The following is a 56,130-nucleotide window of genomic DNA, read 5'->3' on the forward strand; positions in this document are numbered from 1 at the left end:
GCGCAGGTCCTGAACGGGCTGATGCCCGCGGGGCTGCTGCCCAGCCTCTGATTTTCCTCTTTGCGGCCGTCGCCTGACGGCCGCATTCGCGCGCTGTGCGTACGCGTCCGTAGAAGACGCCCGCACGGCGTGATGCTGCACGCCTATAACAATTACGGAGACGGAAATGCAAGCAGAAACGCAGGATCTGAAACGGGGGCTCAACGCCAGGCACATACGCTTCATGGCATTGGGGTCGGCCATTGGAACCGGCCTGTTCTATGGGTCGGCCAAGGCCATCCAGGAGGCCGGCCCGTCGGTGCTGATCGCCTACCTGATCGCCGGCGCGGCCGTGTACATGGTGATGCGCGCGTTGGGGGAAATGGCGGTCAGAAACCCGGTGTCCGGGTCCTTCGGACAGTACGCCACCAGTTATCTGGGGCCCATCGCGGGCTTTCTGACCGGTTGGACGTATGCCTTCGAGATGATCATCGTCTGCCTGGCCGACGTGACCGCCTTCGGTTTTTACATGGGCTTCTGGTATCCCGACGTGCCGCGCTGGATCTGGGTGCTGTCCATCGTGTTCTTCATCGGCGCCATCAACCTGTGTTCGGTCAAGGTGTTTGGCGAGCTGGAGTTTTGGCTGTCATTGCTGAAAGTGGGCGCGATTATCGCCATGATTGCCGGCGGACTGGGCATCATGCTGTTCGGCTTCGGGCTGAACGTGGATAACGCGGCGACGGGTGTGCATAACCTGTGGGAGCACGGCGGTTTCATGCCCAACGGCGTGGGCGGGCTGATTGCATCGCTGGCGGTGGTGGTGTTCGCCTTTGGCGGCATCGAAATCATCGGCATCACGGCGGGCGAAGCCAAGGACCCCGGCCGCACCATCCCGCGCGCGATCAACGCGGTGCCGCTGCGCATTTTGCTGTTCTACGTGCTGACGTTGTTCGTGCTGATGTCCCTTTTCCCGTGGACGCAGATCGGCAGCCAGGGCAGCCCCTTCGTGCAGATCTTTGACGGGCTGGGCATCAAGTCGGCGGCCACCATTTTGAATATCGTGGTGATCTCGGCGGCCGTGTCGGCCATCAACAGCGACATCTTCGGCGCGGGCCGCATGCTGTACGGCATGGCGCGCCAAGGCCAGGCGCCGCGCGGTTTCGCGGCAGTGTCGGAATCCGGCGTGCCATGGATGACGGTAGTGGTGATGACGGTTGCGCTACTGCTGGGCGTGCTGCTGAACTATCTGATTCCCGAAGATGTGTTCGTGCTTATTGCGTCGATTGCCACCTTCGCTACCGTGTGGGTGTGGTTGATGATTCTGTTGTCGCAGGTGGCGATGCGGCGCAAGATGAGTCCTGCGGAAGTGGCCGAGCTGAAGTTCCCGGTGCCGTTCTGGCCGATCGGGCCGCTGCTGGCTATCGCGTTTCTGGTGTTCGTGATCGGGGTGTTGGGATATTTCCCGCGCACGCAGATGGCCTTGGTGGTGGGCGCGGTGTGGATCGCGTTGTTGTGCGTGGCCTACCGCTACCTGGTCCTGCCGCGCGGCCCCAGCGGCGGCATCTCGGTGCCGGTGGCGCAGGGGTCCGACTGAAAGGGTTTGACTGATGGGTCTGAATGACCGAGCACGGCGCCCGCCGCCCCTGGTGGCGCGGCGCCGGTTTCAAGGAGTACGTGCATGAGACAGATCTGGCGACATTGCCACGCCGCCACCATGGCGGGCGGCGCCTATTCGGTGATTGAAGACGCGGCCATCGTGACCCATGCCGATCGCATCGAATGGATCGGCCACGAAGCGGACTTGCCGCCGGTGGATGCGGCGCAGAAACACGACCTGGGCGGCGCGTGGGTGACGCCCGGGTTGATCGACTGCCACACGCACCTGGTCTTTGGTGGCAACCGCAGCAAGGAGTTCGAACAGCGGCTGCAAGGCGTGGACTACGCAACGATCGCCGCGCAGGGCGGCGGCATCGCCAGCACGGTGCGCGCCACGCGCGAGGCGTCCGAAGACGCGCTGTATGTCAGCGCCCGCCAACGCGCACTGCATCTACTGAGCGATGGCGTGACCACGGTAGAGGTCAAGTCAGGCTATGGCCTGGACCTGCCCAATGAACGCAAGATGCTGCGCGTGGCGCGGCGTTTGGGGCAGACATTGCCGATGACCGTGCAGGCCACCTGTCTGGCCGCGCACGCGCTGCCGCCGGAGTTTGCGGGGCGCTCGGATGACTACATCGACGAAGTGGCGCGGCGCATGCTGCCGGTGCTGGCGGCCGAAGGGCTGATTGATGCGGTTGATGCATTCTGCGAGCATCTGGCGTTTTCGCCCGAGCAGGTCGAACGGGTGTTCCAGGCCGCCAAGCATCTGGACCTGCCCGTGAAGCTGCATGCCGAGCAGTTGTCTTCGCTGCATGGCGCGACGCTGGCCGCCCGCTACGGGGCCTTGTCGGCGGACCATCTGGAATATCTGACCGAAAGCGATGTGCGGGCGATGGCCGAAGCCGGTACCGCCGCGGTGCTGTTGCCGGGTGCGTTCTATGCGCTGCGTGAAACGCAGTTGCCACCCTTGGACCTGCTGCGCCGCCACGGCGTGCCCATTGCCATTTCAACCGACCTGAACCCGGGGACTTCACCCGTGTTGTCGCTGCGCCTGATGTTGAGCATGGCGTGCACGCTGTTCAAGATGACGCCGGAAGAGGCCCTGGCCGGCGCCACGGTAAACGCGGCGCGCGCGCTGGGCCTGCATGCCAGGCACGGCGTGCTGGAAGCCGGCAAGATGGCGGACTTCGTCGCGTGGCGCGTGGCGCATCCGGCTGAGCTGGCGTACTGGGTCGGCGGCGATATCCCGAAGCGCGTGGTGCGTCATGGCGCGCTGGTGGACGTAGCGGCGCTGGCCTGAAGCCGCCTGGGTTCAGGCCAGCGTGCGCACCTCGCGTCAGGCGGCGATATCCATCTGCCGTTGGTCCTGTATCAACGCTGGCAGGCGGAACGTACTGACCGCGCCCTGCAGACGTTGCGCCTGGGTTTCCAGCGACATGGCCGCCGCCGCGGCCTCTTCTACCAGCGCGGCGTTCTGCTGCGTGACCTGGTCCATCTGATTCACGGCGGTGTTGACCTGGTCGATGCCCGTCACCTGTTCCTGCGACGCCGTGGCAATGTCATTGACCAGCAGCGTCAGGCGTTCGATGGTCTGCAGGATTTCCTGCATGGTGTGCCCGGCTGCTTCAACTTGCGCCGAGCCGGCCTGCACGGTGGCGCTGGATGCCGACAGCAGTTGCTTGATCTCTTTCGCCGCCCCGGCGCTGCGCTGCGCCAGTGACCGCACTTCGGCGGCCACCACGGCAAAGCCCTTGCCCTCTTCGCCCGCGCGCGCGGCCTCGACCGCCGCATTCAGCGCCAGGATGTTGGTCTGGAAGGCAATGCCGTCGATGACGCCGACGATGTCTTCGATGCGGCCCGAGTCCTGAGCGATTTCTCGCATGGTGCTGACCGCTTCCTGCACGGCCATGCCGCCGCGCTGCACCACCTGGCTGGCGGTGGTCGCCATCTGGTTGGCCTGGCGGGCATTTTCGGCGTTGCTGGTCACGGTGGACAGCAACTGTTCCATGCTGGCGGCGGTTTCTTCCAGCGACGCCGCCTGCTGCTCGGTGCGGCTGGACAGGTCCTGGTTGCCGGCCGCGATTTCGCTTGAACCGGCGTTGATCTCGACCACGCCCTCGCGCACCGCGTGCACGGTTTGCACCAGGCTGTTCTGCATTTCCTGCAGATAAGGAATGAGCTGCCCCACGCAATTCTTGCCATACGAGGCGATGGGCGTGGTCAGGTCGCCGCTGGCGATTCGCTGAAAATGCGCCTGAACCATATCCAGCGGGCGCCGCACGAATATCACCACGTAACGGTCGCCCAGCACCAGCAGCAACAGACAGACGCCCAACGTAAGCCCCATGCCGACATAAGCCTGCTGGCGCTTCGCGGCGGCGTCTTCCCACATTTGCGTTTCGCGGTCTTTTGCATAGGCTTCGTAGTTTTCCATGCTCTTGCCGAAGGCGCGGCTGGCCGTCACCACCACAGTGGCGGCGTGCTCGCGGGCGCGCGCGATGTCGCCCGCTTCCAGGTGCTGGCGTTGCACGGCGATACCGCCGTTGACCAGCGCATCAAAACCCGCTTGCATGGGTTGCAGGATGCTGGCGGGGGCGTCGTTGCTGGCCAATTCAACAAAGATGGCCTGCTGCTTGCGCGCTTCGTTGAGCGCGGTGTCGATGCTGCGGCCTTCTTCCGCCACCTTGGCGGCCTGGCCTTCGGCGGCATATTCCAATTGCCGCGACAAGCGCAGGCGGGCGCGCATGATCTGGTCATTGACCCGGGATAGCGACGAGACCTCGTGGAGCAGGTCGGCGCTGGTGGCAAGCGCTTCCCCGGCGCTGCGTAATCCATTGACGCTGATGGCTGACAAGCCCGTGACCAGCGCGCTGATGGCGAGCAAGGTGCACAGAATCATGCGTCGGATCGTGATGTTTTTCAGTATCTGTGTCATAGCGAGTCGTCCGATATACAGCGAGTGCTGCACTACGAACAACGACGCCGGTCAGGGGATATTTAGCAACTGTTTCACAACTTACGAATATATCGGTCTGTTCGACGAATATATCGATAAATAGTGCAACATTATTGCGTTTTGGATGCTATTTCATGGATCGTGGCGCGGGGCATGCCATCGGTTCAGAGGCATCAAAGCGCAGGCGCGAAAAGCTGGCGATGCAGGCCAAGGCGGCGCACAAGCCGCCCAGCCACAAGGCGGTTATCGCGCCGTGCGTGGTGGACACGTGAAAACACGCGGCCACCAGCGCCGCGCCGGACGCCTGGCCCAGCAGTCGCACGGTGCCGATCATGCCGCTGGCGCCGCCCGCGCGGGAGGCAGGCGCCGACGTCATGATGGCCCGCAGGTTGGGCGACTGAAAAAAACCGAAGCCCGCGCCGCAGATGGCCATGCGCCAGCAGATATCCCACGCTGAAGGGGCGGCCGGCAGCAGCGCCAGCAGCACCATGCCCAAGGCCAGCAAGGCCAGGCCGACTCCCCCCAGGATGCCGGCGGGATAACGGTCCGACAGCCGGCCGGCAATCGGGGCCATGAAGGCCACCACCACCGGCCACGGCGTAATCAGAAAGCCGGTATGTACCTGGCTGTAGCCCAGCACGGTCTGAAGCATGAACGGCAGCGACACGAAGGCCAGCCCCTGGGCGGCGAAGGCGCAGACGGCGGTGGCGGCGGACAGGGCGAACAAAGGGCGCCGCAGCAGGTCAACGGCCAGGATGGGCGCGGGGTGGCCGGCCTGGCGCCGCATCAGCAGCCACAGGCTGGCGATGGCGCCGCCCCATTCCAGCGCGATGCGCGGCCAGGGCGCGCCATGCGCCAGTTCATTGGAGCCCAGCACGAACAGGCCCAGCGTCAACGCGCACAACACGGCGGCGATGCCATCAAACCCATGGCGCGCGCGCGCGGTTTCGGGCAGGCCGCGCAAGCCCAGCACCGCGGCCAGGATGCCGATGGGCACGTTGATCAGGAACAGCCAGTGCCAGGACCCCAGCAGCAGAATGGCCGACGCGGCGGTGGGGCCGGCCGCGAATGACAGCCCCACCACCATCGCGTTCAGCCCCAAGCCGCGTCCCAGCATGGAAGACGGATAGATAAAGCGCAGCAAGGCGCCATTCACGCTCATCACGCCGGCCGCGCCCAGGCCTTGCAGAATGCGCGCCACCACCAGCGTGGGCAAGGACGGCGCCAGGCCACAGGCCAGCGACGACAAGGTGAACACCACCAGGCCCACCATGTACACGCGCCGATGCCCCAGGATTTCGCCCAGCGCGGCGGCGGGCAGCAGGCCGGCCACCATGGCTAGTTGATAGCCGCTGATGACCCAGATCGACCCGGCGTCGCTGGCCTGCAGGTCGCGCGCGATGGTGGGCAGCGCCGTGTTGGCAATCGCCGTGTCCAGGCTTGCCATGCAAACCGCCAGCATGACGGCGAGCAAGGCGCCCAGGCGTTCTGAAGCGGGCAAGCCGGCGCCTGCCGGATAAACGGTATTGCGTAAGAACGGGAGCATGAGGCGGCAGAAGGCGAGGGGTGCGGGGCGGGGTGTCCGGCACCAAGAGGACTGATTCTAATGCGGCATCAGGCCTGCCTGGATGCGGGCCGGGGTTTGACCGGCCAGAAAAGCGTGGTGGGCCGCTGCCAGATGCGCTGGCGCACGCCGGCCGACAACGAATCGCGGTCGCCACGACGCAGGTCGCGCGAACGCAGGGCCACATTGAAGGCCAGCGCGAAGCTGACCGCCACGTTCAGCAGGCCCGTGACGGCCAGGCCGGCCACGGCCAGCCAGAACGTCTGCGTGCGCACGATGTCCCATCCCAACGTGCCGATCACCGTGCCCAACTGCCCGGCGCTGAGCGTCACGTGGCGCGCTTCCACATGCGCCCCTAGCAAGCCGATCAGCGCCGGCCCCAAGCCCAGCATCAGTCCCAGGGACACGTTGGCCGCGATGCCGGAAATATTGCGTTGCCAGAAGCCGGCCCAACGCACCGCGCCGCGCGCGCCAAACAGGCGCCGCGTTCGGCGGCTGTAGGCCATGACGTCGTGTACGCGGTGCAGCGCGAACCAGTTGTCGGCCCAACCGGCGATCAGGCTGGACAGCCACAGCAGCACGCCGGTGGCGGCGGCGTAGAGCGGGGTTGCGCCCCAGATCGAGAACGACGCCAGCGTTTCTTCCGCCTTGTCCGCGCTGATCAGCGGCCGCTCCAGGGCGTGGACCGCCACCCACTGTACGGCCCAGGCCAGCGGGAACACCACGGCGAGGTTGCCCGCGATGGCCGCGGCATTGGACCGGATCATGGCCAACGTGTCGTCCAGGAAGGCGTCGCGCCCTTCCGGCGAGTGGGAGTCATCCAGGCGGTGAGCCAGCGTGGGCCCGGTCATGGCGGGCTGCTTGGTGGCCAGCGAGAAGTGCGCAAAGTGGATCACCAGGAAGCCGCCCGCGTAGTTCAACGCCGCCAACAGCCCTTCGAGGAGCTTGTCCAGGTGCAGCGACAGGATGAAGAACTTCAAATACACCGTGAACACCATGACGAAGCCGCCGCCCAGCGCCGCCTTCAGCATCGCCAGGTATTCGACGCTGTCGCGCGCGATGTAGTGTTCGCCGGTCTGGGCCGTGCGTTCCATCACCCGGCGCGCCAGTTGCGCGAACGCCGAGCTCACCAGGTGGCGGATGCTGTTGCGCGCCTGGGTGGACCGGATCAGCTCGGTGGTCAGGTGTACGAATTTGTGGCGCTGAGTGGGGTCCACCCATACGTTCAGCAGCAGTTCGATGCGCGCCAGGCGCAGCTTCATGCGTTCGATCTGAAACACGACGTCGACCGACACGCCGTTTTTTGCGAGCTCGTCATAGACGCCTTGCGCGGCCACGCGGCAGCTATCCAGCAGCGCGCGAAACATGTTCAGGCGGCGTGCGAAGACGTCATCAGGCGTGTCGGGCGCGCGGTCGCAGAGTTCGGCCACGGCGGGGGCCAGCGCAAAGAACGGCGAGTCTTGCACCGGGCCAGGCAGGCGAGATCGAATGTCCTGGCCCAGGCCGGTGGCGCGCACCTGGCTGACCAGTACCTGGATGCTGCTGGTCAGGGCTTGTTCGATGTGTGGGGGAAACGGTTCAACGGCGGGCGCGGCGGGGAACTCGGGCGTGTCACCCGCGCGCAAGCCGGTGCGAAACACGGCGGACATGCGGGCCAGCGTTTCGTCGTCCAGCGCCTCGATCCATTCCACCGCGCCACGGCGGCGGAAGATCTGCGAGAACAGGTTGAACATGTCGCCACGAGTGGGGGGCGGCGGCAGCAGGCGTGTCTGGACGCGGTTCCAGAACTCGTTCCAGAAGCCGGGATGCGCGGCCACGCCCGTGTCGCACAGCAGCGAAGTCGGGTCGTTGTCGTTCATCAGCGAACGCAGGGTGGCGGCAACCCGCTCGGCGCGCTCGGGGGTGTGTTCCAGCACTTGCAGCAGGTAACGCAGGCGCGCGTGCTGCGGGTAGCGCGGGCTTGGCGCGGCGTCAGAGGCAGCGGCCTGGGCCTGCGGCGTGTCTTGAGCTGGGACGCCGGGGCGGTCCAGCCAGCGGCACAGGTCCACCAGCCATAAATTGCGCTCGGCCAGCGGCGCGTCCGGATCGGCGTTGGCCAGTATCACGTCCAATTGCGGCCCGCCGTGGCGCGCGGCCCGCCACTTGCGCCAAAGGGAGGTAAGCATCGATGGCCTCGCGGTTCAGGGGGGAATCGGGGGAATCGTGAAGACAAGCGGGGCGTTGCGCGGTGATCAATGGTACGCCTGAAGACGCCGTCCGGGCAGGGGCCGTCGGTGGATAACTATGTGGGCAAGCCGGTGGAAAACGGGTGGATAGCCAGTGGATAGGCGGTGGATAGGCGGTGGATAGGCGGTGGATAGCCGGTGGACAACACGGGATAACTTTTGGTGACGCATACGCGATCTCTGTTTCCGGGTATTCCCGTAGATTTCGGGTACGCTGCCCGGTGCTTCGCGCGTGCCGCTAAGGCTACCGCGCTTGCCCGTGTCGCCATGGCGGTGCGTCAGGGTATATGGGCGCCGTCCGTCGTCCGTGTCCGACGATATCTCCCGCCTTCCGTTCGCCGTCCGTTTTCACCCTTAGCTGCTTCTTGCCATGACCCTGACTTTCAATGGGCGCGCGTTCGCCGCCCTGCTTGCCGTAACCGCGCTGTTGGCGCTGATTGCCCTGTATGGCGCGCCCTATCCGTTCCTGCGCGGGTTCATGGGTGATGTGGTGGCGGTGGGTTGGGCCTTTCTGCTGTACCGCACGTTCATCCGCGCGCGCGTGTTGCCGTTGGCGGTTGCAGCCCTGTTGACGGGCTACGCGGTTGAATTCTGCCAATACCTGGCGCGGCTGTACGGCCTGCAAATCCAGCAGCCGGTGCTGCGCGTGGTGCTGGGCAGCGTGCCCGACTGGTGGGACGTGCTGGCCTATACCGTGGGGTTTGTGGTGGTGCTGATGCTGGCTGGCGCCAATGAACGCCGCCAACACGCGGCGTCCCTGCAACACGCGCGGATGCGGGCCAGTCTGCGCGCGCGCCGCTAGGCGGCAGCGTCCGGGGTCTGCGCCCCGGCGCGGCGACCGGCGCAACGCTACCCGGTCAGCAATACTTCAACCTGCCTGACACACCGGTTCGTCGTCGTGCCGACGAACCGTGGGGGCTGCTGCGCGCAGCGGTTGCAGACGGGCGCTGCGGAACGGGGCAAACAGCTCGGCCCAGGACGAGGGGAACAGGGGCGTGGCGTGGCGCACCGCATCGCGGCGGGCGTAATGCGTCAGCAGTTGCTGGCCGATGGGGGCGTCTCCCAGAGGGTGGCGGGTATTCATGGTATTTCCGTATTGCATTGATAATGTATTCATTGTACCCAGCACGCGCGGCGGCGTCCACCAGCCTCCTGCCGCGACATCTGCCACAACCCATTGATTTACATCGTTCCGGCCCTTTTTCTCCCGGCTTCTTCGGGATTGCCCTAGCAGCCCAAAACAGTAGACGGTATACAATGTTCATCATTCCCGGGCTAAACCCAGCCTGGTATCCCTCCCTACTGGACTGGAGCGCGTCATGGCAGAACTGATGAACCGAGATGAATTCCGTACCGCGTTGGAAAACGCGATCAAGGGCAAGAGCGCCAATGCGTCGCCCTTTTCCATTGCCTGGGCCGAAGGCAAGCTCAGCCGCGAACATCTGTCGCGCTGGGCCGAGAACCACTACCACTACGTGGGCCCGTTCGCGGACTACCTGGGGTATCTCTACGCCCGCACGCCCGACACCTACACCGAGGCCAAGGATTTCCTGCTGGCCAATATGTATGAAGAAGAGATTGGCGGCGACCGCCATACCGACCTGCTGATCCGCTTTGCCGAAGCCTGCGGCACGACGCGCGAACGGGTCACCAACCCGGACAACATGTCGCCCACCACGCGCGCACTGCAAAGCTGGTGTTATGCCGTGGCCATGCGCGAGGACCCCATTGTGGCGGTGGCGGGCCTGGTGGTCGGGCTGGAATCGCAAGTGCCGTCCATCTATCGCAAGCAAACGCCCACGCTGCGCGAGAAGTACGGCTTCACCGATGAAGAAGTGGAGTTCTTCGACTTGCACATCGTGTCCGACGAGATCCACGGTGAACGCGGTTATCAGATCGTGCTGGAACACGCGAACACGGTCGACCTACAGCAGCGCTGCCTGAAGATCTGCGAAATCGGCGCCCAGATGCGGCTGCTCTACACCACGGCGCTTTACACCGATTACGTGCAGCACGAGATCAAGCTGCCCGAACTCGGCCTGGCCGCCTGATTGTTGTGGGTGTTTCCGGGCAGCGCTGCGCATGCGGTGCGCCCGGCCCGCGGTTCCTGGACGACAGACTCATGCCTACCGTTGTATTTCATAAAGGCGGCCAGACCTACACCGACGTGGTGAAGGACAACACCAATCTGGTGGTGCGGGCCGGCATCAAGCAGTTTCCGTATCCGCATCTGCGCTACGAATGCGGCATGGGCAAGTGCGCCAAGTGCGCGTGCCGCGTGCTGGCCGGCGCCGAGCATCTGCCACCCGTTAACTGGAAAGAGAAAAAGCAGCTGGGCGACCGCATTGATCAAGGCTATCGGCTGGCCTGCCAACTGTGGTTGAACAACGATATCGAGCTGGTCCAGGACGGGGAGGCCTAGCGCGATGGATGCCGTGTACGTAATCCTGACGTCCAAACCTGGCGTGTTTCGCACCGAGGTCGGCGACGACGTCGACATCATTGAAACGTATGACTACGAGTTCTACGGGCGGGCCTTGGCCGTGTTCTGCATTGCGCGGCTGCACGGCGATACGCGCCTGATCGTGACGGAAGAAACGCCGCCCTACGTCGTCAATCGCGTGCCCTCCAAGTTTCTGGAGAAATTCGCGTCGGTGGAGGCGGCCCGCAAGGAACTTGCCCATCTGACTCGATTTGGCAGTATGGAATCCACCTTGACGCTGCGCCCCGCCGCCGCCGTCGCAAGGCATTGAAAAAAATGGTTCAGATTACATTCGTCTCGAACGGCGGCAAGGTCGCCACCGCGCCTGAGAACAGCAATTTGCTGCGCGTGTCGCTCAAGGAAAAGGGCGGCATCCCCTTCAAGTGCGGGGGCGGCCTGTGCGGCACCTGCAAATGCCGCATCGAGGAAGGGCTGGAGCACACGGACGCCATCAAGCCCAAGGAACGCAAGCACCTGCGGCCCGAAGACTTCGAAGCCGGCTACCGCATGGCCTGCCAAACTTTTGTGACCGGCGACGTGAAGGTGTCGTGGGTGGTGCAGAACGGCAAGGGCGTGGTGGTGGGCGTGGCGTCAGACGCGGCCGACGCGCCGGTGTCGTCCGCCTGACTCGGCGGGCGCCACGCCCGTGGCGCTGTCGCTTTTGATTTTTGACTGATCAGTCAACCGCGCCGTGCGGCTGTTGAGCGTCTGTATAGGCTTTGGCAGCGTTGTGCACGTGTTGGCTGGCCAACAAGGCGGCCAGGTCGCCATTGCCGGCAATCACCGCATTCAAGATCTGCGAATGTTCGTCCCAGTTCGCCTTGGCGCGATGCATGTTGCTGGGCGCGAACAAGAGCGCCGTGCGGTCACGCAGCGAGCGCATCAAATCTGTCAGCACCACGTTGCCGGCAATGGTGGCCAGCATTTCGTGAAACTGGGAATTCAACGCCAGGAACTTGTCCAGTTGTTCCCCGCGCGCGGCTTCCGTGCCTTCGCGCAGGAATGCCTGCAAGCGTTCCACGGTTTTTGCATCGCGGCGTTGAGCCGCCAGCTTGGCGTTCAAGCCTTCCAGCGTGGCGCGCACTTCCACCATGTCGTAGGCGATGGCGTCGGACAGCACCGATACGGATGCGCCACGGCGCGGCTCGATGGTGACCAGCCCTTCGGCGGCCAAGGCGCGCAGCGCTTCGCGCACGGGGATGCGCGACACGCCCATTTCTTCAGACAAACGGCCTTCCACCAAACGGTCACCGGGGGTGAATTCCCCGCTGAGAATGCGTTCGCGCAGTTTGTCGCGGATAACGGCGAACAACTGCGGGTGCTGCTCGCCGATCTTCAGCGGAGCGGAAGACGGGGTCTCTGCGGCTTGCGGGCTGACGGGCGAAGTGGTCATGGCGAGCTGGGTTGGATTAATGGATACAGTCCGCATTGTATTACCCGGTGTAGCCGAATGCCGCGACGACAAGCGTGCATTGCGGCGCCGGACCCCGGGACTTCCGGCAGCGGGGTGGCCAACGTCGAGGCCGCCAACCTCAGGCGCCCCAGAACGCCTTGGCCAGCACCCCCACGGCGCTTAGCGCGCATACCGCCAGCAGCACGCTGCGCACGGCGTGTGGAGGCAGTCGGTGGCGCAAGCGGTTCGAGACCGCAAAACCCGCCAGCAAGAAGGGCGCCAGGCTAAGCGCCAGCCCAAGGTGGTAGCCCGTGTACCGCTTAGCCAGCGCCAGCATGGCCAGCGAGAAAATCGAACCCAGGAACAGCACCACGCCCAGCGTGGCGCGCAGTTGCGGCGGCGCGGTGTGCTGCAACACGATGGCGATGGGGGGCGCGCCCACCGACGTCATCGTTCCCATGATGCCGGAGGCCACGCCGGCCCCGGACACCCGGCCCGGGGTGGCGGTAAAGCGCAAGCCCGCCACGCTCAGGGCCACGGCCACGAGGATCATGCCGGCAAACAGCACGCCCAGGGTCTGGGGCGCAAAGCGCGCCATCGCATAGATGGCCAGCAGCGTGCCGACGGCGCGGCCGGCCAGCGCATACGACACGGACGACCAGTCGATAAAGGCCCGCTCACGCAAGGCAGTCAGTAGGGAAATGAAGCCGCCCAGCGTCAGTAGCGGGCCCGGAGCCAGTTGCGGAAAGAACATTGCCGCCACCGGGGCCGCGAACATCGCGAAGCCGATGCCGCCCACGCCTTGCGCCACGGCGGCGCCGAACACCACCACGGCCATCGCGGCGTAATGCCAGACATCGGGAAAAGACAGGGCGGACATGGTCTAGGCCTATTGTTGTATACGATAGTCAGGCATGCGTTTCTACCGCAATGCGACGCAGCTGTCGGACCTAGGGTGAACCCTTAAAATTCGGGCTGTATTCATGAGATTTTCAGAATTATCGGTTTCCCTAGGCACTGCATATTTCGATTGGTATGCCTGCAAACGAAATATAGTATACCGATTGTGGCGACCTAACAGCCACGTCACAAGGGGAATCACGCATGCAAGCGGACGTCGTGCTCACTGCTGCTCATTGGATGTATCTGATCAGCGTGGCCGCCATCATCCTGACGATGATTTTGCGGGCCAACGTGGTGGTGCCATCGGTAATCGGCACCTTTCTGGTGGTGCTGGCCATCACCGGCAACCCGATCAGTGCACTGATCGGCATCTTTTCGGCCAGCTTCGTGGCCGCCAAGGAATTGTTCAACATCTTCCTGGTCATCACCTTCATGACCGCCCTGCTGAATTCCCTGAAGACCTTGCAGGCGGACGTGCGCATGGTGCAGCCGTTTCGGCGCGTGATGCGGGGCGGCCATTCGTCGTTCATCATCATCGCGCTCTGTACCTATGTGCTTTCTCTGTTCTTCTGGCCCACGCCCGCCGTGCCGCTGGTGTCCGCCATCTTGCTGCCCGCCGCCATCGCCGCTGGCCTGCCGCCCCTGGCGGGCGCCATGGCGATTGCCATTGCCGGCCAGGGCATGGCCTTGTCGTCGGACTATGTGATTGGCGTGGCGCCCAGCATCAGCGCCAAGGCGGCGGGCGCGGCGGTCAGCGCGGCCGTGGTGGCCGACCGTGCGCTGGTGTTGTCGCTGATCACGGGCGCCGTGGCGCTGACAGCGGCCTATCTGCTGATCCGCAAGCACATCGTGCCCGCCAACGCGGGGCTGTTGGACGCCTGGCAGGCGCGTGCCCAGGACGGCAGCCTGGCGCGCATCGAGCAGTCCGGCTCGTTCGACAAGGCCGAACTGGCCCGCGGCACCATGGGCGCCGACCCGGCCTTGCCCAGCGGCCCCAGCGTCAGCGATGAAGAACGCCGCCGCGTGCGCTGGTCCAAGACCTTTGCCGTCGTGACGCCGCTGGCCTTCCTGGCCGTGATCGGCGTGATGGTGCTGCCCCGGCTGTTCCCGACGTTGCCCGCGCTGCGCGGCGGCGACGCGGCGGCGCTGGTGGGCGGCGTTGCCTTCGTGGTGATGATGCTGGTGACGCTGGCCGCCGAAGGCCCGCGCAAGATGCTGGACGTGTGCCCCGAGCACGTCACCGACGGCTTTGTGTTCGCCTTCAAGGCCATGGGATCGGTCCTGCCGATTGCCGGCTTCTTCTTCATCGGCGCCAATGAAACCGCGGCGCAGATCCTGGGCGTGCCGCAGGCGCAGGCCCCTGGACTGTTGTTCGAAGCCATCTCGGCCGGGCAGCACCTGATACCCGAAAACCACTTCCTGGTCGCGTTCGGCGTCTTGCTGGTGGGCATGATTACCGGCATCGATGGCTCCGGCTTCGCCGGGCTACCGCTCACGGGCACCCTGTCTGGCGCGTTGGGTCCGGTGGTGGGCGTGGACCCGGCCACTTTGGCCGCGGTAGGTCAGATGGGCGCGGTGTGGACGGGGGCGGCACGTTGATCGCGTGGTCGTCCTTGATTGCGGTGGCCGGCTTCGCCCGCGTGAACGTGCTGTCATTGGTTCGGGCCCTGCTGCTGCCGGTGGTGCTGGCGCTGTCGGTATCCACCATCTGCGCGGTGCTGATCTGGCGCTGACCTAGCTCTGATCACGCCATTCAAGCTGTCAAAAGGGGCCTACGGGTCCCTTTTTCACGCCGCTGCCTGGGGTTTCCACGTATCGTCGCGTAGAGATTAAAGTATACAATGTTCATAAGCTATCTCAGGCGACCCAATTCGGGCCACTCCCGTACCGGCAAAGGAAGCGCTTCCGTGGACGATCTTTCGCAGCAAACCTTCATGAACCATATCGGCGGTGCCTGGGTGCCCAGCGCCTCCGGCCGCACGGCCCCCAATATCAACCCGGCGGATACCAGCGACATCGTGGGCAACTTCCCGGTATCGGACGCCGACGATGCGCGGCGCGCGGTACAGGCCGCCGATGCCGCCTTCGCCGGCTGGCGCGACACGCCAATCTCGAAGCGCGCAGCCATCCTGTTCCGCGCGGCGCAGTACCTGGAAGACCATGCGGACCAATTCGCCCGCGAACTGACGCGCGAAGAGGGCAAGGGCCTGAACCTGGCCAAGGACGAAGTGCTGCGTTCAGCGCAGACGATCCGTTTCTACGCCGTCGAAGGCCAGAGCTTTACGGGCGAAACCTTCGTCAACGATGACCCGGACATGGTCGTCTACAGCCAGCGCGAACCGCTGGGCGTGGCCGCCGTGATCTCGCCCTGGAACTTCCCCATTTCGATCCCGGCCCGCAAGATCGCGCCCGCGCTCATCGCCGGCAACACGGTGGTGTTCAAGCCGTCTTCCGACGCGCCGCTATCCGGCTACCGCCTGACCGAAGCCTTTGTGCAGGCCGGCCTGCCGGCGGGCGTGCTGAATCTGGTGATCGGCCCCGCAGCGGCGGTGGGCGCCGCCATTACCAGCGCGCCGGCCGTGCGCGCCATCTCGTTCACGGGCTCCACCGCCGCGGGCGAACAGATCCACCGCAGCGCGGGCCTGACGACGCGCACGCAGATGGAATTGGGCGGCAAGAACCCGCTGATCGTGCTGGCCGACGCCGACCTGGACCGCGCCGTGGACCTGGCGGTGAAGGGCGGCTTTTCGCTTAGCGGCCAGGCCTGCACGGGCACCAGCCGCGTGCTGGTCGACGCCAAGGTGCGCCAGGCGTTCACCGACAAGCTGCTGACGCGCGTCAAGGCGCTGACCATCGGCAATGGCTTGAACGGCAACTTCGATCTGGGTCCGCTGGCCACGCGCAAGCAACTGGACAACGTGCTGAGCTACGTGGCAATCGGCAAGGAAGAGGCCACGCACCTGTGTGGCGGCGAGCAACTGACCGGCGCGGGCTTTGATGGCGGCTACTACGTCACGCCCGCGCTGTTCACCGACGTGACCCAGCAAATGCGTATCGCGCGCGAAGAGATCTTCGGGCCGGTGATTGCGCTGATTGAAGTCGACGGCTACGACGACGCCATCGCCAAGGCGAACGACACCGAATACGGCCTGTCCGCCGCCATCGCCACCACCGACGCGCGTTACGCCCACCGCTTTGCGCGGGACATCCAGGCGGGCACGGTGAAGATCAACCGCACCACCACCGGCAACCTGATCAACGCGCCCTTTGGCGGCTTGAAGCATTCCAGCACGTCCACGTTCCGGGAATCCGGCCGCGTGGGCCTGGAGTTCTACACCCAGATCAAAACCATCTACCGCGCGGGCTGAGCGCGCGCGACCAATCTCTGAAGAGGCTACGAATATGAAGCAGATCTACCGTCTGGAACTGGAAGAAGCGCGCGTGATGGTGCGCGCCGCCATGGCCAAGTCTGAAGAAATCGGCGTGCTGGAATCCATTTGCATCGTGGACGACGGCGGCTATCCCATCGCGCTGGAGCGCATGGATGGCGCCCGCATCACCGGCCCGCAGATCGCCTGGAACAAGGCTTTTACCGCCGCCGGCCACAAGCGTTCGACGCACCTGTTCAACACACCGCCCAATGGCCCCGCGCTGCCGGGCAACGAAGCCTTCGGGATCCAATGGAGCTTTGACGGCAAGTTCGCCGTGTTCGTGGGCGGCTTTCCCATCGTGGTGAACGACGAGGTGATTGGCGGCGTGGGCCTGAGTGGCGGCAACGGCGAACAGGATACGCAGGCGGGCCTGGCCGCGTTGGCGGCCTTGGCCGAATTGCTGGAGCCGCGCGGCATGAAAGTGCTGGTGCAGGCGGACATCAAGAAATAAGCGAGGCCCGTCATGGCATACCGCGTGCACCTCCTGCAGACCGGCGAGACCTTTGTTGCCGGCGCCGACGAATCCCTGTTGGACGCCGCCGAACGCGCGGCGGTGAAGCTGCCGCACGAATGCACGTTCGGCGGCTGCGGCACCTGCCGCATCAAGCTGGAATCCGGCGCGGTGCGCTATGACGAATTTCCGATGGCCTTGACGCCGGAGGAAGCCGCCGAGGGCTACGCGCTGGCGTGTCAGGCGCGGGCAGAAAGCGATCTATGCATCAGCGTGCCTAGCAGCCGCCAGGTGTTTCCCGAGCCGCGCCAACTGCCCGCCACCGTGCACCGCATTGAAGCCTACACGGACGACATCATCCACCTGACGCTGGCGCTGCCCGACGGCGGGCTGGACTATGTGCCGGGGCAGTACATGAACGTGCTGCTGCCCGATGGCGAAACGCGCAGTTTTTCCATGGCGTCGGCGTCGTCGGAGGGGCTGGTCGACTTCCATGTGCGCCGCATTCCCGGGGGCCGTTACACGGACCAATGGCTGGGCCAGGCGCAAGCTGGCGCGGCCCTGACGATTGAAGCGCCCTTGGGTGTGTTCAGCTACCACGAGGAAGACTGGCGCCCGCTCATCATGGTGGCCACGGGCACCGGCATCGCGCCCATCAAGGCCATTCTGGAATCCTTGCTGGACCAGGAAGACTGCCCGCCCGTGACCCTGTATTGGGGTATGCGCACGCAGGCGGACCTGTATCTGCAAGATGAAATCGCGGGCTGGGCGGGGCGCTTGTACGAATTCAATTTCGTGCCGGTGTTGTCGCGCGCCGACGCAAGCTGGCAGGGCCGGCGGGGTTACGTGCAGGACGCCGTTGCCGAAGACCACGACGACCTGTCCGAACACGCCATCTACCTGTGCGGGGCGCCTGCCATGATCCAAGACGCCAAGCACGTGCTGGCCGCGCGCGGCGCCAGCCTGGAGCATATCTACGCCGACAGCTTCACCTTCCAGCACGCGCTGGAGCCGGCGGTCTGAAGGCAATGGCGTCTGGCCTGGAAGCGCGGTCGCGCCGCGTCAGGTCGGGCCGCGTCAGGCCACGCCACCCCGCGCGCTAGCGGAACACCAGCACGGGCAGCCGCGTCTTGGCCAGCACGCGCTGGGTTTCGCTACCCAGCAGAAAGCCCGTCATGCCATGGCGCCCGTGCGACCCCATGATGATCAGGTCGCAGCCCTGGCCCTTTGCGGTTTCCACAATGGCCTCGTGCGGGTGGTCGTTGACCAGCACGACACAGTTGCACGGCACCAGCGCGTGGCGGGCTTCCATTTCAAGACCATTCAGGTAGTTTTCCGCGTTCTTGCGTGCCTGATCGGTGTGATGCGTTTGCGTGGTGCCCAGCATTTCGGCCTGGTGAACCAGTAGATGGTCCTCCGGAATGGCGCGGATGAGCGTGATGGTTGCGCCCATTTCCTTGGCGAAAATGAGGGCGCGCTTGAATGCCGATTCGGACAGCAGGGAGCCATCCACGGCGATGAGCAAGTGCCTGTACATGTTGCCTCTCCTTTAGGAAAAGGAATGTCGAGCAACGGCGAAATCAGTATAGGCCTGGCCCTGCTGGCAATCCAGTCCCGCAAACGGACGAGGCGCGCGGCGCCGGGCCTTCCCATGACAGAGTGATAGGCATATATTGACAGCGCGTTATCCGGCAGTTCCCTCGTGGCTTTCAGCTTCATGCGTTGCTTCACGGAGAACGGTTCATGCGTCGACTGCAGCGGTGGTTAATCGCTTGTTTGTGCCTGGGGCTGGCGGTGTGCCTGCCCGCGGCGGCGCAAACCAAGCTGGACAACGGGCAATTGGATCAGTTGATGGCGCCGGTGGCGCTGTACCCCGATTCCTTGCTGTCGCAGATCCTCATGGGGGCTACCTACCCCGACGACGTCGCCGCGGCTGCCAAATGGTCGGCCGCGCATACGTCCGAATCAGGTGACCAGGCGGTCAAGGCGGTGGAAGGCGAGGCCTGGGACCCCAGCGTGAAATCATTGGTGGCGTTCCCGTCCGTCATGGACATGATGGGCCGCCAGCCTGACTGGGTGAAGTCCGTGGGCGATGCCTTCCTGGCGCAGCCGGACGCCGTGATGGATTCAGTCCAGCGCTTGCGCACGCAGGCGCAAAAGGCCGGCAACCTGAAAAGCACGCCGCAGCAGACGGTCACCACCAACACCACCAACGACAAGACGGTGGTCGTGATCGAGCCGGCTGATCCGCAGGTGGTTTACGTGCCCAGTTACAACCCCACCGTGGTCTACGGGGCGTGGGCCTATCCTTCCTATCCGCCGTACTACTATCCGCCGCCGCCCGGGTCTGTCTTTGCGACCGCGCTGGTGTCGGGCATCGGTTTTGGCTTGGGCGTGGCGGCGGTGAACTCGATGTGGGGCGGGTTTAACTGGGGCAGCAACGACGTCGACATCGACGTCAACCGGTACAACAACATCAACGTCAATCAGCGCATCGATAACGCCCGCAACAATAATGTGTCCTGGAAGCACAACCCGCAGAACCGTGGCAACACGCCTTATGCGGACCAGGCCAACCGTCAGCGCTTCGATAGCGAACGCCAGGCGGGCCTGCAAAACCGGCAAGCGGGCCAGCGGCAGGGGCAAGGGCAGGGCGCACAGGGCGGCCGTGTTGCCGGCGCTGCACCCGCGCCGAATTCACGCGACGCTGCGCGCGATCGCGCGGCACAGTCGTTCGAGGGACGTACCGGGGAGCCCATTGCGGGCCATTCACAATCTGGCGCAGGACGTGGTCAGGGCGCCGCTGACCGTAGTGGCCAGGGGGCGGCGGGCCGTAATGGCCAGGGCGCGGCAGGACGGCAAGAGGGCCAAGGGGCGCGCAGCACGCAGACCGGCACCCCCAGCCCGCGCTCTTCAAGCGTTTCCACGCAAAACCAACAGGCGGCGGCCCAGCGCCAGCGGGCGGATGAAGCCGCGGCCCGCGACCGCGCCCGCACCGCCAACAGCAATAACGCGCTGCGCGATTCCGGCAACGGCGACCGCATGCGCCAGCAAAGCCAACGAAGCGACATGAGCCGCAGCGGTGGTGGCGCCCCTCGCGGCGGCGGCGGACACGCAGGCGGTGGCCGTTCCGGCGGCCGGAGGTAGCACCATGGATAAGGGAGCTTTCATGACGAATGCCTGGGTTCGTGCACGTGCGATGGGCGCCGCGACGTTGCTGGTGCTGGGGCTGACCGCGCCAGCGGCGGCGCAAAGTCTGTATCCCACCCCGCAGGCGGCGGCCGATGCTTTCGGCGACGCCCTGGCCACCAGCGATTCCGTTGCCATGGCAAAGGTGCTGGGGCCGAACCACAATCAACTGGTGCCGGGCGGTGTGGCGCAAGACGACATCTACCGCTTCCTGGCGGCCTGGGCCAAGAAGCACGAGGTCGTCACCGACGGCGGCCGTTCCTGGCTGGCCGTGGGCGATTCCGGCTGGACGCTGCCCGTGCCCATCGTGAGCGCGGGCAAGGGCTGGCGCTTCGACCCCGTGGCGGGCAAGGCCGAACTTCAGCGCCGCGCGATCGGCCGTAACGAACTGACCGCCATCGAAACGCTGCAACAGCTTCAGGCCGCCCAGGCCCGCTACCAGCAGGGCGTGGGGCAAGGCCGCTACGCCAGTCGCCTGGTCAGCCGCCCCGGCGCCATGGACGGCCTGTACTGGCCGGAAGTGCCAGGCGCCCCGCCGCAAGTCTTGGGCCCGGACGCGCTGGTCATGGGCCCGGAGGTGCCGGTGGCCGATGCCTATTACGGCTATCGCTACAAAATCCTGCCGGGCGGGAAATTGGCCGGCGAAGACTCGCCGTACCGCATCGTGGCATGGCCCGCGCGATACGGGCGGACGGGCATCGGCACCTTCGTCATCGGCCCGCAGGGCGGCGTGCGCGAGGCCGACCTTGGCCCCGCGTCCGCCACCCGAGCGCCAGCGCTGCGCGACCGCGACCTGGACGCTGACACCTGGGTCGATGCCGACGCGCAGCCCGCTGGCACCCAATAGGTTCTTGGCGCGTTCAGGGCGTCGTCTGTCGGGGTTGTTGCTGAGTCGCAACAGGCGCAAGCGAATGCACCCCCGCCCCTGCCTGATGCTCTTTTGAAAGGTGCGTGTGCATAAAATGTCGAGCACTGGGATCGGTGCCCGATCCTTCTTCGCCGGACCTTGAAATTGAACCCCTTGCATTTTGTCCGCTACGCCTTGGCCGGCGTAGGGATGGCGCTTAGCGCAGCGGCGGCATCCGCCCCGATTTTTGTCCTGAATTCACTGGACGCCAACGTCAGCATCGTCGACCCGGTTTCCTACAAGGAACTGCGGCGCGTGCCCACCGGCAAAGAACCGCACCACCTGTACCTGACGCCCGACGAAAAGTCGCTGATGGTGGCCAACGCAACCGGCAACACCATCACCATGATGGATCCGAAAACGGGCCAGGTGCAGCGCACCCTGACAGATATCGTCGACCCCTATCAGTTGCAGTTTTCGCCGGACATGAAGTGGTTCGTCACCGCCGCCAACCGGCTGGACCATATCGACATCTATGCCTGGCAGCCGCAGCATGTGGGCGCGGAACTGAAGCTGGTCAAGCGCGTGCAGGCGGGCAAGACGCCCAGCCACATCATGATCGACAAGAACAGCACCACGGCTTACGTCACCCTGCAGGACAGCGACCAGCTGATCGCCATCGACCTGGCCACGCAGACGCCGAAGTGGACCGTGTCGGTGGGCAAGACGCCGGCCGACGTGTTCCTGACGCCCGACCAGAAAACCCTGCTGGTGGCCTTGACGGGCGATTCCTTCGTGGAAGCCTATGACGTCAGCCACGGCCCCGCCAAGCTGGTCAAGCGCATCCCCACCGGGGCCGGCGCGCACGCTTTTCGCGCGCAGGGTGACAAGCACCACTTGTTCGTCAGCAACCGCACGGCCAACTCCATCAGCCGCATCGATATGCTGACGCTGACCGTCACCGACACCTTCCCCGTGCCGGGCGGGCCGGACTGCATGGATGTGCTGGCTGACGGCAAGACGCTGCTGGTCACGTCGCGCTGGGCACGCAAGCTGACCGTGGTGGACCTGGAGCAGAAAAAGGTGGTGCAGCAAGTGCCGGTAGGAAAATCGCCGCACGGCGTATGGACGCTTAACCATGCACCAACCCGTTAAGAGCTTGCTGGCCGCCGCGCTGGCATTCGCCGTTCCGATGGCGCATGCCGCGGCGCCGACGACCTGCGACAAGCCGGTCTACCTGACCTTCGACACCGGCCACATGGGCGTGGCGCCGCTGATCGCCGACGTGCTGGCGCGCCATCATGTGAAGGTCACCTTCTTCCTGGCCAACGAACGCACCAAGACCGACGGCGCAAGCCTGGACGACGTGTGGGCGCCCTGGTGGAAGGCGCGCGTGGCGGAAGGCCATGCGTTTGCCTCCCACACCTACGACCACGTTTACTGGCAGGGCGACCTGCCCGGCGGCAATTTCCGCGTGAAGCCCAGCGCCGGCCCCAACACCGGCAAGCGCGCTGAAATGTCGGCCGAACAGTACTGCGCCGAGATCAAGCGTTCCGCCACCCGCTTCCATCAGATGACGGGCGCCACCCTGCTGCCGCTGTACCGCGCGCCCGGCGGCAAGACCTCGCCCGCTTTGCTCAAGGCCGCGAAGGCATGTGGCTACGAACACGTGGGTTGGTCGCCCGCCGGTTTCCTGGGCGATGAGCTGCCCAGCGACAAATTCCCCAACGCAAAGCTGCTGGACCAAGCCCTGCGCACCATCAAGCCGGGCGACATCCTGCTGGCGCACCTGGGCATCTGGTCGCGCAAAGATCCCTGGGCGCCCGCCGTGCTTGAGCCCCTGATTGTCGGCCTGCAGCAGAAAGGCTTTTGTTTCGCCACCCTGGACAAGAACCCCGCCTATCGCGACTGGATCGCCACGCATCATTGATCATGGACACGCTTAGCCAATTCTTCGGCGCAAGCCAGCAATGGCTCTTCGAAACGCTGATTCAGCCCGCGCTGTTTCACCTGGGCATGAGCAACCTCATCGAAGACGGCTACGACGCCACCATGTGGCTGCTGGTCGGCCTGGTGCAGGTGGCCGTGCTGGTGCTGGTGCTTGGCCCGCTGCAACGCCTGCGGCCGGTCGAGCCCGTTACCGACCGCCGCCAGATTGGCATCGACGTGCTTTACACCTTGATCCACCGGCTGGGCGTTTTCAGGCTGGCGTTGTTCTTCACCATCGATCCCTTCTGGGACAGCGTGTTCGGGCAGTTGCATGTGTGGGGCTTTGCGCCGTTCCAGCTTGACCAGTACTGGCCCGGCGTCACGGACAAAGCCTGGGTCAGCCTGATCATCTATCTGCTGCTGTTCGACGCGGTCGACTATTTCTACCACCGCGCGCAGCATCGCTTCGGCTGGCTATGGGCGCTGCATGCCGTGCATCACAGCCAGCGCCAGATGACCGTCTGGAGCGATGACCGCAACCACCTGCTGGACGACATGCTGCGCGACGTGCTGGTCGTGTTCGTGTCGCAATTGGTGGGCGTGCCGCCCGCGCAGTTCGTGGTGGTGGTGGCCATTACCCAGCTGGCGCAGAGCCTGTCGCACGCAAACTTGCGCATGCACTTTGGCGCGTTGGGCGAACGCTTGCTGGTCAGCCCGCGCTTTCATCGGCATCACCATTCCATTGCCTACGACGCATCCACCCCCGGCCCCGTCGGCGGCTATAACTTCGCCGCGCTGTTCCCCATCTGGGACGTGTTGTTTCGCACCGCCCGTTTTGGCGTGGGCTATGGCCCCACGGGTATTCATGACCAGCAGGCCGAATTGGGCGGACGCGACTACGGCCGCGGATTCTGGTCGCAACAATGGCTGGGCTTGAAGCGCATGGTGGGGCGTGATCGCGAGCCGGCGTCCGCACCGCCCGCGCCGCCGGGAGCGGCGGAACGGGCCTGATGTCGTGGCAGTTTTCACACGGGGCGGCGCCGGTTGGCGTCGCCCCGTGTGCTTTGGTTAGCCCTAAGACTCAGCCTTAGAAATCAGATCCAAGAATCAGACTTCTCCAATAGTCTTTTTGCCGGATCGGCACCACCCTGGTCGGTTGAGTGATTCGCTTGCGCAACGCCACGCACGCTTCGAAGGCCATGCGTTTGGCCGCTTAGGAACCCGCCATGACCGACACCGCCCCGACCGCACCGCGTTTCGCCCCGATGTCCTACGATGCCCGGGGCCACCCCGTGTTCCACTGGACCCTCACGCCCACGGCCCTCTGCGATCCGGTCATTCTGCTGATTCCGCCCGAAGCGATCCTGCCGGTCGTGTTCATCCCCGGCATCATGGGGTCAAATCTGAAGTCCGTCCCTGAGGCAGGCCAGGAGTCGGAACCCGCCTGGCGTCTGGATGCGGGCCTGGCAGGCAAGCCTATTGCTTTGTTCAAACGCTGGAACGGGGCTCCCCCGGGTATCCGGCAGGCGGTGTTGCATCCCGACCGCGTCACCGTCGATGACGGCGGGGCCGTGCCCGAACGCAGTGCGGGCACGGTGATCGTGCCTACTGTCGAATCCGCCGCGCAACGCAAACAGGCGCTTATCGATCGCTATCGCGAACGGGGCTGGGGCGAAGTCAGCGAAAGCAGCTATCACCCGTTCCTGCTCTGGCTTGAAGACTCGCTGAACAGCTCCTACCGGCCGCACGAGTGGCCGGAATTCCAATTGAAGTCCATGCACCTGGACATGCCCGACGACGCCTCGCTACAGCCACGCCTGAAGCCCGGGCTGGAGGTGCCGCTGGCGGGCCTGGGCGAACACCTGTTGCACCAATTGCCGCATCTAAAGACGGACGACCTCTCCGCCCGTGCCGCGTACCGGATGCCGGTGCACGCGTTTGGCTACAACTGGCTGGCGGACAACGATGCGGCGGCAATAAAGCTTGCCGGGCGGATCGAAGAAATCAGGCATCAGTACGGATCCCAATGCCGGCAGGTCATCCTGGTTACGCACTCGATGGGAGGGCTGGTGGCACGGCGTTGTGCGCAATTGCCCGGCATGAGCGATGCAATTGCCGGCGTGATGCACGGCGTCATGCCAACCAATGGTGCCCCGGTGGCTTACCGGCGATGCAAAGTGGGAATGCAGCAAGAAAGTGAGATGGCCGCCGCCGTGATCGGCGTGACCGGCCAGGACGTCACAGCGGTATTCGCCCAGTCGCCGGGGGCGCTGCAATTGCTGCCCACCAAGAACTATTCGCTGGGATGGTTACGACTGCGAGACCTCGATCACGCGCCCGCCATGCCTGCGCTTCCGGAGGCAGACCCGTACCAGGAAATCTATCTGCGCCGTGATCGCTGGTGGGCATTGCTGCGCGAAGAGTGGTTAAAGCCGAAGGATGGAGTTCCCATCGAGTGGGTCCACTACGCAAGGAATATCAAAAAGGCGAAGCAGTTTCACGAAAGGATAGGCGCCGCCTATCACCCCTACACCTACGTGTATTACGGGGCCGACGCCAAACAACCGAGTTTCGAAACCATTACCTGGCAAATGCGACCCGGACGGGGTGATCTGAATCGGCCCCTGGGCGTGCCCCCGGAGGCCTTCGTCGTGTCCACCATGCAGATGGAGCAGGTGCGCGATCAAGGATCCAGCCCCTTGTACGTTGGGGGCAGTCGCGTCGTAGAACACCTGCCGGCCAGAGCAGGCCGGCTAGCCCTGTCCATGGAAGTCAGTCATTGGGAACTGCATTGCGAGATGCAGGACGGCATCGGTGACGGCACGGTTCCGGTCAGTTCAGGCCAGGCGCCGGCCGCGCAGGCGCGTGAAGGCCAAGTGCGGGTGCAAGTCTGTGCCACGGGCTTTGACCATGAAGGCGCGTTCAAAGTGATGCAGACCCGGCACTTCACGCTGTATAGCCTCATCAAGATCGCAGCCCAAGCCAAGCGTCCGTCATGCGTCGCTTGATCCCGCTGCTTTGTCTGTTGGCCGGGCTCGCCGCTGGCGCGATGGCCCTATTTCATTCAAAGGAGGAACCCGCCGTGAACGAGATTACCGGCCCCATGCGAACGTGGGCGGTAGGCAGGCAACTGATCGAACTTCCTGCCGACTGGGGGTCGCCTTCCAGCGGGTTCGCGAAGATTTACTACGGAGGAGGGGCCGATCATACGAGCATTGAAATCGATATTCTGGGGCAAGACATCACGCTGGCTCAGTTTGACGAGGCGCTATCAGAACGAGCCCGCCGCATCCGCGCCGTCCAAAGTTCTGAAACCGGGAAGTCCATGCTTCTCGGCGCGGAGGAATTGGCTCGGGGCAAGTGGCTATTCCAATTTCAAGAGAGTCTGGGCGGTACATGGTCGCAGACCTATGAACTGCATCTGCTGGTGAACGGCACGCACGTCAAGCTGGCAGCAGACTCGTACGAGGGCAGCAACGCACAGGTCGAGTCGCGCCTGCTTGAGCTCGCTCCGCAAGTTGTCGCCGTCAAGCAAGCCGAAGCGGCCGGCCCCGGCATTTCGTTAGGCCCCGTCATCATCCGAGGCACGCACGACCACGAGATGGGCATCGTGAGCTTCATGGCGCGAGGCTCGAACGTCAAACTGCAAATCTACTTCAGTGACTCCGCGCGCAATGAGTCGCCCCGTCTTATCGAACGCATGGTCCGCGACTTCAAAGCCTTCCGCGTCTGGGACCCTGATCTGCTGCGTAAGGGGCATACCACGTTGGCCGGAAATCCCGCCGAGGAATACCTGATGCGGTATGACATGAAAGACCATCGCGGGTTGTTGTTCGTCGCCGAAAACTACCGTGATAGCCGTTCCTTGGCGAGTCCATCGGTCAATTTCCGCCTGACCGCGGGCGGCGTGCCCAGGCTGCACGTCGACCCGGAGATGACTCCGGACAAGTTGCTTAATTGGCTTCTGCCCAACTTTGTCCCTCGGGGCGATCCTCCGTTATGGCAACGAAAAAGGCCCCGTCCGCCCGTCGACTCCACCTTGAGCAAGGATCAGGCACTGGCAATCTGGGACCACGCCATGCGTTCACTGCGCCCGCGTTACGGGGCCGTTGTGCCCCCCCGCGGCGAACCGGAAAGGGCTTTCCGTGGTCCTACCCCCGCCCAGGCGGAAGCCGACCGGAAAGCTCTGGACGCCTTTATCGCAAGCAAACCCGGCACAGAGACATAGCGCGGCCGAATCGACCGGGCCCTACGCCGCGTCGTGCGTGGTTTCGCGCTTGATCTCGTTGTGGCGGCGTTCCATTTCCTGGCGCAGTTCGCGGCGCAGGCGGGCGGCTTCGAAGCGCTGCCTTTCTTCCAGGTTGCGCGGGGCCAGTGGAGGCACGGCCGTTGGCGCACCCTTGTCGTCCACCGCCACCATTGTGAAATAACAGCTGTTGGTGTGGCGCACGAGCTTCTGGCGGATGTCTTCGGTGACGACTTTGATGCCGATCTCCATCGACGTGCGGCCGGTGAAGTTCACGGCCGCCAGGAAAGTCACCAATTCACCCACATGGATGGGTTCGCGAAACACCACCTGGTCGACCGACAGCGTCACCACGTATTGGCCGGCGTAGCGGCTGGCACAGGCGTAGGCCACCTGGTCCAGGTACTTCAGGATGGTTCCGCCGTGGACGTTTCCTGAAAAGTTCGCCATGTCCGGCGTCATCAGGATGGTCATCGACAATTGGTGGCTAAAGGCGTCGTCCATGGCGGGCGCTCATCACTCAAAAATAAAACGCCTATGGTAGCGGCAGTGGCTGTCATGGTGCCGACATCAGGGCGCGTCCTAGGGTTTATTCGCGGGCGCCGCCTGCGCGACTGGCGATGCGGCGTCGGGCAATGCCTCTTGCCCGTCGCGCACCAGTGGTGGCGGCATCCACAAGCCATCCAGCAGCGCGGGGAGCGGTTCGTACACGCGCAGCAGCAGGGTTGCCGACCCCACCGACGGCAGAGGCAACCAGTTGGCCTGCTGTTCCGGCTCGGGCGGCGCGTGGCTGAGGCGCAATTCCAGCGAACCGTCGGCGTTGTAAAGCAAGGGCGAGCGGTCGCCCAGGGCATAACGGTTCAGGATATTTGCCACTGGCATGCCCTGGTCGTCGTAGGCCGCCAGCGACCATGACGCGCCGGCGGGCGGCAACTGCCCGGCTTCAAAGCGCATCACGTAGTGATGCGCGCCATCAATGGGCGCACCCTGGCTGTCGGCCGCCAGCAGAAGCACGGACAAGTCCTCGGGCAGGCCGGCGCCCGGCTGGGCCTGGGCGGCCAGCGCGCGGCGCAGATAGGCGTTGCCATACACGCCCACGCTGGCCGTCTCCTGCTGCCACCCGTTCAGGCTGCGCAAGCTGGCGCCCGAGGCAGCAGCCATGCGCTCGCGCGCGGCGCGCAGGCCACGTCGCATGCCTTGCTTGGCGGGGTGGTCCAGCTTGTCGAAGTCAAAGGGCCTGCCGGTTATCAATCCCACCCGGCGCAGCATGGCCAGCACTGGCTGGTCGGTGGCGTGCGGCGGGTGCTTGCGCAGCAGCGCGGCGGCGTAGGTGAAGAAGGCATCGGTCGGCATGGATTCCACCTGTTCGCGCACCGGAATCTTCAGGTCCAGGTTCGGGTCGGACTTCACGCGCTGCGATTGCGCGGGCAGGTTCCATTGCGACAGCGGCGTCAGCGTGTAGCCGTCCTGCAAGGCGTGGACGGCCGCATAGTCGGCGGGTCCGTTGGTCTGGATGAGGATCTTGGCCCAGGCGTGGCGGGTCGGTGCGTCGATGCGCGCCATGCCCGAGGGCAGCGTGCCCGTCCAGCCGGGCGGCACGATGACGGTGTTGGACTTGGCGGTGCCCGTGGTGCGCGGGCCCAGCGTGGCGAAGACGTCCGTCCACATATCCAGCAGGGTCAGCGTGGACAGCCGGCCCTGGGTGTCGGGCACCGACAGCACGACGGGGCCAGCCGTCAAATCCACCCAGCCGGTGCTGCGCAGCATGTCGGGGTTGGCCCAGGGCGAGACCGCAACGGCGCCGGCCTGGGGCAGCGCGCGGCCATGCAGAAAGGTGTTGGCGGCCGCGCCTTTGTCGCCTTGCGACGGGTGCGTGAACTGGCGCCGGGTCAGGTCCATCGTGACCAGCGGATAAAAGTACAGATAGCCCTCCATGGCCGCTTGATGCGCGGCTTCGGTGGCGGCGGCGGCGGGGGTGGGCTGGCCGGACGCGGGGGCGGCATGCACGGCGGGGGCGGGCGTTGCAGCCAGGCAGGCAAGCAAGAGGGCCGAGAGGGCAAAGCGGTCCAGACAGTCCAAGCGGGCAAAGCAAGCAAAGCGGCGCATCGGCGTTCCAACGATCAGGCAGTGAACGCGAAATGTAGCAGCCGCCAGGCAATCCAAAATCTGCGAACAACTTCCATTTCGCTTTCATTTCCGCAGTGCAGCGTGCGTTATGCATGGCGTGGGCGTCCGCCTTGGGCATATACTTTTGCAATGTCCTTCAGGGCCGTGGGGCTTTTCCGCATCGGGCGAGCCATCAGCCTTGTTCATTCACCAGGAGAGGAGTGCTTCATGGTCAACATGAATCGCCGCCAGTTCTTCAAGGTGACGGGTGCAACCCTGGCAGGCTCCAGCCTGGCATTGCTGGGGGTAGCCCCCGGCACGGCCATGGCCGAGGTCCGCCAGTACAAACTTGCGCGCATGACTGAAACGCGCAACACCTGTCCCTACTGTTCGGTCGCCTGTGGCTTGCTGATGTACGGTCTGGGCGATGGGTCCAAGAACGCGCGCGCCAGCATCATGCACATCGAAGGCGACCCCGATCACCCCGTCAACCGCGGGACGCTCTGTCCGAAGGGGGCGGCGCTGATTGACTTCATCCATAGCCCCAACCGCCTGAAGTACCCGGAATACCGGGCGCCCGGGTCGGACAAATGGCAGCGGATGTCGTGGGACGAAGCACTCACTCGCATCACCAAACTCATGAAGGCCGACCGCGATGCGAACTTCGTGGAAAAGACCGCGGACGGCAAAACGGTCAACCGGTGGCTGACCACCGGCATGCTGGCCGCCTCGGCAAGCAGTAACGAGGTGGGCTACATCACGCACAAGACCGTGCGCAGCATGGGGATGTTGGCGTTCGATAATCAAGCACGTGTCTGACACGGCCCGACGGTGGCAGGTCTTGCCCCGACGTTTGGCCGTGGAGCGATGACGAACCATTGGGTCGACATCAAGAACGCGGACGTAGTGTTGATCATGGGCGGCAATGCCGCCGAGGCCCACCCCTGCGGGTTCAAGTGGGTGACCGAAGCCAAGGCCCATAACAAGGCGAAGCTGATCGTCGTGGATCCGCGCTTTACGCGCTCGGCATCCGTGGCGGATTTCTACGCGCCCATACGCAGCGGCACCGACATCATCTTCCTGGGTGGCGTCATCAAGTACCTGTTGGATAACGACAAGATCCAGCACGAGTACGTGCGCAACTACACCGACTTTTCTTTCATCGTGCGCGAGGACTTTGCGTTCGACGCGGGCCTGTATTCGGGCTACAACGCCGACAAGCGCACCTACGACAAGGCAAGCTGGGACTACGAGCGCGGCGACGACGGCTACGTCAAGACAGACCCGACGCTGGCGCATCCGCGCACCGTCTACCAACTGCTGAAGAAGCACTATTCGCGCTACACCGAAGACATGGTCGAGCGCGTGTGCGGCACACCGAAGGACAAGTTCCTGAAGGTGTGTGAAATGCTGGCGTCCACCGCCAGCCCCAACCGCGCGGCAACCGTGCTTTACGCACTGGGCTGGACGCAGCATTCCGTCGGCTCGCAGATCATCCGAACCGGCGCGATGGTGCAACTGCTGCTGGGCAACATCGGCATCGCGGGCGGCGGCATGAACGCGCTGCGCGGGCACTCGAACATTCAAGGGCTGACCGACCTGGGCCTGATGTCGAACCTGCTGCCGGGCTACATGACACTGCCCAACGAACCCGAGCAGGACTACGCCAAGTACATCGAGACTCGTACGCTAAAGCCGCTGCGCCCCAACCAGCTCAGCTACTGGCAGAACTACAACAAGTTCCACGTCAGCCTGATGAAGGCCTGGTGGGGCAACGCCGCCACGGCGGAAAACAACTGGGCCTTTGACTACCTGCCCAAGCTGGACAAGCTCTACGACATGCTGCAAGTCTACGAGCTGATGGTCCAGGGCAAGATGAACGGCTACATCGCACAGGGCTTCAACCCGCTGGCGGCCGCGCCCAACAAGTCCAAGATGAACGACGGCTTCGCCAAGCTGAAGTACCTGATCATCATGGACCCGCTGGTCACCGAGACCTCGGAATTCTGGCGCAACGCGGGCGAACTCAACGATGTGGACCCGTCCAAGATCCAGACCGAAGTCTTCCGCCTGCCCACCACCTGTTTTGCCGAGGAAGATGGCGCGCTGGTGAACTCCGGGCGCTGGCTGCAGTGGCACTGGAAGGGCGCCGAGCCACCCGGCGAAGCCAAGAGCGACATCGAAATCATGTCGCTCATCTTCACGCGCCTGCGCAAGATGTACCAGGAAGAAGGCGGCAAGTATCCGGATCCCATCGTCAACCTGTCCTGGCCGTACTCCAACCCGCAGAACCCCACCGCGGAAGAGCTGGCCAAGGAATATTCCGGTCGTGCGCTGGCGGACCTGGTTGACCCCAAGGACCCCACCAAGATCACCCGCAAGGGCGGCGAGCAATTGGCGGGCTTTGCGGAACTGCGCGACGACGGCACCACGGCCAGTGGCTGTTGGATCTTTGCCGGCGCCTGGGGCCCCGGCGGCAACCTGATGGCGCGGCGCGACAACAGCGACCCCACCGGCATTGGCCAGACCCTGAACTGGGCGTGGTCGTGGCCGGCCAACCGCCGCATCCTGTACAACCGCGCGTCTTGCGATGTGACGGGCAAGCCGTTCGACCCCCGCCGCAAGCTGATCAGCTGGAACGGCAAGATCTGGGCGGGCGCCGACATCCCTGACTTCAAGGGCGATGAAAACCCCGCGGGCGGCATGGGCCCGTTCATCATGAACCCGGAAGGCGTGGCGCGCTTCTTCGCGCGGGCGGGCATGGCCGAAGGGCCGTTCCCCGAACACTACGAACCCTTCGAGACGCCACTGGGCTACAACCCGCTGTACCCGAAGGCCAAGGGCGTAACCAGCAACCCCGCCGCGCGCATCTTCAAGGACGACCTGGCCGCGATGGGCACGGTCGAAAACTTCCCGTATGTGGCCACCACCTATCGCTTGACCGAGCATTTCCACTACTGGACCAAGAACGTCGAGATCAATGCGATTCTCCAGCCGGAGCAATTCGTGGAGATCGGTGACGCGCTGGCCAAGGAACTGGGCATCGCCAACGGGTCGCGGGTGAAAGTGACGTCCAACCGTGGCTACATCAAGGCGGTGGCGCTGGTCACCAAGCGCTTGCGCGCCTTGACCATCGAGGGCAAGACCGTGCACCACGTGGGCATTCCCATCCACTGGGGCTTTGTGGGCCTGGCCAGACCCGGCTTCCTTGCCAATACCCTGACGCCATTCGTGGGCGACGGCAATTCCCAAACACCGGAATTCAAGTCGTTCCTGGTCAAGGTCGAAAAGGTTTAGGAGAACCGACATGTCCATGCAATCCCTAGACATCAAGCGGCGCTCCGCCACCACCACGCCGCCGCCCGGCATCCGGGAACCTGTCACGGGTTCGGTGGCCAAGCTGATCGACGTGTCCAAGTGCATTGGCTGCAAGGCCTGCCAAAGCGCCTGTATGGAATGGAACGATCTGCGCGACGAGATCGGCACCAACGTCGGCGTCTACGACAACCCGGCCGACCTGACCGAGCATTCCTGGACCGTCATGCGCTTCTCGGAATACGAGAACCCCGCGGGCGACCTGGAATGGCTGATCCGCAAAGACGGCTGCATGCACTGCGAAGACCCGGGCTGTCTGAAGGCCTGCCCATCGCCCGGCGCCATCATCCAGTACACCAACGGCATCGTGGATTTCCACGAAGAAAACTGCATCGGCTGCGGCTACTGCATCACCGGCTGTCCGTTCAACGTGCCGCGCATCGCCAAGAAGGACAACAAGGCGTACAAGTGCACCTTGTGCTCTGACCGCGTGGCCGTCGGCCAGGAGCCGGCCTGCGTCAAGGCCTGTCCTACCGGCGCCATCGTCTTCGGCACCAAGGAAGATATGAAGCAGCATGCCGAAGAGCGCATCGTGGACTTGAAGTCGCGCGGCTTCGACCAGGCGGGCCTGTACGACCCGCAAGGCGTGGGCGGCACCCACGTCATGTATGTGCTGCATCACGCCGATCAGCCCGGGCTGTATCACGGCCTGCCCAAGGACCCGCAGATCAGCCCCATGGTGTCGCTGTGGAAGGGCCTGGCCAAACCGGTGGGCGTGGCCATGATGGCCCTGACCGCCCTGGCGGGCTTCTTCCACTACGCCCGCGTGGGCCGTAACGAGGTGTCGGAAGAAGACGAACGCCGCGCCGAAGAGGAGATGCGTCATGACTGAAGACCGCCATCACCGCCGCATCAAACGCTATTCGCCCGGCGAGCGCACCAACCACTGGATCATCGCGCTGACGTTCATCCTGTTGGCCTTGTCCGGGCTGGCGCTGTTTCACCCGTCGATGTACTGGCTCTCCAACCTGTTCGGGGGCGGTCCGTGGACGCGCATTCTCCACCCCATCATCGGGGTGGTGATGTTCGTGTGCTTCGTGGTGTTCGCCGGCCACATGTGGCGGCACAACATGCTGACGAAAGCAGACCGCCAGTGGCTCAGGCAGTTGAACGACGTGGTTGAAAACCGCGAAGAAAAGCTGCCCGAAGTCGGCAAGTACAACGCTGGCCAGAAGCTGCTTTTCTATGTGCTGGTGCTGTGCATGCTGGGCTTGTTCGTAAGCGGCATCGTGATCTGGCGCGAGTATTTCGCGTTCTATTTCCCGATCTGGGTGGTGCGGGCTGCGTCGGTCGTGCATGCGGTAAGCGCGCTGGTATTGATCTGCTCGATCATCGTGCACATTTATGCGGCGATCTGGGTCAAGGGATCCTTGACGGCGATGCTGCGCGGTTACGTGACTGCGGGATGGGCCTGGAAACACCACCGCGCCTGGTTCCGCGAGCAAGTCAAGAAATAGGGTTCGCCCGCCCCGCCCGGGGGCTTGCCCTCTGGTAGCCAACGGCTGCTATCCTTCTTTTCACGAAGGCTGGCAGCCGTGTTTGTTTTCTTGGAGACGCAATTGCAGCGAATTCTTCCGCGCGGTGAGATCGAAGCGCTAGACCACAATGTCATCCCCCGCGTCAGCCTGCCTGAACGCGGCTCGGTTTTTTCGACGCGCGCCGCGCGCCTGCGGCAACTGGCCTCAGACAGTCCGGTGGCCGATTACCTGCTCTTGATGGCGCAACTGGTCGACGCCCAACACCGTGCCTTGCAGGATTGCGCCGCGCCCGGCGTATCCGAAGACCGACTGGCGCTGGCGCAGGCCCATGGCATGCCGCCGTTGCAGGCGGTGGGCTGGCCGCGTGACCCGATGTGGCGCGGCATCCTGGCGCGGCTGGTGGATGACGTGGCGCGCGGCCAGGGCGTGCTGGCCGAAGCCATTGACGTCTGTACGGCGCTGCGCCGCGCGGTGGATGAAGACCCCGAATCGTTGGAAGACCTGGCCGAAGCCGTGTTGTCCGAGCAGGACCAGGGCGTGGACGGCGCCGCGGCGCCCTTCGTGATGGCGGCCCTGCAGGTCTACTGGACCGATCTGGCCAGCCGCTTCGACGCCAAGCAATTGCCGGTGGTCAGCCCCTTTGGCGTGTGCCCCGTCTGCGCCAGCCTGCCCGTGGCCAGCGTGGTGCGGGTGGGCGGCCAGTTCGAGGGCTACCGCTACCTGTGTTGCAGCCTGTGCGCCACGCAGTGGCACATGGTGCGCGTCAAGTGCACGCACTGCGAGGACGTGGAATCGGTTGCTTACCAGGCCATCGACGGCCGCGCGCCGGCCATCAAGGCCGAAACCTGCGACCACTGCCACACCTATCGCAAGATCTTCTATCAAGACAAAGACCTGTACGTTGAACCGGTGGCCGATGACCTGGCCAGCCTGATGCTGGATGTGCTGGTGGGCGAGGCTGGCTATTCGCGTGCCAGCGGCAACCCCCTGTTGTGGCATGGCAACGAGGAATAGCATGGCCCAGCAACCGTCTGGCGGTGAAGTGGCCGCCGTTTCGGATATCCCGCCGCTGGATCGTCTGCTGAACGCCGATGCCTTGCGCGCCGCCCTCGACACGCATGGCCGCACGCAAGTGGTGGCGGCGTTGCGGCGCGACCTGGACGCTTTGCGCCAACGCGGGCTGGCGGGCGGCTTGATGCGAGCGGAACTCGAAGCCGCCGCCGTGGCGTCCCGCGTGACGGCGGCCTTGGACAAGGCCGCGCAGCCGCGCCTGCGCGCCGTCTACAACCTGACCGGCACCGTGCTGCACACCAACCTGGGCCGCGCCCTGCTGCCCGACGAAGCGGTGGCCTCGGTGATGCGCGCGCTGACCACGCCGGCCAATCTGGAATTCGACCTGGACACGGGCGGGCGCGGCGACCGCGACGACCTCATCGACGAGCTGCTGTGCGAATTGACCGGCGCCGAAGCCGCCACCGTCGTCAACAACAACGCCGCCGCAGTGCTGCTGATGCTGAACGCCCTGGCCGACCGGCGCGAGGTCGTGGTGTCGCGCGGTGAACTCGTCGAGATCGGCGGCGCGTTCCGCATTCCCGACATCATGAAGCGCGCGGGCGCCAAGCTGGTTGAAGTGGGCACCACCAACCGCACCCACGCCGCCGACTACGACGGCGCCATCGGCCCGCGCACCGCGATGCTGATGAAAGTGCATTGCAGCAACTACGCCGTTACCGGCTTCACCAAAAGCGTGGGCCTGGCCGAGGTGGCGGCGTTGGCGCATGCCAAGGGCCTGCCCGCCACCGTGGACCTGGGCAGCGGCACGCTGGTGGACCTGACGCAGTTCGGCCTGCCGCGCGAAGACACAGTGCGTGACACCATCGCGGCGGGCGCGGACCTGGTCACCTTCAGCGGCGACAAGCTGCTGGGCGGGCCACAAGCGGGCCTGCTGGTGGGCCGCGCCGACCTGATCCGCAAGATCAAGAAGAACCCGCTCAAGCGCGCATTGCGTGTTGGCAAGCTGACGCTGGCGGCGCTGGAACCGGTGCTGAACCTGTACCGCGCGCCGGAATTCCTGGCCCAGCGCCTGACCACCTTGCGCTTGCTGACCCGGCCGCAGCGCGACATCCAGCCGCAGGCCGAACGGCTGCGCGCCGTGCTGGCGCACGCGGTGGGCACGAACTACGCGGTTGAAGCGGTGCCCATGTTCAGCCAGATCGGCAGCGGCGCCTTGCCCGTGGACCAACTGCCCAGCTTCGGCCTGGCGGCGCGCTACACCGGCAGCGGCCGCCCGGGCCGGCATCTGGACAGGCTGGAAGCACTGCTGCGCGGCTTGCCTACGCCCGTCATCGGCCGGATTGCCGACGACGCTTTGTGGCTGGACCTGCGCTGCCTGGAAGCGCGTGACGAAGCCGCCTTCGTCGAGCAACTGGCGGAGCCGCTGGCATGATCATCGGCACGGCGGGCCATATCGACCACGGCAAGACCACGTTGGTGCGCGCCCTGACCGGGGTCGACACCGACCGGCTCAAGGAAGAGAAGGCGCGCGGCATCTCCATTGAACTCGGCTACGCCTACACCCCGCTCGCCAATGGCGACGTGCTGGGCTTCATCGACGTGCCCGGCCACGAAAAGCTGGTGCATACGATGGCGGCCGGCGCCAGCGGCATCGACTTCGGGCTGCTGGTGGTGGCGGCGGATGACGGCGTCATGCCGCAGACGCGCGAGCACCTGGCCATCCTGTCGCTGCTGGGCGTGACCCAGGGCGCGGTGGCGTTGACGAAGGCCGACCGCGCCGATGCCGCGCGGCTAGACGCCGTGCGCGCCGAGATCGCGGCATTGACTACCGGCACCTTCCTGGATGGCGCACCGGTCTACGCCGTATGCGCGGCGCAAGTGGACGACGCCGGCACGGCGCAACTGAAGCAACACCTGCATGCGCAGGCCGAACACCTGCAACGGCGCGACGCCGCCGGCCTGTGCCGACTGGCGGTCGACCGCGTCTTCACGCTGGCCGGCCACGGCACGGTGGTGACGGGCACGGCGCATTCGGGCCAGGCGCGCGCGGGCGACGACAGCGCCGACCTGCGCGTGATGCCGGCCGGCACGCGCGTGCGGGTGCGCAGCATCCACGCGCAGAACCAGCCCAGCGATACGGGCACGGCCGGCCAGCGTTGCGCCTTGAATCTGGCCGGCATCGACAAGCAGGCCATCGCGCGTGGCGATTGGATCGCGGATGCGCGCTGCTTTCAGCCGTCGCGCCATGTTGACGTGGCGCTGACCCTGCTGCCATCGGCCGACGCGCCCTTGCGGGCCTGGGCGCCCTTGCATGTGCACATCGGCGCTGCGCGCCAGGTGGCGCACGTGGTGCCGCTGAGCGCGGAGACGTTGGCGCCGGGGCAATCGGGCTGGGTGCAACTGGTATTCGACGAGCCGGTGTGCGCCATGCCCGGTGACCGCTACATCGTGCGCAATGCGCAGGCCACCCGCACGGTGGGCGGGGGCCGCGTGCTGGACCCCAACGCGCCAGATCGCAAGCGCCGCGCGGCGGCGCGCATGCAAGGCCTGCAGGCCTTGTCCGACATGCTGGATGGCAGCGGGCTGGAACCGGTATTGGCACATGCGCCCTTGGGCTTGGACGAAGGCGCCTTGCAGCGCCTGACCGGCAAGCCCGTGCAGGACATCGCCGCGCCGCACGGTGCCTTGTGGATCGAGCCGCGCCACGCGCAGGGCCCGCGCACGCTGATCGGGTCAGCCCATTGGGATGCGCTGCTTGGCCGCGTGGAGCAGGCGCTGGCAAGCTTCCATCTTAGTGCGCCGGACGAACCCGGCCCGGACAGCGCGCGCCTGCGCCGCATGGTCATGCCAGTGGGTTCGGATGCGTTGTGGACGGCGGTGCTGGACCATTTGCAACGCGATGGGCGGGTGGCGCGCAACGGCCCCTGGCTGCATCTGCCGTCGCATACCGCCACGCTGGCCGACGAGGAAAGCGCGCTGGCAGCGCGCTTGTTGCCGCTGTTGGAGGCGGGGGCTTTTGATCCACCTTGGGTCCGGGACCTGGCGCGCATGCAAGGCGAGCCTGAAGAGCGGGTGCGGCAACTGTTGCGCAAGCTGCTGCGGCGCGGAGACGTTGCGCAAGTCGTGAAGGATTTGTTCTATCACCGTGACCAGATGCGCGAGCTGGCGCGCCTGGCGGCCGAATTGGCAGGTCAGCCGCAAGGCCTGAACGCGGCGGTGTTCCGCGACCGCACGGGGCTGGGGCGCAAGCGCGCCATCCAGATTCTGGAGTTCTTCGACCGCGTGGGCTATACCCGGCGCTTGCGCGACACCCACGTCCTGCGCGGTGAAAGCGCGTATGCAGCGCTGCAAGAGGCGACGTAAAATCCGCCGCAGCCGGTATCATAGGCAGTCCGCCACGGAAGGCATCCGTGCCCGGCGGCACGGCTGGGCTTCAAACCCAGTTGGGGGCGTCAGACGTTCCCAGGTAGGTTCGACTCCTGCTGCCTTCCGCCACCTCCTTCCTTTCTGGCCCAGGCGGCGTGTCTTGTCCGCTCAGACGGACACGGGTTTCGCGCTGATCCTGTACCGGAAGCCATCGGCGTCCAGGCTGTCCAGCCGGCCCGCGCTGGTTTCGCCATTGGGGTACATCAGGAACGGCACGGGGTCGTGGGCCGAGCCCGGCAGCACGACGTCGTGGCCATGGTTGTACGCCACCCAGTTCATTTCCCAAGCGCCAAACAGCATGACGCGCGCCGCGCGCACTTTGGCGTTGGTCAAGGGCAGTTCGCCCGGCGGCTCTTCCAGCATCACCTTGCGCACATCGGCCGGGTCGACCGGCACCCAGCCATAGCCTGCCGCGTAGAACTCGGCGCGGCAGTGCTGCGCCTTGGTGACGTCGCCTGCCTTGCCCAGGCTTCTGTAGCCCAGCTCGGAGTTGGCCACGCGCACGCCATAGGCATCGCGCGCCGGAATGCCCGAGGCGCGCGCCAACGCGACGAACAGCGCGTTGATGTCGGCGCACTTGCCGTTCAAGTCGTTGGCGCTAAGCATGTAATGCACGTCGCCCACGCCGCAGCCCGGCGTTGATGCGGTGCGGCATGTGTTTTCAACGACCCATTCATAGATGGCGCGCGCACGCGCCACGTCGCCCTGGTGGCCGCGTGTGATCTGGTCGGCGGTGGCCTTGACGATGCCGTCGGTGGGTAGCAGCGCCGTGGGTTTCACGAATTCGCGCAGCACGGCCGGGTCTTCAAGCACGGCGTTGGCCGGGGGCGGCTGCGTCAGGTCGACGCGGCGGTTGCGGGTCTGGAAGCGGCTGGTCACCGTCACCCTGCGTGGCGCCTGGGCGTCCGGCCATTGCACGGCCAGCATCTGCACGTCGTAGCCGGGGGCTTGCGTCAACTGCGCGGCGCCTCCGCCGCTGACGTCCCAGGTGGTGGCCACGCCGCGCTGGTAGTCCGTGTCGGTAGCGTAGGGCACCGGAATCCAGATGCGCGTGTGTGCGGCGGAGTCCGCAACGCTGATGCTGGTAGTGAGTTCAAAGCCACGCCAGCCCACGGTAACGGGCGCCTGCTGCGCGCGCAGCACCTGGGGCAACGCGGTGGTGGTGGCGGCGCACAATGCGCCAGATAAACGGAGAAAGTGTCGGCGATCCATAGAGCCCTCACGCACGGTGAAGATTGGCTGTCGGTGCGCCCGGGGCCGGGCGGCCGTCCGTTGCTGCTGAAGTCGAGCATACTGCGGCATTGCCTGCCGCCGAAACATCATAGGACCATCGGCGGGCGCGGTGCTATTCTTTTTTGATTGATCCCCGGAGACTGAAATGACCCAGGAAGTCGCGTCCGCGGCAGTGCCGCGTTTGACATCGCTATCGCACGGTGGCGGCTGTGGCTGCAAGATCGCGCCGGGCGTGCTGTCCGAATTGCTCAAGCGTTTCGGCCCCGCCGCAAGCTATCCCAACCTGATGGTCGGCACCGAAACCGCCGACGACGCGGCGGTCTACCGGCTGAACGACGAGCAGGCGCTTATCGCCACCACCGATTTCTTCATGCCCATCGTGGACGACCCGCACGACTTCGGCCGCATCGCGGCCACCAACGCGCTGTCGGATGTGTACGCCATGGGCGGCACCCCCATCATGGCGTTGGCCATTGTCGGCATGCCGATCAATGTGCTGCCGCACAGCGTCATTGCCGAGATCTTGCGTGGCGGCGAATCGGTCTGCGCGGAAGCGGGCATTCCGGTGGCGGGCGGGCACAGCATTGATTCGGTCGAGCCCATCTACGGCTTGGCCGTGATGGGGCTGGTGCACCCCAGCCGCGTCAAGCGCAACGCCGACGCGCGCGCGGGCGATGTGCTGATCCTGGGCAAGGGGCTGGGCGTGGGCATCTTGTCGGCCGCGCTGAAAAAGAACCGCCTGGATGACGCCGGCTACCGCGTGATGATCGACACAACGACCCGGCTGAACCGGCCCGGCGCCGCCTTGGCGACGCTGGACGGCGTGCATGCCGTCACCGATGTCACCGGCTTTGGCCTGGCGGGCCACGCACTGGAAATGGCGCGCGGCGCGAAGCTGACGGCGCGGTTGCGCCTGGACGCGCTGCCGTGGTTGCCGGGGGTGGAAGCCTTTGCGTCGGATGGCGTGATTACGGGCGCATCGGGCCGCAATTGGGCGTCTTATGGAGAATCCGTGCAATTGGGCGCCAATGTGAGCGACACGCACCGCGCCCTGCTGACCGACCCGCAAACCTCGGGCGGGCTGTTGGTGTCATGCGCGCCGGAAGCGGCCGATGCGGTGCTGGCGCTGTTTCACAGCCAGGGCTTCGACGACGCCACGGTGGTGGGCGAAATGCTCGAAGGCGATGCGCGGGTGTTGGTGGAATAAGCGTGGAATAAGCGTGGAACAAGCGGGCGGACTGAGCGGCGGACTGAGCGGCGGACTGAGCGGCGGGCCGAGCAGGTGGGCTGACAGACTCGGGCCGCCTCAAGCTGCCCGATGTTGCGCTCAAGCTCGCAGATCTTGCGCGGTGGTCGTGGCTTGCTCGATCAGCCAGTGGGCCACGACGTCGGCGTCGGGCGTGCTGCGGCGCGCGTTGCGAACCAGCCAATAAGCCAGTTCGGTGGCGTGGGCGGTCTGGCTGCCCACCGCTTGCAGCCGGCCGTCGGCCAACATGGGCGCAATCAAGGCCAGCCGGCCCAGCGCAATGCCATGTCCGGCCAAGGCCGCCAGCACGATCTGGTCGTACTGGTTGAAACGCAGCATGCCCCGGGCACGCGTGCGGCCCAGCCCGCGCGCGCTCAGCCATTCCGACCATTGCAGCCAGGGCCGCGTCGGGTCGTCGAATTCCAGCAGGACATGGCGTTGCAGTTCACGCGCGTCGAGCTCGCACGCGTTCAGCGACGGGTGAGCCACCGGCACCACCGACTCCCCGAACAGCCAAACGGCGGCGTCCGGCACCTTGTCGCGCGGGCTATAGCGGATGGCGATGTCCACGCTTTCACGATCAATGTCGATCAGCCGGTTGTCGGCCGCCACGCGCACGTCGATGTGCGGATGCGCCGCCTGGAATGCCCCCAGGCGAGGCAGCAGCCATAACGAGGCCACGCCGATGGTGGTGGTGACGGTGACCGGGGTGCGCCGTTCGGGCGCGCGCAGTTGTTCGGTCAGCTCACCCAATTGGCTGAGCCACTCGTCGGCCATGCGGAACAGTTGCGCGCCTTCGGACGTGAACGACACGCTGCGAAAGCCACGCACCAGCAGGGACACGCCCAGATGTTCTTCCAGCGCGCGGATCTGGCGGCTGACGGCGGACTGCGTCACGTGCAGATCCTGCGCGGCCAGGGTGATGCTCATGCGGCGGCCCACGGCGACAAAGCCTCGGACCAAATCCAGCGGTGGGAGCTTGGCTAGCGGGTATGGCATTCGTGAAACTCATGCGTGTTGAACGGAAATGTCGCTTGAGGAATAGTACGCCGACAGCGTTCAATGGCAAGCATGCGATGGGCGAATGGGCTAGGCCCTGATGCCTGACGTGATCGCCGCCGTCGCGGCCTGGGGGTTGCCATGATTCAGCTACGCTGCACCACGGGAATGTCATTCCGTTTGAATGACGGCTCGACTATGCTGCTCAAGCGCGCTTCGGGCGTTCGCATCGTGTGCCATGCCGGCGCCGTGTGGATTTCCGAATACCGCCGCTTCGATGACAGCGTGCTGCAAGCGGGCGACTCGCTTACCGTCGCCAGCGATCGCGATGTCGTGCTCAGCGGCCTGCCGGATGCGCAGGTCGCGCTACTTTCCCAGCCGGAGTCTCCCGAATGACCACGCCTTTGCCCGATGGCCCCCGCATGCAGATGTGGTTCGATTTTGCCAGCCCATACAGCTATCTGGCGATCGAGCGCATCGACGCCCTGGCGCGCGACGCCGGCGTGCGGGTTGACCTGCGCCCCTTTTTGCTGGGGCCGATTTTTCAGGCGCAGGGCTGGAACGATTCGCCGTTCCGGCTGTTTCCGGGCAAGGGCGCGTACATGATGCGCGACATCGCGCGCCTGGCCGACAAGTACGGCGTGGTCTACAAGCGCCCGCGTCTGTTTCCGCGCATGAGCGTGCTGCCGGCCCGCATTGCGTTGCTGGGTCAGGATGAGCCCTGGTGCCGGGATTTCTGCGTGGCCGTGTTTCGCGCCAACTTCCAGCACGACGAAGACATCCAGGCGGAAGACGTGGTGCACGCTTTGTTGAACAGCCTGTCGCTGGACGCCGACGCGCTGATCGCGCGCGCCAAGTCCGAGGCCGCCAAGGAAGCCTTGCGCCGCCAGGTGGATCGGGCGCGCGATCTGGGTCTGTTCGGCGCACCCACGTTTTTTGTGGGCGATGAAATGTTTTGGGGTAATGACCGGCTGGAGGATGCGCTGGACTGGGCGCGGCGCGGACTGGCCTGATTCGCCAGCCCGGGTTGTTCAATATTTACCCGCGCGCTATCCCTTCGTGACGGGCGCCACGCGCGCCCATTCGTCGTCCGAGTACAGCCGCGAGCGCAGCAAAAAGCGCTTGCCTTCCGCGCTATCCAGCGAAAACGCGCCACCGCGTCCGGGTACGGCATCGATGATGAGCTGGGTGTGTTCCCAGTACGCGAACTGGTCTTCGCCCATGTAGAACGGGCAGCCTTCAAGCTGGCCCAGCAACACGTCCGACCCGCCCACCATGAACTCGCCTTGTGCATAGCACATGGGCGAACTGCCATCGCAGCAACCGCCCGATTGGTGGAACATCAGCGCGCCGTGCTTGGCGCGCAACGTGTCGATCAACTGGCGCGCCGCGTCGGTCGCGACCACGCGCGGGGTGGGTTCATCCATGGAGTTTTCCTTGTCGCTTGCCTGGCGGCATTCCTTACTGCAAATACGCGCACCGGACCCCAGAGCCCGGTGCGCGTGTCGCGGTGTGATGCTTAGAAGAAACCCAGCTTCTTCGGCGAATAGCTCACCAGCAGGTTCTTCGTCTGCTGGTAGTGGTTGAGCATCATCTTGTGATTCTCACGCCCGATGCCCGACTGCTTGTATCCGCCAAACGCCGCATGCGCGGGATAGGCGTGATAGCAGTTGGTCCACACGCGGCCGGCCTTGATGGCGCGTCCCATCCGGTAGCAGGTATTGGCGTCGCGCGACCACACGCCCGCGCCCAGGCCGTAGAGCGTGTCGTTGGCCAGCGCCAGCGCGTCGTCGGCATCCTTGAACGTCGTCACCGCGACGACCGGGCCAAAGATTTCTTCCTGGAACACGCGCATCTTGTTGTGGCCCTTGAAGACCGTGGGCTGCACGTAGTAGCCGCCTTCCAGCGCGCCCTGCATCTGCGCGCGCGAGCCGCCCGCCAGCACGTCGGCGCCTTCCTGCTTGCCGATGTCCAGGTACGACAGAATCTTCTCCAACTGCTCGGTGGATGCCTGCGCGCCCAGCATGGTGTCGCCGTCCAGGGGGTTGCCCTGCTTGATCTCGGCCACGCGCTTCAAGGCGCGTTCCATGAACTTGTCGTAGAGCGATTCCTGAATCAGCGCGCGGCTGGGGCAGGTGCACACTTCGCCCTGGTTCAGGGCAAACATCACGAAACCTTCCACGGCCTTGTCCAGGAAGTCGTCGTCTTGCGCGGCCACGTCGGCAAAGAAAATGTTGGGCGACTTGCCGCCCAGTTCCAGCGTGACGGGAATGATGTTCTGCGAGGCGTACTGCATGATCAGCCGGCCGGTGGTGGTTTCCCCGGTGAAGGCGATCTTGGCGATGCGCTTGCTGGAAGCCAGCGGCTTGCCCGCTTCCAGGCCAAAGCCCGTCACCACGTTCAGCACGCCGGGGGGCAGAATGTCGGCTATCAGTTCCATCAGCAGCAGGATGCCCAGCGGCGTCTGTTCGGCGGGTTTAAGCACCACGCAGTTGCCGGCCGCCAGCGCGGGCGCCAGCTTCCACGCCGCCATCAAGATGGGGAAGTTCCACGGAATGATCTGTCCCACCACGCCCAGCGGTTCGTTGAAGTGATAGGCCACGGTGTCGCTATCGATTTCCGACAAGCCGCCTTCCTGGCTGCGGATGCACGAGGCGAAGTAGCGGAAGTGGTCGATGGCCAGCGGAATGTCGGCGGCGCGGGCTTCGCGTATCGGTTTGCCGTTGTCCCAGGTTTCGGCGGTGGCCAGGCGTTCCAGGTTGGCTTCCATGACGTCGGCAATCTGCATCAGCATGCGCGCGCGTTCGGCCGCCGGGGTCGCACCCCATTTCGGCGCGGCGCGGTGCGCGGCGTCCAGCGCCAGCTCGATGTCGCGGTCCTTGGAGCGCGCGTTGCGCGTCAATACCTGGCCGGTCACCGGGGTCACGTTGTCAAAGTATTCGCCGTCAGCCGGCTTCTGCCATTTGCCGTCGATGAAGTTGTCGTACTGCGTTTTCAGGTCCAGACGGGTGCCGTACGTGTCCGGGGTGATGCGGGTCGCGATGTCCATGCTTGTCTCCGATATTGTTGGGATTGCGGCAGTGGGCTGCCTGCTTCTTATCAAGCAAAGAGCATGCCAAGCTTGGGGCTTCCCCGCTGGACAGTGCGGCCTCCCGCGTGCGAAAGTTGATTTCGACGCGCCCCGACGGGCGTGCACGATTTTTGCCCTTTCAAGATGACGTTTTTTGCGACGTTGTCGCGGAACAGGTGTCGCAGAACACCCGTCCAAGGAGACATGCATGGCCAGTCAATCCCGTCAGCACGCGCTGACGCAAGCGCGCCTGCTGTTCAACCAGCAGGGAGCGGTGCCCGGCGGCATCGTTGCTGAACCCATCCTGCGATCGTGGCGACGCTGCGCCGACCTGGGCTTTGACATGCGTGGCGTGCGCCGCGCCGAACTCATGACGCAAGGCGAACTGCGCGAGGCCCAGCAGCGCAACGAAGCGCTGCGCCGGCTGTCCGAACCCGCCATGTCCTACCTGCGCCGCCAGGCCGGCGGCAATGGCAATCTGGTGATCTTGTCGGACGCGCAAGGGCTGGTGCTGGACAGCGATGGCGACACCAGCTTCGCCAGCCGCGCGTCCCGCGTGGCGCTGATGCCGGGCGCGCCCTGGGACGAGGCCGCGGCCGGCACCAACGCCATCGGCACCGCGCTGGTCGAAGGCCGACCCATCGCCGTGCATGGCGCGGAACATTACTTTGAACCCAATCGCATCCTGACTTGCGCGGCCGTGCCCATCACTGACAGTGAAGGGCGCATGCTGGGGGTGCTGGACCTGTCCAGCCAGGCGCGCGACGTTCGCCCGGATGTGCTGGCCCTGGTGCGCGCGGCCGTGGATGTGATCGAGCACCGCTTGTTCGAACAAGCCTACGAGCATTACGCCGTGCTGCGCCTGCATGCCGATGCGTCCGGCCTGGGCGGGCCGGGCGAGGGCTTGCTGGCGTTTCAGGGGGATGTGTTGATTGGCGCGAACCGCCGCGCCTTGCAGGCCTTGGGCCTGGCCGCGACCGCCTTGGGCGTGTACCGCTACGCCGATGTGTTCGACGGCGAGCTGGAACGCTGCCCAGACGCGGCCGGCCGCGTGCAGGCGCGCGCGGGCACGAGCTACCACGCGCGCCTGCGGCTGCCGCGTTCGCGTCCGCCGCGACCGGTAGCGCCCGCGTTGCCGCTCAGCGAGCCGCCCACCGAGGCCAAGCGCCCCGTGGCGCCCAGCTTCGACGCGGCGACCCTGGGCGCGTTGGCGCGTGCCGTGCATTTGTCGGATGCGGGCGTGTCGATTTTGCTGCAAGGCGAAACCGGCGTGGGCAAGGAAGTGTTCGCCCGCGAATTGCATGCGCGCGGCAAGCGCGCGGCAGGGCCGTTCGTGGCGGTCAATTGCGCGGCGCTGCCCGAAAGCCTGATCGAATCCGAACTCTTCGGCTACGAGGACGGCGCCTTCACCGGCGCGCGCCGCCAGGGCAGCAAGGGCTTGCTGCGCCAAGCGCACGGCGGGGTGCTGTTCCTGGATGAAATCGGCGATATGCCGCTGCTGCTGCAATCGCGTTTGCTGCGTGTGCTGCAAACGCGTGAAGTGTCGCCGCTGGGCGCGGCGCGGCCGGTGCCGGTGGACTTTGCGCTGGTGTGCGCCACCCATCGCCCGCTGGCGCATGAGGGGGCGGATGCGCCGGTGCGTCCTGACCTGTATTTCCGTATCGCCGAATACACGGTCACGCTGGAACCGCTGCGCGCGCGCGCCGACCGTCTGGAATTGCTGCGCGGGCTATGGGCGGCGCAAGGCCCTGGGCCGATGCTGCCGCCGCACATTGAAGCGTTGCTGGCGGCGTATCCCTGGCCGGGTAACTACCGGCAACTGGCGGCGGTGCTGCGCAACATGCATGTGTTGGCGGGGCCATCGGGCGTGGTGGATGCCGACATGCTGCCCGCCGAGTTGTTGCAGGCCAAGGTGTCGCCGACCGCATTGTTGTCGGCTTCGGTGCTGCCGACCTCATCAATGCCAACCGCGGCCGCGCGTCACGACGATACGGCCGCGCCCGCTTCCGCAAACAGCGGCATGGAAGATCTGCAATCGATCACCGACACGGCGATCCGCGACGCACTCGCCGCGCACGGCGGCAATGTCAGCCGCGCGGCGCGGGCCCTGGGTGTGCACCGCAGCACCGTGTACCGGCGCGCGGGCGGGCTGGGCTTGCCGCGATCACGCTAGGCCCTGGACCTCTTGGCTTTGGACATATCGGCCCTGGATGTCTGGGCCATGACGTCTGGCCCATGACCTCTGGGCCCCTGGCCCAGAGCCCGTGGCGCCTTAGTGCATCAGGCGGGCAAGTTCGCTGCCCGGGTCCTTGGCGCGCATGAAGGCTTCACCCACCAGGAAGGCGTTGACCTGGTGGTCGCGCATGAGCTTGACGTCTTCGGGCTTGAGAATGCCGCTTTCGGTCACGACGCGCTTGCCCGCCGGAATGTTGGGCAGCAGGTCCAGCGTGTTCTTCAGGCTGGTTTCGAAGGTGCGCAGGTTGCGGTTGTTGATGCCCAAAAGCGGCGTCTTCATCGTCAGCGCCACGTCCAGTTCACGGGCGTCATGCACTTCCACCAGCACGTCCATGCCCAGTTCCATCGCCAGCGTTTCGTAGTCGCGCAATTGCGACGGCGTCAACGCGGCCACGATCAGCAGCACGCAGTCGGCGCCCATCGCGCGTGCGGCGATGATCTGATAGGAGTCGATCACGAAGTCCTTGCGCAGCACGGGCAGCGAGCAGGCCGCGCGCGCCTGGCGCAGGTGGTCGTGCGAACCCTGGAAGAACTGCACGTCGGTCAGCACCGACAGGCAGGCCGCGCCATGCACGGCATAGGACGACGCAATGTCCGCGGGGGCGAAGGTGTCGCGCAGCACGCCTTTGGACGGTGATGCTTTCTTGATTTCAGCGATGACGCCGGCCTTGCCCTGCGAGATCTTGTCTTCGATGGCTTGCGCGAAACCGCGCACGTCCTGGCGAGCCTGCGCTTCGCGCAGGACTTCGGCTTCGCTGCGCATCTGGCGAGCGGCGGCGACTTCCTCGACCTTGACGGCGAGGATCTTCGCGAGAATATCGTTCATTTCTGGAATTTCCGGGTATATGCGCAGAATTCTTCCAGCTTGGCTCGCGCCGCGCCGGTGGCGATCAGTTCAAATGCTAGCGCTAAGGCTTCGGGAATGGAATCGGCTTTATTGCCGGCGTAGATGGCAAGTCCTGCATTCAGGGCGACGATGTCGCGGGCCGTGCCCTCGACATTTTCCAGCGCCTCGATGACAAGTTCGCGTGACTGCTCGCGATTGGACACCTTGATGGACCGGTTGGACATCATGGATAGCCCGTAGTCCTCGGGGTGGATTTCATATTCCCGTATTTGACCATCTTTCAGCTCGCCCACCAGCGTAGCCCCGCCCAGCGAGGCTTCGTCCATGCCGTCCTTGCCATGCACCACCAGCACATGGCGCGAACCCAGCCGTTCCAGCACGCGCACCTGGATGCCGACCAGGTCAGGGTGGAACACGCCCATCAACTGGTTGGCGGCGCCGGCCGGATTGGTCAGGGGGCCGAGAATATTGAAGATGGTGCGTACGCCCAATTCCTTGCGCACGGCGGCCACGTTCTTCATGGCGCCGTGATGCGCGGGCGCGAACATGAAGCCGATGCCGGTGGCCTGGATGCATTCGGCCACTTCGTCGGGCGTCAGCACCAGATTGGCGCCCAGTGCTTCCAGCACGTCGGCGCTGCCGCTGGACGACGAGGCGCTGCGGTTGCCGTGCTTGGCAATCGGCACGCCGGCCGCCGCCGCCACGAACATGGCGGTGGTCGAGATGTTGAAAGTGTGGCTGCCGTCGCCGCCCGTGCCGCACATGTCCAGCAGGTCTTGCGGGTTGGGCGTGACGACCGGCGTGGCGAACTCGCGCATGACCTGCGCGGCGGCGGTGATCTCGCCAATGGTTTCCTTTTTGACGCGCAGGCCCATCAAGAGCGCGCTGGCGATCTGCGGCGACATCTCGCCGCGCATCAGCATGCGCATCAGATGCAGCATTTCGTCGTGGAAAATTTCGCGGTGTTCAATGCAGCGCGTCAGGGCTTCGGTGGGGGAAATGGTCACGGTGCGTCCTTCTTGTCTTAGGCGAGGTTCAGGAAATTGCGCAGCAGGGCATGGCCGTGTTCGCTGAGCACGGACTCGGGGTGAAACTGTACTCCGTACAGCGGCAGGGTCTTGTGGCGCACACCCATGATGTCGCCGTCGGGCGCCGTGGCCGTCACGGCCAGGCAGTCGGGCAGGGTGGCGGGGTCGATGGTCAGCGAGTTGTAACGGATCACGGTGTACGGCGTGGGCAGGTCGGTGAAGATGTCGGTGCCGGTGTGCGAGATCTGCACCGTCTTGCCGTGCATGATCTGCTGGGCGCGCACGATGTCGCCGCCGTAGGCCGCGCCAATGGCCTGATGGCCCAGGCATACGCCCAGAATCGGCTTCTTGCCGGCAAACGCCTGGATGGCGGCCACTGAAATACCGGCTTCAGCAGGCGAGCACGGGCCGGGCGACACGCAGATGCGGTCGGGGTTCAGCGCGCTGATCTCTTCCAGCGTGATCTGGTCGTTGCGCGCCACGCGCACGTCTTCGCCGAGTTCGCCAAAGTACTGGACCAGGTTGTAGGTAAACGAATCGTAGTTATCAATCATCAACAGCATTTTTTTCTCCGTGCGGGCGGTGTCGTCTGGCCGGGGCCGGGATCAGATGGGTTCGTCCAGGCCGTGCTGGACCTGCTCGGCGGCGCGCAGCACCGCGCGGGCCTTGGCTTCGGTTTCAGCGTATTCGGCTTCGGGGTTGGAGTCGGCCACGATGCCGGCGGCGGCTTGCACGTACAGCGTGCCGTCCTTGATGACGCCGGTGCGAATGGCGATGGCCACGTCCATTTCACCGCCATAGCTCAGGTAGCCCGCAGCCCCGCCGTAGATGCCGCGGCGCACGGGTTCCAGTTCGTCGATGATCTTCATGGCTTCCACCTTGGGCGCGCCCGTCAGGGTGCCGGCGGGGAAGGATGCGCGCAGCACGTCCATGCTGCTCATGCCGGGGTTCAGGTTGCCGGTGACGTTGGACACCAGGTGCATCACGTGCGAATAGCGTTCGATGACCATGGTGTCGCTGACCTTGACCGAGCCCACTTCAGCCACGCGACCCACGTCGTTGCGCGCCAGGTCGATCAGCATCACATGTTCGGCCACTTCCTTGGGGTCGGCCTTCAGTTCGGCGGCCAGCGCCGCGTCTTCCTGGGGCGTGGCGCCGCGCTTGCGGGTGCCGGCCAGCGGGCGAATGGTGATCTGCGATTTCGGCACGCCGTTGTCCACCACGCTTTCCTGGCGCACCAGGATCTCGGGCGACGCGCCCACCACCTGGAAGTCGCCGAAGTTCCAGAAGTACATGTAGGGCGAGGGGTTCAGCGAACGCAGCGCGCGGTAGAGGGACAGCGGGGAATCACGGAACGGCTTGGCGATGACTTGGCCGATCTGCACCTGCATCAGGTCGCCGGCGGCAATGTGTTCCTTGGCGCGGTGCACGGCGGCCAGATAGTCTTCTTTCTTGAAGTCGCGCCGTTCTTCGGTCTGCATGCTGGCGTGGCTGTACGGAATTTCAACAGGGCGTCGCAGGCGGGCGCGCAGGTCATGCAGGCGCTGCTGGGCGCGGCTGTAGGATTCGGGCTGGCTGGGGTCGGCGTACACCATCAGGTAGATGCGGCCGGCCAGGTTGTCGACGATGACCAGTTCATCCACATGCATCAGCATCAGGTCGGGCGTACCGCCTTCCATGCCGGCCGGGAACGGTTTGACGGCAGGCCCCAGGCAGGGCTCGATGTGGCGCACGGTGTCGTAGCCGAAGTAGCCGGCCAGGCCGCCGCAAAAGCGCGGCATGCCCGGGCGCAGCGCCACCTTGAAACGGCTTTGGTATTGCTCGATGAAGGCCAGCGGGTCGCCTTCGTGCGTTTCCACCACCTTGCCGTCGTGCAGCACTTCCGTCAGCGTGCCGCTGGCGCGGATCACGGTGCGGGCGGGCAGGCCGATGAAGGAATAGCGACCGAAGCGCTCGCCGCCCACCACGGATTCCATCAGGCAGGTCATGCGGCCGGCCAAGGGGCCCGCGTGCGCCAGCTTCAGGTAGATGCCCAGCGGGGTATCCAGGTCGGCGTAGGTTTCGGCCACCAGCGGGATGCGGTTGTAGCCTTGTGCGGCGAGGGCCTTGAATTCGATTTCGGTCATGTCGGGTCTCGTGAGCGATTTTTGATTTGCTTTCAGACCGGGCGCACAACAAAAAAGCCCGGTCCAGGTGTCTGGTTCCGGGCTTGGCTCTGTGTTTACACAGCTACGGCACTAGGCGGCATACGCGTCCAGGGCCGGGAGGGATCATCGCCACCCGGAAGACAAACGCCACCAGCGCCACGAGGCGCTGAGCATTTGGTTCTGGGGGTAGGCGTTCATTGATCTGGCTGTGTATTCAGGTATTGGGGTATTGCGGCTGTTGTCGATGTACCGATGTTCAGTTTGCAGCACCGATCAGCAGGCGATTTTCGCGGCGTTCTGGTTTTGGTTCCAGAGCGCCACCCACTGGGCGGCGTCAACAAGCGTGTCAACTATACCATCGACATCCAGCTCTCGCACGTCACGACCTTCGTTGTAGCCATAAGGCACCACCAGCACCTGCGTGCCGGCCGTGCGGCCCGCCTGGGCGTCGTTGATGGAGTCGCCGATGGTGACGGCTTCGCCCACCGCCACGCCCAGCAGCTCGCAGGCGTGCACGACCTGGTCCGGGTCAGGCTTGCGGCGCACGCAGGTGTCACCGCAGACGACCGCGTCGAAAAAGCCCGCCAAGCCGGTGCGCTGCAACAGCGGCAGCGTGAATTCGGTGGGCTTGTTGGTGACGACGGCCAGCTTCAGGCCCTGGTCGCGCAGGTGCTTCAGGCCGTCGATGACGCCGGGGTAGATCTGGGCGCGCTCGCCGTTGACCAGATGATAGTGGCGGTAGAAGGACTCGCGGGCGCGGGCAAATTCCTCGGCCGACGGATCGGGGGCGTCCAGGCTGCCTGCCAGGCTGCGCCGGATGAGGTTGTCGACGCCCTTGCCCACGAAGGTGGCCACCACGTCTTGGCGCAGCACGGTCATGCCAAGGTCCACGCGCATGGCGTTGGCGGCGAATGCCAGGTCGGGAATGGAGTCCAGCAGGGTGCCGTCCAGGTCCAGCAGCGCGGCGCGAAAAGCGGTCATGTCGATTCTTCCTGGGGCTTAGACGGCGGTGGTTTCGCCGATGGCGATCTGTTCGCGCATGGACTTGATGATGCCGGCGTAGTCCGGCTTGCCGAAAATGGCGGAGCCGGCCACGAAGGTGTCGGCGCCCGCGCGGCGGATTTCGGCGATGTTGTCGATTTTGACGCCGCCGTCCACTTGCAGCACGATTTCCTGGCCGCCCGCCTGGGTCCAGGCGTCGATCCGGGCGCGCGCTTCGCGCAGCTTGGTCAGCGCGCCGGGAATGAAGCTCTGGCCGCCAAAGCCCGGGTTCACCGACATGATCAGGATCAGGTCGATCTTGTCCATGACGTAGTCCAGGTACGACAGCGGCGTGGCGGGGTTGAAGACCAGGCCGGCCTTACAGCCGTTTTCGCGGATGAGCGACAGCGTGCGGTCCACGTGGCGGCTGGCATCAGGGTGGAAGCTAATGTAGTCGGCGCCCGCCTTGGCGAACATCGGCACCAGGTCGTCCACCGGCTCAACCATCAGATGCACGTCAATCGGCACCTGCACATGGGGGCGGATCGCCGCGCACACCATCGGACCGATGGTCAGATTGGGGACATAGTGGTTGTCCATCACGTCCACGTGGATCCAGTCTGCGCCGGCGGCGACAACGTTGCGGACTTCCTCGCCCAGACGGGCGAAGTCAGCCGACAGGATGCTGGGGGTGATGCGAGTGGAGGCCATGGAGGATGACATGATGTTCGGGATTGGGGAGGGCATAATGTGCCATTATTGCAGTTTGAGGCGCGGGTTCGGGCAAGGCCCGGTTTCGCGGGACCGAAATCTGCGTCTCTTATACACGTTCCCATACGTCTCCCAAATGTCTCCCAAGCGCCCGGCGCCGTTCTGTGGCCCGGGGCGTCCAGCCACACAGGAAGGACTGTGAAACCTTACGACCTGAGCGTCTCTGTCTCTCCGCGCTTCGTGCCTGAACAGTCTGATCCCAGCGAACAGCAATTCGTCTTTGCCTATACCGTGCGCATCACCAATACGGGCGAGCATCCCGCCCAGGTGATCAGCCGCCACTGGGTCATCACCGACGGCAACCAGCGCGTGCAGGAAGTGCGCGGGCTGGGTATTGTGGGCCAGCAGCCCCTGTTGGCGCCCGGCGAAACCTTCGAATACACCAGCGGCTGTCCGCTGCCCACGCCAGTGGGCACGATGCGTGGCACCTACCATTGCGTTGGCGAAAACGGCATTCCGTTCGAAGTGCCGATCTCGGAATTCGTCCTGGCCATGCCTCGCACCCTGCATTGAATGGTCCGCCCGTCGCCCGTAGCCCGTCGCCTGCTTTTTCCCTTTGCTCATGAAGCGCATTCTTAGTCTGTCCCTGCTGTCCATCCTGCTGGCGGCATGTTCCACCCCGTCGGATATTCCTCCTGATGCCGGCGGTTCCGGCATTCCCGGCGTGCCCACCCCGGCGGCCGACGGCCCGCTGGTGGTGCCGCAACTATCGGCGCTGCGCGATACGCCGCCTCGTGCGCTGGCCGGCAAGTTCAAGCCCGCCAACTGGTCCGAAATGCCGGGCTGGACGTCCGACGACCTGACCCGGTTCTGGCCCTTGTTCCTGCGTAACTGCAAGGGTTTGATGCGCCAGACCAGCGGCAACCTGGCCGCGCCCGCGCGCGCCACACCGCGCGTCTGGCAGCCTGTGTGCGCCGCCGCCATCGACCCGGCCCGCGCCCCGGCCGCCGGTGACGGCGAAGGCGTGCGCCGCTTCCTGCAAATCTATTTGCAGCCCTGGCGCCTGAACGCCGCCGATGGCAAGCCCGCCGCGAACACGGTCACCGGCTATTACGAACCCCTGGTGCGCGGCTCGCGCCGCCAGGGCGGCAAGTATCAGTGGCCGCTCTACGCCGTGCCGGCCGACCTGCTGACGATCGACCTGGGGTCGGTGTACCCGGACCTGGCCGGCAAGCGCGTGCGCGGCAAGCTGGACGGCAAGCGCGTCGTGCCTTACGACACCCGGGCGGCCATCGAGTCCTCCGGGCGCAAGCCCCCGGTGGTGGTCTGGGTGGACGACCCGGTGGATAACTTCTTTCTGCAGGTTCAGGGCTCCGGCCGCGTGCAACTGACCGATGGGCCCGACGCCGGCAAGACGATCCGGGTGGCCTACGCCGACCACAACGGCCAGCCCTATGCGTCCATCGGCCGCTGGTTGATCGACCGTGGCGAGCTGAGCGCCGATCAGGCGTCCATGCAGAACATCCGCGCCTGGGCGCAGCGCAACCCCAAGCGCGTGCCCGAGATGCTGAACGCCAACCCGGCGGTCGTGTTCTTCCGCGAAGAGCCGGTCATCGACCCGGAGCAAGGGCCCAAGGGCGCCTACGCGATTCCGCTGTCTCCCATGCGCTCCATCGCGGTGGACGCCACCTTCGTGCCGCTGGGCACGCCGGTCTACCTGAGCACGACCTTCCCGGCCTCTGACCGGCCGCTGCAACGCCTGGTGTTCGCGCAGGACACGGGTACGGCCATCCGGGGCGCCGCGCGCGCCGACTTCTATTGGGGTTACGGCGAAGAAGCTGGCCAGCAGGCGGGTCGCATGAAACAACGGGGCCAGATGTGGGTGCTGTGGCCCAAGCAAGCGGGGGAGCCCTCGGCAAGATGAGCCATCAAATCGTTGTTTGCGGGGCCGGCATCGTCGGCCTGTCCACCGCCCTGGCGCTGGCCCGGCGCGGCCAGCGCGTTGCCGTGCTGGCGCCGCGCGCGGCAGTGCCCGCGGCGGACCCCAACCGCTACCACCCGCGCGTCTACGCCATTTCGCCCGCCAGCCAGCGTTTTCTGGCTGACCTGGGCGTCTGGGACGCCATGCCCGCCGCCCGACTGATGCCGGTCGAGGCCATGGAGATCCATGGCGACGCCGACGGGCAGGTCAACCTGAACGCCTGGCAGGCGGCGTTGCCGCAACTGGCCTGGATCGTTGAGTCCGGCGAAATTGAGCGTGTGCTGATCCAGGCCGTGCGGATGTTCGGCATTCCCTGGCTGGAAGATCGCTGCACCGGCTACCAGGATGGCGCGGTCGACACCGAAAGCGGCGCGCGCATTCAGGCAGAACTATTCGTGGGCGCCGACGGCGCGGCCTCGCCGCTGCGCACGGCGGCGGGCTTGAAGCACGACGCGGTCTCGTACCACGATACCGGCCTGGTGGTGCATCTGGACGCCGAACACGCTCACCATGGCACGGCCTTCCAATGGTTCCGTGACGACGGCGTGCTGGCGCTGCTGCCTTTGCCCGATACCACCGATGGCCCGCAGGTGTCGATGGTGTGGTCCATGCGCAGCGAACTGGCGCAGGGCCTGCTGGCCTTGCCTCCCGACCAACAGGCCACGCGCCTGGAAACCTTGTTGGCCGATGCCGCCGAGGGCCGGCTGGGCCGCCTGAAGGTCCGCAGCAAGTTGCACGGCTTTCCGCTCACGCTGGAGCGCGCCCAGATGGTGGCGCCCGGCATTGCGCTGGCCGGCGACGCCGCGCACCGCCTGCATCCGCTGGCGGGGCAGGGGTTGAACCTGGGGCTGGGCGACGTCGAGGCGCTGGCCCGCACGGTGGCGGGGCGCGAGCCGTACCGATCGGCGGGCGACATCCGGGTCTTGCACCGCTACCAGCGTGCGCGTGCCGAGCCGGTGCTGGCCATGCGCCTGGCCACCGACGGCTTGCACAAGCTGTTCGCCTCGCGCGCCACGCCCCTGGTGTGGCTGCGCAACGCCGGCATGCACTGGGTGGAAAAAG

At 65.3% G+C, this 56,130-nt stretch carries 50 protein-coding genes, 1 tRNA gene and 1 pseudogene (2 of these 52 running past the window's edge); 33 read left to right on the plus strand and 19 right to left on the minus strand.

The features are described from left to right. From hutH to hutI, 3 genes are all read left to right on the plus strand, one after another. On the plus strand, positions 1–51 hold the final stretch of the coding sequence (hutH, locus tag ELS24_RS01700) for a histidine ammonia-lyase (RefSeq protein WP_050446865.1). Its footprint begins 1,479 nt before the window's first position; 51 of the gene's 1,530 nt are visible here — the last part of the coding sequence; the start codon falls outside the window, past its left edge; it ends in the stop codon at positions 49–51. Positions 52–166: 115 nt separating this feature from the next. Next, a complete protein-coding gene (locus tag ELS24_RS01705) occupies positions 167–1,573 on the plus strand; it encodes an amino acid permease (RefSeq protein WP_127183226.1) in 1,407 nt (468 codons plus the stop codon). An 84-nt stretch (positions 1,574–1,657) separates the two neighbouring features. Beyond that, positions 1,658–2,875, plus strand: a complete 1,218-nt coding sequence (gene hutI, locus ELS24_RS01710) for an imidazolonepropionase (protein ID WP_127183227.1) — start codon at positions 1,658–1,660, stop codon at positions 2,873–2,875. A gap of 36 nt (positions 2,876–2,911) precedes the next feature. Here the strand turns inward: hutI and ELS24_RS01715 are convergent, their stop codons facing one another. From ELS24_RS01715 to ELS24_RS01725, 3 genes are all read right to left on the minus strand, one after another. Then, positions 2,912–4,510, minus strand: coding sequence for a methyl-accepting chemotaxis protein (locus ELS24_RS01715; protein WP_127183228.1), 1,599 nt, complete (start codon positions 4,508–4,510; stop codon positions 2,912–2,914). Between the two features lie 148 nt (positions 4,511–4,658). After that, positions 4,659–6,077, minus strand: coding sequence for an MFS transporter (locus ELS24_RS01720; protein ID WP_050446830.1), 1,419 nt, complete (start codon positions 6,075–6,077; stop codon positions 4,659–4,661). A gap of 68 nt (positions 6,078–6,145) precedes the next feature. Further along, positions 6,146–8,260 (minus strand): site-specific recombinase, encoded by a 2,115-nt coding sequence (locus ELS24_RS01725; protein ID WP_127183229.1) that lies wholly within the window; start codon positions 8,258–8,260, stop codon positions 6,146–6,148. Positions 8,261–8,690: 430 nt separating this feature from the next. Here ELS24_RS01725 and ELS24_RS01730 point away from each other — a divergent pair, with 430 nt between their 5' ends. Then, the gene (locus ELS24_RS01730) at positions 8,691–9,122 is read left to right on the plus strand and encodes a DUF2809 domain-containing protein (protein WP_050446828.1); all 432 of its coding nucleotides are present in this window, start codon (positions 8,691–8,693) and stop codon (positions 9,120–9,122) included. A 66-nt stretch (positions 9,123–9,188) separates the two neighbouring features. Here the strand turns inward: ELS24_RS01730 and ELS24_RS01735 are convergent, their stop codons facing one another. Then, positions 9,189–9,404 carry a hypothetical protein gene (locus tag ELS24_RS01735; RefSeq protein WP_083447362.1) on the minus strand — a complete coding sequence of 72 codons (216 nt, stop codon included), beginning with the start codon at positions 9,402–9,404 and terminating at the stop codon, positions 9,189–9,191. A 235-nt stretch (positions 9,405–9,639) separates the two neighbouring features. Between ELS24_RS01735 and ELS24_RS01740 the strand changes: the two genes are divergently transcribed. The 4 genes from ELS24_RS01740 (at position 9,640) to ELS24_RS01755 (ending at position 11,429) form a co-directional block, all read left to right on the plus strand. Continuing rightward, on the plus strand, positions 9,640–10,371 hold the full coding sequence (locus ELS24_RS01740) for a TenA family transcriptional regulator (RefSeq protein ID WP_050446826.1): 732 nt from the start codon (positions 9,640–9,642) through the stop codon (positions 10,369–10,371). Positions 10,372–10,442: 71 nt separating this feature from the next. Next, the gene (locus ELS24_RS01745) at positions 10,443–10,742 is read left to right on the plus strand and encodes a 2Fe-2S iron-sulfur cluster-binding protein (RefSeq protein ID WP_127183230.1); all 300 of its coding nucleotides are present in this window, start codon (positions 10,443–10,445) and stop codon (positions 10,740–10,742) included. A gap of 4 nt (positions 10,743–10,746) precedes the next feature. Continuing rightward, a complete protein-coding gene (locus ELS24_RS01750) occupies positions 10,747–11,073 on the plus strand; it encodes a ferredoxin (protein ID WP_083447361.1) in 327 nt (108 codons plus the stop codon). Continuing rightward, positions 11,070–11,429 (plus strand): 2Fe-2S iron-sulfur cluster-binding protein, encoded by a 360-nt coding sequence (locus ELS24_RS01755; RefSeq protein ID WP_127183231.1) that lies wholly within the window; start codon positions 11,070–11,072, stop codon positions 11,427–11,429. Before ELS24_RS01750 ends, ELS24_RS01755 begins: the two co-directional genes overlap by 4 nt. 49 nt (positions 11,430–11,478) lie before the next feature. On the opposite strand, the gene ELS24_RS01760 is transcribed toward ELS24_RS01755, so the two are convergent. Together ELS24_RS01760 and ELS24_RS01765 are read right to left on the minus strand one after the other, a co-directional pair. Then, a complete protein-coding gene (locus tag ELS24_RS01760; protein WP_050446823.1) occupies positions 11,479–12,195 on the minus strand; it encodes a GntR family transcriptional regulator in 717 nt (238 codons plus the stop codon). Between the two features lie 139 nt (positions 12,196–12,334). Further along, positions 12,335–13,075 carry a sulfite exporter TauE/SafE family protein gene (locus tag ELS24_RS01765; RefSeq protein WP_050446822.1) on the minus strand — a complete coding sequence of 247 codons (741 nt, stop codon included), beginning with the start codon at positions 13,073–13,075 and terminating at the stop codon, positions 12,335–12,337. A 224-nt stretch (positions 13,076–13,299) separates the two neighbouring features. Here ELS24_RS01765 and ELS24_RS01770 point away from each other — a divergent pair. The 4 genes and pseudogenes from ELS24_RS01770 (at position 13,300) to ELS24_RS01785 (ending at position 18,003) form a co-directional block, all read left to right on the plus strand. Further along, positions 13,300–14,831, plus strand: a pseudogene (locus ELS24_RS01770) (hypothetical protein). Between the two features lie 201 nt (positions 14,832–15,032). Beyond that, a complete protein-coding gene (locus tag ELS24_RS01775) occupies positions 15,033–16,466 on the plus strand; it encodes an aldehyde dehydrogenase family protein (RefSeq protein ID WP_417221471.1) in 1,434 nt (477 codons plus the stop codon). A gap of 34 nt (positions 16,467–16,500) precedes the next feature. Continuing rightward, positions 16,501–16,980 carry a GlcG/HbpS family heme-binding protein gene (locus ELS24_RS01780; protein ID WP_050446820.1) on the plus strand — a complete coding sequence of 160 codons (480 nt, stop codon included), beginning with the start codon at positions 16,501–16,503 and terminating at the stop codon, positions 16,978–16,980. A 12-nt stretch (positions 16,981–16,992) separates the two neighbouring features. Continuing rightward, complete coding sequence (locus ELS24_RS01785; RefSeq protein ID WP_127183233.1) at positions 16,993–18,003, plus strand: 2Fe-2S iron-sulfur cluster-binding protein; 1,011 nt, start codon at positions 16,993–16,995, stop codon at positions 18,001–18,003. 76 nt (positions 18,004–18,079) lie between these two features. Here the strand turns inward: ELS24_RS01785 and ELS24_RS01790 are convergent, their stop codons facing one another. After that, positions 18,080–18,517: a universal stress protein gene (locus ELS24_RS01790; RefSeq protein ID WP_050446818.1), complete on the minus strand. Its 438-nt coding sequence runs from the start codon at positions 18,515–18,517 to the stop codon at positions 18,080–18,082. A 206-nt stretch (positions 18,518–18,723) separates the two neighbouring features. Here ELS24_RS01790 and ELS24_RS01795 point away from each other — a divergent pair, with 206 nt between their 5' ends. The 7 genes from ELS24_RS01795 (at position 18,724) to ELS24_RS01825 (ending at position 27,173) form a co-directional block, all read left to right on the plus strand. Continuing rightward, positions 18,724–20,127 (plus strand): DUF3300 domain-containing protein, encoded by a 1,404-nt coding sequence (locus ELS24_RS01795; protein ID WP_050446817.1) that lies wholly within the window; start codon positions 18,724–18,726, stop codon positions 20,125–20,127. A 4-nt stretch (positions 20,128–20,131) separates the two neighbouring features. Then, entirely contained in the window at positions 20,132–21,016 is an 885-nt protein-coding gene (locus ELS24_RS01800; protein WP_050446862.1) for a DUF2950 family protein, read from the plus strand. Between the two features lie 210 nt (positions 21,017–21,226). Continuing rightward, positions 21,227–22,171 (plus strand): YncE family protein, encoded by a 945-nt coding sequence (locus ELS24_RS01805; RefSeq protein WP_050446861.1) that lies wholly within the window; start codon positions 21,227–21,229, stop codon positions 22,169–22,171. Next, positions 22,155–22,946, plus strand: coding sequence for a polysaccharide deacetylase family protein (locus ELS24_RS01810; protein WP_050446816.1), 792 nt, complete (start codon positions 22,155–22,157; stop codon positions 22,944–22,946). The genes ELS24_RS01805 and ELS24_RS01810 overlap by 17 nt, the downstream gene beginning before the upstream one ends. A gap of 2 nt (positions 22,947–22,948) precedes the next feature. Then, complete coding sequence (locus ELS24_RS01815; RefSeq protein ID WP_050446815.1) at positions 22,949–23,956, plus strand: sterol desaturase family protein; 1,008 nt, start codon at positions 22,949–22,951, stop codon at positions 23,954–23,956. 215 nt (positions 23,957–24,171) lie between these two features. Next, complete coding sequence (locus ELS24_RS01820) at positions 24,172–25,953, plus strand: esterase/lipase family protein (protein ID WP_050446814.1); 1,782 nt, start codon at positions 24,172–24,174, stop codon at positions 25,951–25,953. Further along, on the plus strand, positions 25,941–27,173 hold the full coding sequence (locus ELS24_RS01825) for a T6SS immunity protein Tli4 family protein (RefSeq protein ID WP_127183234.1): 1,233 nt from the start codon (positions 25,941–25,943) through the stop codon (positions 27,171–27,173). The genes ELS24_RS01820 and ELS24_RS01825 overlap by 13 nt, the downstream gene beginning before the upstream one ends. A 21-nt stretch (positions 27,174–27,194) precedes the next feature. Here ELS24_RS01825 and ELS24_RS01830 read toward each other — a convergent pair whose 3' ends face one another. After that, entirely contained in the window at positions 27,195–27,695 is a 501-nt protein-coding gene (locus ELS24_RS01830; protein ID WP_050446812.1) for an acyl-CoA thioesterase, read from the minus strand. 78 nt (positions 27,696–27,773) lie between these two features. Further along, positions 27,774–29,297 (minus strand): DUF1254 domain-containing protein, encoded by a 1,524-nt coding sequence (locus ELS24_RS01835; protein ID WP_127183235.1) that lies wholly within the window; start codon positions 29,295–29,297, stop codon positions 27,774–27,776. Positions 29,298–29,525: 228 nt separating this feature from the next. On the opposite strand from ELS24_RS01835, the gene fdnG reads away from it, so the two are divergent. From fdnG to ELS24_RS01875, 7 genes are all read left to right on the plus strand, one after another. Next, complete coding sequence (gene fdnG, locus ELS24_RS01845; RefSeq protein WP_164741200.1) at positions 29,526–32,594, plus strand: formate dehydrogenase-N subunit alpha; 3,069 nt, start codon at positions 29,526–29,528, stop codon at positions 32,592–32,594. Positions 32,595–32,604: 10 nt separating this feature from the next. Then, positions 32,605–33,504, plus strand: coding sequence for a formate dehydrogenase subunit beta (fdxH, locus tag ELS24_RS01850; protein WP_050446809.1), 900 nt, complete (start codon positions 32,605–32,607; stop codon positions 33,502–33,504). Further along, positions 33,497–34,129 (plus strand): formate dehydrogenase subunit gamma, encoded by a 633-nt coding sequence (locus ELS24_RS01855; protein ID WP_127183237.1) that lies wholly within the window; start codon positions 33,497–33,499, stop codon positions 34,127–34,129. The genes fdxH and ELS24_RS01855 overlap by 8 nt, the downstream gene beginning before the upstream one ends. A 102-nt stretch (positions 34,130–34,231) precedes the next feature. Then, entirely contained in the window at positions 34,232–35,164 is a 933-nt protein-coding gene (gene fdhE, locus ELS24_RS01860) for a formate dehydrogenase accessory protein FdhE (RefSeq protein ID WP_127183238.1), read from the plus strand. Between the two features lies 1 nt (position 35,165). Next, positions 35,166–36,596 (plus strand): L-seryl-tRNA(Sec) selenium transferase, encoded by a 1,431-nt coding sequence (selA, locus tag ELS24_RS01865; protein WP_127183239.1) that lies wholly within the window; start codon positions 35,166–35,168, stop codon positions 36,594–36,596. Then, positions 36,593–38,527, plus strand: a complete 1,935-nt coding sequence (gene selB, locus ELS24_RS01870; protein WP_127183240.1) for a selenocysteine-specific translation elongation factor — start codon at positions 36,593–36,595, stop codon at positions 38,525–38,527. Before selA ends, selB begins: the two co-directional genes overlap by 4 nt. 36 nt (positions 38,528–38,563) lie before the next feature. Continuing rightward, positions 38,564–38,659, plus strand: a tRNA-Sec gene (locus ELS24_RS01875). 39 nt (positions 38,660–38,698) lie between these two features. Here the strand turns inward: ELS24_RS01875 and ELS24_RS01880 are convergent. Further along, a complete protein-coding gene (locus tag ELS24_RS01880; protein WP_127183241.1) occupies positions 38,699–39,802 on the minus strand; it encodes a transglutaminase-like domain-containing protein in 1,104 nt (367 codons plus the stop codon). Positions 39,803–39,968: 166 nt separating this feature from the next. Here ELS24_RS01880 and selD point away from each other — a divergent pair, with 166 nt between their 5' ends. After that, a complete protein-coding gene (gene selD, locus ELS24_RS01885) occupies positions 39,969–41,030 on the plus strand; it encodes a selenide, water dikinase SelD (protein ID WP_127183242.1) in 1,062 nt (353 codons plus the stop codon). 120 nt (positions 41,031–41,150) lie between these two features. Here selD and ELS24_RS01890 read toward each other — a convergent pair whose 3' ends face one another. Next, entirely contained in the window at positions 41,151–42,068 is a 918-nt protein-coding gene (locus ELS24_RS01890; RefSeq protein ID WP_127183243.1) for a LysR substrate-binding domain-containing protein, read from the minus strand. Between the two features lie 168 nt (positions 42,069–42,236). On the opposite strand from ELS24_RS01890, the gene ELS24_RS01895 reads away from it, so the two are divergent. Both ELS24_RS01895 and ELS24_RS01900 read left to right on the plus strand, forming a co-directional pair. Beyond that, positions 42,237–42,464, plus strand: a complete 228-nt coding sequence (locus ELS24_RS01895; protein WP_083447357.1) for a DUF2917 domain-containing protein — start codon at positions 42,237–42,239, stop codon at positions 42,462–42,464. Next, complete coding sequence (locus ELS24_RS01900) at positions 42,461–43,081, plus strand: 2-hydroxychromene-2-carboxylate isomerase (protein WP_050446800.1); 621 nt, start codon at positions 42,461–42,463, stop codon at positions 43,079–43,081. The genes ELS24_RS01895 and ELS24_RS01900 overlap by 4 nt, the downstream gene beginning before the upstream one ends. A 36-nt stretch (positions 43,082–43,117) precedes the next feature. Here the strand turns inward: ELS24_RS01900 and ELS24_RS01905 are convergent, their stop codons facing one another. Next, positions 43,118–43,495 carry a DUF779 domain-containing protein gene (locus tag ELS24_RS01905; protein ID WP_050446799.1) on the minus strand — a complete coding sequence of 126 codons (378 nt, stop codon included), beginning with the start codon at positions 43,493–43,495 and terminating at the stop codon, positions 43,118–43,120. A gap of 92 nt (positions 43,496–43,587) precedes the next feature. After that, the gene (gene adh, locus ELS24_RS01910; protein WP_050446798.1) at positions 43,588–45,117 is read right to left on the minus strand and encodes an aldehyde dehydrogenase; all 1,530 of its coding nucleotides are present in this window, start codon (positions 45,115–45,117) and stop codon (positions 43,588–43,590) included. Between the two features lie 229 nt (positions 45,118–45,346). On the opposite strand from adh, the gene ELS24_RS01915 reads away from it, so the two are divergent. Then, on the plus strand, positions 45,347–47,311 hold the full coding sequence (locus ELS24_RS01915) for a sigma-54-dependent Fis family transcriptional regulator (protein ID WP_127183244.1): 1,965 nt from the start codon (positions 45,347–45,349) through the stop codon (positions 47,309–47,311). A gap of 99 nt (positions 47,312–47,410) precedes the next feature. Here ELS24_RS01915 and trpC read toward each other — a convergent pair whose 3' ends face one another. From trpC to rpe, 6 genes are all read right to left on the minus strand, one after another. Then, positions 47,411–48,199, minus strand: coding sequence for an indole-3-glycerol phosphate synthase TrpC (gene trpC / locus ELS24_RS01920; RefSeq protein ID WP_127183245.1), 789 nt, complete (start codon positions 48,197–48,199; stop codon positions 47,411–47,413). Further along, positions 48,196–49,227, minus strand: a complete 1,032-nt coding sequence (gene trpD, locus ELS24_RS01925) for an anthranilate phosphoribosyltransferase (RefSeq protein ID WP_127183246.1) — start codon at positions 49,225–49,227, stop codon at positions 48,196–48,198. Before trpD ends, trpC begins: the two co-directional genes overlap by 4 nt. Before the next feature lie 17 nt (positions 49,228–49,244). Beyond that, positions 49,245–49,811, minus strand: coding sequence for an aminodeoxychorismate/anthranilate synthase component II (locus tag ELS24_RS01930; protein WP_127183247.1), 567 nt, complete (start codon positions 49,809–49,811; stop codon positions 49,245–49,247). A gap of 42 nt (positions 49,812–49,853) precedes the next feature. Further along, positions 49,854–51,374, minus strand: a complete 1,521-nt coding sequence (gene trpE / locus ELS24_RS01935) for an anthranilate synthase component I (protein ID WP_050446793.1) — start codon at positions 51,372–51,374, stop codon at positions 49,854–49,856. A 294-nt stretch (positions 51,375–51,668) separates the two neighbouring features. Next, a complete protein-coding gene (locus tag ELS24_RS01940; RefSeq protein WP_127183248.1) occupies positions 51,669–52,376 on the minus strand; it encodes a phosphoglycolate phosphatase in 708 nt (235 codons plus the stop codon). An 18-nt stretch (positions 52,377–52,394) separates the two neighbouring features. Continuing rightward, positions 52,395–53,123 (minus strand): ribulose-phosphate 3-epimerase, encoded by a 729-nt coding sequence (rpe, locus tag ELS24_RS01945; RefSeq protein WP_050446791.1) that lies wholly within the window; start codon positions 53,121–53,123, stop codon positions 52,395–52,397. 162 nt (positions 53,124–53,285) lie between these two features. Between rpe and apaG the strand changes: the two genes are divergently transcribed. The 3 genes in view from apaG to ELS24_RS01960 are tightly spaced (at most 49 nt apart) and all read left to right on the plus strand, a layout consistent with a single transcriptional unit that may run on beyond the window. Then, positions 53,286–53,660 (plus strand): Co2+/Mg2+ efflux protein ApaG, encoded by a 375-nt coding sequence (gene apaG, locus ELS24_RS01950; RefSeq protein WP_050446790.1) that lies wholly within the window; start codon positions 53,286–53,288, stop codon positions 53,658–53,660. Positions 53,661–53,709: 49 nt separating this feature from the next. Continuing rightward, positions 53,710–55,011 (plus strand): murein transglycosylase A, encoded by a 1,302-nt coding sequence (gene mltA / locus ELS24_RS01955; protein ID WP_127183249.1) that lies wholly within the window; start codon positions 53,710–53,712, stop codon positions 55,009–55,011. Next, positions 55,008–56,130 carry the 5' portion of a UbiH/UbiF family hydroxylase gene (locus ELS24_RS01960; protein WP_050446789.1) on the plus strand. 47 nt of this gene lie beyond the right edge of the window, so 1,123 of the gene's 1,170 nt are visible here — the first part of the coding sequence; its start codon is at positions 55,008–55,010; the stop codon falls past the right edge of the window. Before mltA ends, ELS24_RS01960 begins: the two co-directional genes overlap by 4 nt.

This window comes from Achromobacter spanius (assembly GCF_003994415.1).
Taxonomy (GTDB): domain Bacteria; phylum Pseudomonadota; class Gammaproteobacteria; order Burkholderiales; family Burkholderiaceae_B; genus Achromobacter; species Achromobacter spanius_C.

What these genes read in the sequence shown, in the direction of transcription:
- ELS24_RS01705 (WP_127183226.1), top strand. Translation starts at nt 167, where the DNA reads ATGCAAGCAGAAACGCAGGATCTGAAACGGGGGCTCAACGCCAGGCAC.
- hutI (WP_127183227.1), top strand. Translation starts at nt 1,658, where the DNA reads ATGAGACAGATCTGGCGACATTGCCACGCCGCCACCATGGCGGGCGGC.
- ELS24_RS01715 (WP_127183228.1), bottom strand. Translation starts at nt 4,510, where the DNA reads ATGACACAGATACTGAAAAACATCACGATCCGACGCATGATTCTGTGC.
- ELS24_RS01720 (WP_050446830.1), bottom strand. Translation starts at nt 6,077, where the DNA reads ATGCTCCCGTTCTTACGCAATACCGTTTATCCGGCAGGCGCCGGCTTG.
- ELS24_RS01725 (WP_127183229.1), bottom strand. Translation starts at nt 8,260, where the DNA reads ATGCTTACCTCCCTTTGGCGCAAGTGGCGGGCCGCGCGCCACGGCGGG.
- ELS24_RS01730 (WP_050446828.1), top strand. Translation starts at nt 8,691, where the DNA reads ATGACCCTGACTTTCAATGGGCGCGCGTTCGCCGCCCTGCTTGCCGTA.
- ELS24_RS01735 (WP_083447362.1), bottom strand. Translation starts at nt 9,404, where the DNA reads ATGAATACCCGCCACCCTCTGGGAGACGCCCCCATCGGCCAGCAACTG.
- ELS24_RS01740 (WP_050446826.1), top strand. Translation starts at nt 9,640, where the DNA reads ATGGCAGAACTGATGAACCGAGATGAATTCCGTACCGCGTTGGAAAAC.
- ELS24_RS01745 (WP_127183230.1), top strand. Translation starts at nt 10,443, where the DNA reads ATGCCTACCGTTGTATTTCATAAAGGCGGCCAGACCTACACCGACGTG.
- ELS24_RS01750 (WP_083447361.1), top strand. Translation starts at nt 10,747, where the DNA reads ATGGATGCCGTGTACGTAATCCTGACGTCCAAACCTGGCGTGTTTCGC.
- ELS24_RS01760 (WP_050446823.1), bottom strand. Translation starts at nt 12,195, where the DNA reads ATGACCACTTCGCCCGTCAGCCCGCAAGCCGCAGAGACCCCGTCTTCC.
- ELS24_RS01765 (WP_050446822.1), bottom strand. Translation starts at nt 13,075, where the DNA reads ATGTCCGCCCTGTCTTTTCCCGATGTCTGGCATTACGCCGCGATGGCC.
- ELS24_RS01775 (WP_417221471.1), top strand. Translation starts at nt 15,033, where the DNA reads ATGAACCATATCGGCGGTGCCTGGGTGCCCAGCGCCTCCGGCCGCACG.
- ELS24_RS01780 (WP_050446820.1), top strand. Translation starts at nt 16,501, where the DNA reads ATGAAGCAGATCTACCGTCTGGAACTGGAAGAAGCGCGCGTGATGGTG.
- ELS24_RS01785 (WP_127183233.1), top strand. Translation starts at nt 16,993, where the DNA reads ATGGCATACCGCGTGCACCTCCTGCAGACCGGCGAGACCTTTGTTGCC.
- ELS24_RS01790 (WP_050446818.1), bottom strand. Translation starts at nt 18,517, where the DNA reads ATGTACAGGCACTTGCTCATCGCCGTGGATGGCTCCCTGCTGTCCGAA.
- ELS24_RS01795 (WP_050446817.1), top strand. Translation starts at nt 18,724, where the DNA reads ATGCGTCGACTGCAGCGGTGGTTAATCGCTTGTTTGTGCCTGGGGCTG.
- ELS24_RS01800 (WP_050446862.1), top strand. Translation starts at nt 20,132, where the DNA reads ATGGATAAGGGAGCTTTCATGACGAATGCCTGGGTTCGTGCACGTGCG.
- ELS24_RS01805 (WP_050446861.1), top strand. Translation starts at nt 21,227, where the DNA reads ATGGCGCTTAGCGCAGCGGCGGCATCCGCCCCGATTTTTGTCCTGAAT.
- ELS24_RS01810 (WP_050446816.1), top strand. Translation starts at nt 22,155, where the DNA reads ATGCACCAACCCGTTAAGAGCTTGCTGGCCGCCGCGCTGGCATTCGCC.
- ELS24_RS01815 (WP_050446815.1), top strand. Translation starts at nt 22,949, where the DNA reads ATGGACACGCTTAGCCAATTCTTCGGCGCAAGCCAGCAATGGCTCTTC.
- ELS24_RS01820 (WP_050446814.1), top strand. Translation starts at nt 24,172, where the DNA reads ATGACCGACACCGCCCCGACCGCACCGCGTTTCGCCCCGATGTCCTAC.
- ELS24_RS01825 (WP_127183234.1), top strand. Translation starts at nt 25,941, where the DNA reads ATGCGTCGCTTGATCCCGCTGCTTTGTCTGTTGGCCGGGCTCGCCGCT.
- ELS24_RS01830 (WP_050446812.1), bottom strand. Translation starts at nt 27,695, where the DNA reads ATGGACGACGCCTTTAGCCACCAATTGTCGATGACCATCCTGATGACG.
- ELS24_RS01835 (WP_127183235.1), bottom strand. Translation starts at nt 29,297, where the DNA reads ATGCGCCGCTTTGCTTGCTTTGCCCGCTTGGACTGTCTGGACCGCTTT.
- fdxH (WP_050446809.1), top strand. Translation starts at nt 32,605, where the DNA reads ATGTCCATGCAATCCCTAGACATCAAGCGGCGCTCCGCCACCACCACG.
- ELS24_RS01855 (WP_127183237.1), top strand. Translation starts at nt 33,497, where the DNA reads ATGACTGAAGACCGCCATCACCGCCGCATCAAACGCTATTCGCCCGGC.
- selA (WP_127183239.1), top strand. Translation starts at nt 35,166, where the DNA reads ATGGCCCAGCAACCGTCTGGCGGTGAAGTGGCCGCCGTTTCGGATATC.
- selB (WP_127183240.1), top strand. Translation starts at nt 36,593, where the DNA reads ATGATCATCGGCACGGCGGGCCATATCGACCACGGCAAGACCACGTTG.
- ELS24_RS01880 (WP_127183241.1), bottom strand. Translation starts at nt 39,802, where the DNA reads ATGGATCGCCGACACTTTCTCCGTTTATCTGGCGCATTGTGCGCCGCC.
- selD (WP_127183242.1), top strand. Translation starts at nt 39,969, where the DNA reads ATGACCCAGGAAGTCGCGTCCGCGGCAGTGCCGCGTTTGACATCGCTA.
- ELS24_RS01890 (WP_127183243.1), bottom strand. Translation starts at nt 42,068, where the DNA reads ATGCCATACCCGCTAGCCAAGCTCCCACCGCTGGATTTGGTCCGAGGC.
- ELS24_RS01895 (WP_083447357.1), top strand. Translation starts at nt 42,237, where the DNA reads ATGTCATTCCGTTTGAATGACGGCTCGACTATGCTGCTCAAGCGCGCT.
- ELS24_RS01900 (WP_050446800.1), top strand. Translation starts at nt 42,461, where the DNA reads ATGACCACGCCTTTGCCCGATGGCCCCCGCATGCAGATGTGGTTCGAT.
- ELS24_RS01905 (WP_050446799.1), bottom strand. Translation starts at nt 43,495, where the DNA reads ATGGATGAACCCACCCCGCGCGTGGTCGCGACCGACGCGGCGCGCCAG.
- adh (WP_050446798.1), bottom strand. Translation starts at nt 45,117, where the DNA reads ATGGACATCGCGACCCGCATCACCCCGGACACGTACGGCACCCGTCTG.
- ELS24_RS01915 (WP_127183244.1), top strand. Translation starts at nt 45,347, where the DNA reads ATGGCCAGTCAATCCCGTCAGCACGCGCTGACGCAAGCGCGCCTGCTG.
- trpC (WP_127183245.1), bottom strand. Translation starts at nt 48,199, where the DNA reads ATGAACGATATTCTCGCGAAGATCCTCGCCGTCAAGGTCGAGGAAGTC.
- ELS24_RS01930 (WP_127183247.1), bottom strand. Translation starts at nt 49,811, where the DNA reads ATGCTGTTGATGATTGATAACTACGATTCGTTTACCTACAACCTGGTC.
- trpE (WP_050446793.1), bottom strand. Translation starts at nt 51,374, where the DNA reads ATGACCGAAATCGAATTCAAGGCCCTCGCCGCACAAGGCTACAACCGC.
- ELS24_RS01940 (WP_127183248.1), bottom strand. Translation starts at nt 52,376, where the DNA reads ATGACCGCTTTTCGCGCCGCGCTGCTGGACCTGGACGGCACCCTGCTG.
- rpe (WP_050446791.1), bottom strand. Translation starts at nt 53,123, where the DNA reads ATGCCCTCCCCAATCCCGAACATCATGTCATCCTCCATGGCCTCCACT.
- mltA (WP_127183249.1), top strand. Translation starts at nt 53,710, where the DNA reads ATGAAGCGCATTCTTAGTCTGTCCCTGCTGTCCATCCTGCTGGCGGCA.